The following is a 57,671-nucleotide window of genomic DNA, read 5'->3' as shown; positions in this document are numbered from 1 at the left end:
CTGAACAAGGCTACTCTTCCCGTGTAGTGTCGATTCGGCCCACGTATAGCGAGGATATAAGTGAACCAACAAGACCGTCCCGTATTCAGAGAGGGACCCATCATGAAAATACTTTCGTATTAAATACCACGACACACAAAAAACGACCAACCAGAAAACCGGACCATAAATAACACTCGCGAAATGGAAGTTATTTATCCGACCAATATTAACAATGGGCGTCCGGGATGGAAGATTGATGATATCGCTGTATTAACTGACTAATGCTATGTTCCCCTGTCCCTACCCGGGACGACTACAGGAATTTCCCGTTATGCCCTCCACGTGTTTTCGACTGATTGCCACTTCAACACTATTTATACTTGGCGCCTTCAGCCCTGTTTACGCCAGTCAGGCTTTTTCAGCGCTGGCCCAGGACAACAAGACAATAGGCGTTCAGGTGAAGATCCAGAGTTTCTCGACGGCCGACGCCCATCAGATCAAGGCCTCAGGGTTCGGATTCGTGCGCCTTGGCGTATGGACGAACAGCCTGGGTAACCCGGCGTATCAACAGCAGATCAATGAAGCTTTCGCGGCTGCCAAATCCGCCGACCTGCCCGTATTGATGACCGTTCGCTCAACCAAAGCGTTAACCCACAAAACACAAAGCAGTGGCAGAGATCTCGCCGCTGCGGGAGACTCATTCGCCAACTCGGTCATCGGTCTGGAAAACGCCTTCAGCACGCAGCTTGTCGCCATTGAAATCTGGAATGAACCAGACTTGCCAAAATACTGGCCTACCCAGGATTTTGAAGGAACGTTTGTGCCGTTCATGAGCGCGGTATGCAACGCGTTACAAAAGCGGGATCACTCAACACCCCTGATCGGGTTTGGATTCGCGAAGGCGCCCACCAAAGACTCCAAGGCGACCGTCGCACTGACTGAAATCCAGAAAGAACACCCACACTGCCTCAGTGCTGTTTCTTATCACCCGTATGGCATGTCGGGCGCCGAGATCAGCCGTGCTCAAGCGTTTATCCTTGATAACTTCCATGTACCGGGGGTCATTACCGAATGGGGAGTGCCATCACTCAGTTCCATCGGAGGCACCGCCGGACAAGCATCACGGATTACACGATTCATCTCGGATGTCAAAAAGCTGAATATACCGCTGACCTCCCTGTACGAATGGAAAAACAGCGACTCTGGCAGTAATGATCGCGAGCGAAGTTTTGGATTAAAGTCGTCCAATGGAACATCAAAACCTGCGGAAGCCGCCGTCAAAATGTTATTGAAGTAACCCTGTCGAATGACCTCGCACACCGTTAACAGGGGCTTTTATTAATCCATGCCGTATAACTCGCGGCGTCCATTGCCAGTGACTCCTCCACAAGCACCTCGAACAATACGACTTGCGCGTCAAACCGCAGGTCATGTTTGGACTTCTGTGAATCGTTCATTTGTGCCATCAACACGCGAGTGACTTGACTGGGCATGCTGTGTTTCACTCGATTTAGCCAGCCGGGAATTTTCTTTGCGGCTTTCACTTGTCCCATTTCAACCAGCCCCGTCATATTGTCCGGATGGTTCTTCTTTGATGCGGCCATCAGCTCTTCAAATACTTCGGTCAATTTCTTCAAGACATAACCGAGAATAAAGTCATCGAAGGCCTCCACAATTGCAGACACCCGCTCCCCTTGTGAAGTCATTTCCCCATCCAATACCTACATTTATCCGCGCCACATTACACGCCATCCGAGCAGCACTAATTGACATCTTATAACGGCTGAACTTGACCATTTTTAACACCGGTTGGCGCCCGAATGCAGGCTTACCAGCTCAGGCGCCAGAGTTGCCACAGAGCCGTCAACGGTCAGTTGCTTTGAACCTGCGCGCGGTTTTGGCATCGTATTTACCGAGACCCGCGCCCCACCTTTCAAACATCCGTTTTCCGGTTGTTGCCAACGGGGCCATCGATACGTACATGCGCCCTTGAGTGGCTGTCAGCGCTCGGGTAATGTCATTAGACCCATAGGACAGAGCACGCCCATGACTTCCAAGCTGGAACAACTCAAACAAATGACTACCGTAGTTGCCGACACCGGCGACTTCGAAGCTATCGCTCGCGTAAAACCCGTCGACGCTACCACCAACCCTTCCCTGCTACTGAAAGCGGCGGCCATTCCCGGTTATGCCGAGTTGCTGAACGCCTGCGTTCACGACTGCCAGGGCGATGTGGGCCTGGCCAGCGACCGCTTTGGCGTGGCGGTAGGCCAGGAAATCCTGAAGGTTGTACCGGGCCGCATTTCCACTGAAGTGGATGCGCGCCTTTCGTTCGACACTGACGCCGTATTGAAGCGTGCGCACCGTCTGATCGAGCTGTACGACAAGGCCGGCATCGGCCGCGACCGCGTGTTGATCAAGATCGCCTCCACCTGGGAAGGCATCCGCGCCGCCGAGAAGCTTGAAAAGGAAGGCATTCAGACCAACCTGACGCTGCTGTTCTCGTTTGCTCAGGCGGCGGCGTGCGCTGACGCCGGGGTGTTCCTGATTTCGCCGTTCGTAGGCCGCATCTACGACTGGTACAAGAAAGCCAACGGCAACGACTACACCGGCGCGGATGATCCGGGCGTGCAGTCGGTGACGCGCATCTACAACTACTACAAGGCCAATGACTACAAGACCGTGGTCATGGGTGCGAGCTTCCGCAACCTGAATCAGATTGAGCAGTTGGCCGGGTGTGATCGCCTGACCATCAGCCCGGACCTGCTGGAAAAGCTGGCGGCGGACACTGGCAAGCTGGAGCGCAAGTTGGCCCCGGGTCATGCGGGTGAGGCGCGCTTGAGCCTGAATGAAGCGCAGTTCCGCTGGTTGTCCAACGAGGATGCGATGGCGACCGAGAAACTGGCAGAAGGCATTCGTCAGTTCGCTCGCGACCAGGAAAAACTCGAAGCACTGCTGCAAGCCAAGCTTTGATCTAGTCCAGCGCAACGCAAAAAGGGCGAACCCTTACAGGTTCGCCCTTTTTCATGCTTTGGATTCGGGTGTTCGCCATGCCGCCATCGCGAGCCTGCTCGCGACGGGGCCCGTCTACTCCACATCCATTTCAGTGATCAATGACGCTCTAAAGCATTCACCAGGTCATGGAAAGCTTCACGATTGGAGTCGTTCAGGCCCATGAGGATTTTGTGTGCCTCAAGCACTTTGATCCGCACGACTTCCTCGGACTGATCCTGATCTGGCAGGTCGGTCAGGCATTCAGGGCATGGGATCGGGCGGTCAACAATGTTGAACACTTGCTCGAAGCCCATGGACTGCAGCAGACGGGTGATGTCTTCGTGGGTGGTGACGACGGTCGGCAGCAGGCCGACCTTTTGCCGCGACAGGATCGACAGTTTGGCCAGCAGGCCAAGGGTGGTGCTGTCGATGCTGCGGGTTTCGGTCAGGTCGATCACGATCGCGTTGAAGTTCAACGCGGTGAAGATCCGCTCAATAGTCGCATCCAACGCCGAACACAGGGTCAGGCGAACTTCACCGACGAACTTCAGGACGAAGGTGCCATCCTGCTCGGCGAACTGGATTCTACCGGTACTCATTAAAGATTCCTGCTCAACACCAACAGGGCGATATCATCCGGCATCTCCCCTAGCGTGGCCAATCCAAAAACCTGCCGCAGACCATCCAGGCTGCCGCCCGCTGCCTTGACCCGTTGGGGCAAAGCCGCTTCTTTTTCTTTGAGTGTAGGCTCTGGCAAAAGGTCCAGAATGCCATCGGACATCAGCGTCAGGCTGAACGTCGGCGGCAGCTCCAGCACGTGATCTTCATAGGTGGCTTCATTGAAGAGGCCCACCGGCAGACCACGACCTTCCAGATAACGAACACTGTCTGGCGTGTACAACACAGGCAACGGCAAATGACCACCGATGCTATAGGTCAACAAACCTGTCTCCTCGTCGATGACACCACCGACCATTGTGACGTGTTTACCCAGCTTACAACTGATCAGGCCTCGGTTGATATGACCAAGGACCTCTGAAGGCTTGAATTCCGGCAACGTGCCGCTGCGCTTGGATTCGAACAGCAAGCGCGTTGTCATGAACTTCAGCAGCACGGTGACGAAGGCTGAAGAGGCGCCATGACCGGAAACGTCCGCCAGGTAGAAAGCTACCCGACGCTCGTCGACCCGAAAGTAGTCAACGAAATCACCCGACAGGTACAGCGACGGGATGATCTGGTGGGCGAACTGGAACTCGTCGATGGTCCAGGGGCTCACCGGCAGCATGTTCATCTGTACCTGGCGACCGGCGTTCTGGTCTTCCTGGAGCAGGTTCAGGCTGGCAGCGAGCTCCCGGTTGGCCTTTTCCAGCTTCTCGCGGTAGCGCTGGTTTTCCAGCAGCAGGCGCGCACGATCCAGGGCACGGCGCACAGAGTGCTCGAGCACAGCCAGATCTTCGAGAGGCTTGATCAGGTAGTCCGCCGCGCCCAGGCGCAGGGCCTCGACCGCGTCGTTCATCACACCGGCACCCGAAACCACAATCACCGGGGTTTGCGGCGACAGCTCGGTGACCTGGCGAATGAGTTCGAGTCCGCCCATCTGCGGCATGCGCAGATCGCAGATGACCAAGTCGGGCTTGTCTTGCTCGAATACCTGAAGACCCTGCTGGCCATTGCTGGCCTGCAGGACACTGAAACCACTGTCTTCCAAGTAGGCCGCGAGGCTCGCGCGCACTACTTCGTCATCATCGATTATCAGCAGCGTGGCACTGGTTTTTGGCATGTGGGCAAACGGCGCCAGAATTAGGTTGGCGTAGCAGGCACAGGGTTTAGCCCGGCTCACACTACTGGATTCGCTTTCTAGCCTCTCTACTGCACCGTTTTCGAGCGTTTGCCCTACACACAGGTACACCAGAGGTGCCCTTCTAAGGCGCAGACGGTACTCCCATCCGCGGGGCGTTTCAAGCTCACGCCGATGGTCGCTTGACGTCTTTACTTGTCAAATCACCGGGAGTTATAAGAACAGGCAAAACCGTAACCCAATGAAAGGATGAAGCCCATGAGTCAAACCGATCGGGACTACAGCGAAAAGCGCGATTTCATCCGCATGCGGGTCGATGCCGATGTGTCGCTGATTCACGAAGGCGATGAGGTGCCAGCCGTCTGTATAGACCTTTCCAGCAGTGGCATGCAGGTTGAGGCACCCCGCTTGTTCAAGGTCGGTGACCGGCTCAGCGTGCGCATCGATTCCGATCACGTAGCGCTCAAAGGGCTTGAAGCCGACACCGAAGTGGTATGGGTGAAAGAACAGGACGGTGGGAGTCAGAAACTCGGGCTTACAATCTTGAAGATGAAATAAGCCCGGATCCAAACGAAAGAAGGCGGCCGATTGGCCGCCCTCTTCATTTTATGGGGTCGAGATCAAAAATCGTCTTCGACCTGGCCGTCTTTGACTTTGAACTCGCGGTTCTGCAAATACGCATTGCGGATGAAGGTGTATTTGTCGCCGCTGATCAACTTCTCGCTCGACAGCAAGCTGGCGCGAGTGTCGACGATGTTCAGGCCGAAGATCGAGTTACGCACGGGCACGTCGTTGATATAGCGGTACGGGCCGGTGTAGCCGTCGACGTACCTGGATGGCGCATCACGCAAGGTGCTTGGGCCCAACAGCGGCAACATCACATACGGACCGCTGCCCACGCCCCAGTAACCGAGCGTCTGGCCGAAGTCTTCGTCGCTACGATGCAGGCCCATTTTAGTGCCGACGTCGAAGAAGCCCAGCAGGCCGAAGGTGGTGTTGAAAATCAGACGCGCCGTGTCGACGCCTGCGGCGGCAGGTTTGACCTGCAACACGTTGTTGGCGAGGTTGGTGACATCGCCGACGTTGCGAAACATGTTGTGAATGCCGTCTTCCAGAAACTGCGGCGTCACGAACTCATAGCCTTGAGCGATTGGCTTCAGTGCGTAAGTGTCGACGAAGTCGTTGAACTGGAAGATAGGACGGTTGACGCTTTCACAAGGGTCTTCTTCCGTGGCAGCCTGGGCTGCGAACGGAACCAGCAACACGCTGGCACACACACAAAGCTGAGCTAGACGATTGCTCCAGCGCATAGAAAACTCCTTGGATTGTACTGGCATGGGCGCTTGGCCCAGGCGGTAAGTTGGCTAGTATAAGACGGAAAAGCCGGTTTAGGGCAGCCTCGCACGTGATCACCTACGGATGATTCGTCCTGACTGAGAGCGCTTCACATCAGTGTCATGCAACTGTCACCGGCAGCACATAGCCTTGTCGCTATTTCAGGGACGTTGATATGCCGCACGCCGAAGCCTTGCCCGTTGCCGCACCTAGCCTGACCGCCGTACTGTTCGGGCTCAGTGGTTGCCTGGTGGATTTCGGCTCCCGGATCCGCCAGAACGACACTCACACGTCCGAGCACGCCGATGTCACGCCCGGCGCGCTGGACAGTCTGAACAGTTTGCAACGCCAGCAGATTCCTTGCGCCTGGCTCGACGAGTTGCCCCCCGCCCTCACCCATTCCCTGGCCAGCGCGTTGCCTTCGTGGATCAAATCTTCGCAACACCCTGCAACAATCAATCCGTGGCCCGCCCCGAACGCTTGCTGGCAAGCGTTGATGGCCTTGAATGTCGAGCAACTGGATGGTTGCGTGCTGGTCAGCGGTGAACCGCGATTGCTGCAATCGGGGCTGAATGCCGGGTTGTGGACGATCGGCCTGGCGTCCTGCGGCTCGCTCTGCGGGTTGGCGCCCAGCGAATGGCAGGCCTTGAGCCAAAAGGAGCGCGAACACCTGCGTGGTAAAGCGACCGTGCAATTGTTCAGCCTAGGTGTGCATTCGGTAATCGATCACCTCGGAGAGCTCGACACCTGCCTGGCGGACATCAGCCTGCGTCGGCTCAAGGGCGAAAAGCCCTGATCGAGATCATGCAGGTTGCGCGGGAGTGGATTAATCTAAAGGCAAGCCATAGACCTTTGGCACGCTGCTGCGGTCTATGCCAGTGCCTATCGATAAAAGGAAGAACGCCATGCCTGCCCGCGAACTGCAACAACAGCTCAATACTCTGCGCGAGCAATTGGAACAGAATCCACCGCTGACGGAAGCCGAGCGCGAAGACCTGCACGCGCTGATGCAACAGATCGAATTGGAGCTGGAGCTCGAAACCAAAACCCAGGACACCAACCTCGCCGACAATGTGAACCTGGCTGTCGAGCGCTTCGAAATCGAACACCCTACCCTTGCCGGCACCTTGCGCAACATCGTGCAGGCCCTCGGCAATATGGGGATCTGAACCCGCCAGATGCAAAAAAGCCCCGCTATCGCTAGCGGGGCTTTTTCATATCTGCAATTTGCAATGCAATCCACCTGTGGGAGCGAGCCTGCTCGCGATGAGGTCGGCACATTCAACATTGATGCTGTCTGACACCCCGCCATCGCGAGCAAGCTCGCTCCCACATTAGATCTTCATTGGCGGACCAGGCGGTGGTTCGGCAGTTGCACTTCTTCAGTACTGCGATACGGGTTGATGTCCAACCCACCACGCCGCACATACCGTGCATAGACCGTCAACTTCTCCGGTTTCAGCAACCGCTGCAAGTCGAGGAAAATCCGCTCCACGCACTGCTCATGGAAGTCCGAGTGCTGACGGAAGCTCACGATGTATTCCAGCAAACTCGCGTGATCCAGCGCCGCGCCACGGTATTCCACCGCCACGCTGCCCCAGTCCGGCTGGCTGGTGACCGGGCAGTTGGATTTGAGCAAATGACTGTGCACGCTCTCTTCGACAATGCGCGAATCATCGCAACGCAGCAGCTCCGGGCGCGGATGTTCGTAGTTGCTGACGCTGATGTCCAGGTCATCGATGCACACACCCGGCAACGCCACGACGCCTTCGGCTTCGACATCCTTGAGGCTGCGAATCCGCACGCCAACCGGCTTGCCGGCAGCGGCCGACAGGTCTTTGCCCAGCGTCGCTTCAAGGGTCGCGGTATCGGCAAACGGCGTCTGATTCAACGAGTTCAGGTACAGCTTGAACGACTTCGACTCGATGATGTTCGGCGAATCCGCCGGGATGCTGAATTCGCCAATCGCCACCACCGGCTTGCCCGACGGCAACAGCCACGACAGCTCGAAGCAGTTCCAGAAGTCCACACCCTTATAAGGCAGGGTTTGCGCCGTCAGGCCCAACTCCGCCCATTTCGCGGTGCGCGGGATCGGGAACAGCAAGGACGGCGTATAAGTGGCGATGTATTCGCTGGATTTGCCCAGCGGCGAGTGTTCGGCTGCGGGATGCATGGCGGAAACCTGACTGAAGAATCAGCGGATTCTACCAGCCTTTGCGCCCGCCTTTGAGTGCTTACTGACTGACAGTCAGTTTGCCGACCATGCCCGCCTGATAGTGGCCTGGAATATTGCAGGCAAACTCCAGGTTGGTGGCCTTGGTGAAGGTCCAGGTCAGCTCGGCGGTTTTGCCCGGCTCAACGAGGACGCTGTTCGGGTCGTCATGTTTCATCATCCCGTGGTCCATGCCAGCCATCGAACTGTGGTCCATTTCCTTCATGCCTGTAGGCGTGAGCATGCCGCTCTGCTGCATCTTCATCATTTCCTGCTGATGATTGGCATGCATCGCCGCATCGCCCAGGTTGAATTCGTGCAACAACTGGCCTTTATTCACCGGCACAAAACGAACCGTCTCACCGGCTTTGATATCGATCGCTTTGGGGGTGAACGACATGTCGCCCATTACCACCTCGACACTGCGGGTAGCCTTGGCTGCCGGGGCCGGTTGACCGAAATCGTAGGTATGCGCCGGCGCTGCCCACACCGGCGAGCTCAGTGCCAGCAAGCACGCGGCCAGCCCCAGAGATTTGCGCAAAAACATAGTCGTACTCCAACGAGATAAGGTTCAGCCTGTGGAAAACTCTAAACTGTTGCCACTGCCCGCAACCTGACAGCCAGATTACAACTTTGTCAGGTTGACCTGTATTAACGCTGCCCACGGTATAAAGCGTTCGTTCCACTTGCCTCGAGTTGCCCATGAAGCTGCTGATCGTCGAAGACCAACCGAAAACCGGCCACTATTTGCGCCAGGGCCTGACCGAGGCCGGTTTCAACACCGAGCTGGCGGCCGACGGCATCACCGGGCAACAACGGGCCTTGAGTGGTGACTACGCGTTATTGATCCTTGATGTGATGCTACCCGGTCGTGATGGCTGGCAAATCCTGCAGGCGGTGCGTGGCGCCGGTCTCGATACGCCAGTCCTTTTTCTGACGGCGCGAGATGCCGTTGAGGACAGAGTCCACGGCCTCGAACTCGGGGCGGACGATTACCTGATCAAGCCGTTCGCCTTTTCCGAATTGCTGGCGCGGGTCCGCAGCCTGTTGCGACGCGGCAGCGCTACGCCTCAGGAAACCAGCCTGCAACTGGCCGACCTGCGCCTGGACTTGATCCGCCGTCGGGTGGAGCGCGGCGGTCAGCGCGTCGACCTGACTGCCAAGGAGTTCGCCCTGCTGGAAATGCTCCTGCGGCGCCAGGGCGAAGTGCTGCCCAAATCACTGATCGCCTCCCAGGTCTGGGACATGAATTTCGACAGCGACACCAATGTCATCGAGGTCGCGATCCGCCGTTTGCGCCTGAAGATCGACGATGAATTCCCCAACAAGCTTATTCATACCGTGCGCGGTATGGGTTATGTCCTTGAAGAGCGCCCTGCCTGATGCGTCGACTCTCGCTGAGCAGTCGTCTGGCGCTGCTATTTGCGGCTTGTACCGCCGTGGTTTCATTGTTTGCCGGGGTGCTGTTCAGTCGCGCCAGCGAGGCGCACTTCGTCGAACTCGATCAGCAGTTGCTGGACGGTAAATTGATGGATTTGCGCCGCGCGCTGCACGACGTTCAATCGAGTGACAGCGAAGTCAGACTGGCGGATGAATTGAATCGGCAGGTGGACCTGTCGCTGCGAATCACCGGCAACGATGGCCAGCGCTGGTATGACAGCTCGGCGCGCCTGCCGGAAAAGCTCCCGCAAAAACCGGGCATATCCACGCTGAACGACAACGGCACCGATTACCGTGTGCTGAACGCGCCGTTGTTTGTCGACCGGCCTGACTCACCGCAGTTGACCTTGCTTCTGGACATCACCCATCACCAGCACTTTCTGCAACGCATGCAGCACCTGATCTGGCTGACCGTCGGCTTGTCCGCCCTGGCCACCGCGCTGCTCGGTGCGTGGGCGGCACGCAGTGGTTTGCGCCCGTTGCGACGCATGAGTGCGATCGCCAGCGGCGTTTCGGCGCAATCGCTCAATGCCCGACTGCCCGAAGAGAATATGCCGTCGGAACTCAAGGAATTGGCCCACAGCTTCAACGCCATGCTCGGACGCCTGGACGACTCTTTTCAACGGCTCTCGGCGTTTTCCGCTGACATCGCCCACGAACTGCGCACGCCGCTGTCGAACCTGCTGACCCACACCCAGGTCACCCTTACCCGCCCTCGGCCTATCGAGGACTACCGCGAAGCGCTGCACAGCAACCTCGAAGAACTGCAATGGATGGCGCAACTGGTCAACGACATGTTGTACCTGGCCAAGGCTGACCATGGGTTGCTGACGCCCAAGCGGGAGTCCCTGCAGCTGGCGGAAGAAGCGGATCTGTTGCTGGAGTTTTTTGCGCCGTTGGCGGAGGACGCTCAGGTCAGGTTGAGTCGTGAAGGCAGTGCGCGCATGGAAGGTGATCGCAGCATGTTGCGGCGAGCACTGTCCAACTTGCTGGACAATGCGTTGCGGTTCACGCCGGCCGAGGGTGAGGTTCGGGTGCGGATTGTTGAACAGGCCAAAGGGTTGAGTCTGACGGTTGAAAACAGTGGCGATGGCATTGATGGGGCGCTGCTGCAGCGATTGTTTGACCGGTTCTATCGGGCAGACCCGGCTCGCCAGGAAGGCAGCAGTGAGCATGCGGGGTTGGGGTTGGCGATTACGCAGTCGATCATTCGTGCCCATGGCGGGCAGATTCGTTGCGAATCGGAGAATGGGTGGACGCGGTTTGTGCTCGAGTTGCCTAAGGGGGATTGAGGCCAGCGGTTCCGGCCTCATCGCGGGCAAGCCCGGCTCCCAAAGGGTTTGGAGTCGTTCACAAATGTGTGATTCAACTCGATCAACTGTGGGAGCCGGGCTTGCCCGCGATGTGGGTGTAAAGGCTTACGAATACCGCAACGCGTGAGCCGGCTCGATCTTCGCCGCACGCCAGGCCGGGTAGACCGTCGCCAGGAAGCTCAGGACGAACCCGGCGGAGCAGATCAGCAACACATCCCCACCCTGCAATTCCGATGGCAAGTTACTGACGAAATACACATCCGAACTGAAGATGTGCTGGCCACTCACCCGTTCCATCCATCCCACCAGTTCACTGACGTTCAACGCTGCAATCACGCCGAGCACGCCACCGATCAAGGTGCCGACAACCCCGATCACCGTGCCCTGCACCATGAAGATCGCCATGATCTGCCGCGGTGTGGCGCCGATGGTGCGCAGGATTGCGATGTCCGCGCCCTTGTCGTTCACCACCATGATCAGCGTTGCGATGATGTTGAACGCCGCCACGGCGACGATCATCAGCAACAGCAGGCCGATCATGGTTTTTTCCATCTTCATCGCACTGAACAGACTGCCCTGGGTGTGGGTCCAGTCGTCGGCCCGGTAGGCGGTGCCGAGACCCGCAGCCACATCGCTCGACACCTTCGGCGCCGCGTACAAATCCTTGACGGCCAGACGCACGCTCTGTACCTGGTTTGGTTCCCAGTGCTGCATCTGCGCAGCATCGGCGACGTGGATCAGCGCCATCGAGCCATCCAGCTCGGCACCGACCTTGAACACGCCCACCACGTTCAGCCGCTGCATGCGCGGGGTAATGCCGCCGGGTGCGTTGCTGACTTCCGGCACGATCAGGGTGATCTTGTCGCCGACATTCAAGCGGAAACGCCGCGCGGTGATTTCGCCGATCACCACGCCGAACTCGCCCGGCTTCAATGCATCGAGACGGCCCTGAACGATGTGCTGGGCAACGATCGACACCTTGCCTTCCAGCGCCGGATCCACACCGCTGACCTGAATCGGCTGCATCGTGCCTTTATAGGAGAGCATGCCTTCCATTTCGGTGAATGGTACGGCGGCGGTGACTTCCGGGTTTTTCATCGCGGCGGCGGCCACGGGCTGCCAATCGTCGATCGGGTTCACGCCGACGATGGTCGCGTGCGGCACCATGCCGAGGATGCGCGAGCTCATTTCGCGCTGGAAACCGTTCATCACCGACAGCACCACGATCATCGCCAGCACGCCGAGGGCGAGGCCGATCATCGAGGTCATCGAGATGAAGGAAACAAAGCGATTGCGGCGCTTGGCGCGGGTATAGCGCGTGCCGATAAAGATCGATAACGGTCTGAACATTCGCTGGGGCACCGTATAAAAATAAAAGACCCGACGTACTGTTCAGCACGCCGGGTTTCGGCCAATCAGATGGGCGTCAGGCGACCTTCCTGCAAATGCAGGACGCGATCCATCTGGCGAGCCAGGTTCATGTCGTGAGTCACCACCAGGAACGCCGTGCGCATCGAGGTGCTGAGTTCGAGCATCAAATCCTGAATGCCCTGGGCGGTGTGGGAGTCGAGGTTGCCGGTCGGCTCGTCGAGCATCACCAGGCCTGGCTTGTTCACCAGGGCGCGAGCGATGGCCACGCGCTGACGTTCGCCGCCGGACAATTCAGACGGTTTGTGCTCCAGGCGATGGCCAAGCCCTACCCGTTCCAGCAACGCCGTCGCCCGCTGACGCGCTTCCGGGATCGCAGTCTTGCCGATCAGCAGCGGCATGCAGACGTTTTCCAGCGCGGTGAACTCAGGCAACAAATGGTGGAACTGGTAGACGAAACCCAGCGACCGGTTGCGCAACAGGCCGCGATTCTTCTCGCTCAGGGCCGACAGCTCTTCGCCGTCTAGCCAGACGCTGCCCTTGGTCGGCGTGTCGAGACCGCCCAACAGGTTGAGCAAGGTACTTTTGCCCGAACCCGAGGTGCCGACAATCGCCACGCGCTCACCCGGGTGCAACTCCAGTTGCAGACCGGCCAGCACTTCAACCGACTCCGGGCCTTCCTCGTAGGATTTGCCCAGGTCGCGGCAGCTCAAGATTGCTTTATCACTCATGCCCAACTCACTCATAACGTAGCGCCTCCGCAGGCTGGGTGCGCGCGGCACGCCAGGCTGGATACAGGGTGGCGAGGAAACTCAGGACCAACGCGGCGGCGCAGACCATCAACACGTCCTGGCTCTGCACTTGCGACGGCAGGTAATCGATGAAATACACGTCGGCGTTCAGGAATTTGTGACCGATCAACCCTTCGAGGGCCGAAATCGCGGCGCTGACGTTCAACGCGGCGAAGATCCCGACCACGGCGCCGATCAGCGTGCCGATCACGCCAATGACCGTGCCCTGGACCATGAAGATGGCCATGATCTGCCCCGGCGTGGAGCCCAGGGTACGCAGAATTGCGATGTCGCCCTTCTTGTCGTTCACCACCATCACCAGCGTGGAAATGATGTTGAACGCGGCCACAGCGACAATCAGCAGCAGCAACAGGCCGATCATGGCTTTTTCCATGCGGATCGCCTGATACAGATTGCCATGGGTGCGGGTCCAGTCACGGGCGTAGAAATGGTCTTCGCCCAGTTGCTGGGCGATATTCCACGCCGTGCGCGGGGCCTGGAACAGGTCATCGAACTTGAGGCGGATGCCCTGGACCTGATCCGGCTTCCAGCGATGCAGCTTCGCCAGATCCTGCAGGTTGGTGACACCCAGGTACCCGTCGATCTCACCGGCGCCGACATGGAAGATGCCGACCACGGTAAAGCGTTTCATGCGCGGGAACATCCCGGCCGGGGTCACCGTGACTTCCGGCGCCACGAACGTCAGCTTGTCGCCGACCGCTGCGCCAAGCTTCGCGGCCGCCTTGTCACCGATGACAATGCCGAAGCTGCCCGGCGTGAGGTCATCGAGTTTGCCCTGCTGCATGAAGTTATCGATGATCGAGACCTGGCGTTCCAGCGCAGGGTCGATGGCATTGAGCAGGACTTTGGAGACCTTGCCGTTGTTAGTCAGCAAGCCCTGCATCTGGGTGAACGGCGCAACGGCCGTCACCTGTGGGTTCTGCTTGACCTTGGCGGCCAGGCTTTGCCAGTCGCTGATCGGTTCACCGGACTCGATGGTCGCGTGGGGCACCATGCCCAGCACGCGGGTGCGCATCTCATGATCGAAGCCGTTCATGACCGAAAGCACAACGATCATCACGACCACGCCGAGGGCGAGTCCGATCATTGAGGTCAGGGAAATGAATGACACAAAATGATTGCGACGCTTTGCACGGGTATAACGCGTGCCAATAAATACGAAGAGAGGTCTGAACATGTCGGGGCTTGTTCGGAGGGAAAAGGAACGTCCTTGTGGCGGGGGTCGATAACCAGCTTTACACTCAGACCACCGCCGCTACCATGGGTTCGCCATGTCGACATTAGATGAAGAAGATCGCCGCGAATACTACCGTATCGAGGACACGATCGCACTGGAAATTCGGCCCCTGTCCGCTCCCGAAGCCGCAGGCCAGGAAGTGTTGCAGGATGCTTCCCCACTGTTCAACTTGCTCAGCGAACTGCACCTGAGCGAATTCGAGTCGCAACACCTGCTGCGCCAGATCAGTGAGCGCGACCGCAACCTCGCTGCGTTCCTGAAATCCCAGAACAAACGCATTGATCTGTTGAGCCAGGTGATCGCCATCACCGTGCTCGGGCAGATCGGCGAGCCGCAGCCGGTAATCATTTCCGAAGGCGGTATCGACTTTCAGTACCCGACGCCCATCGCCGTGGGCGCGCACCTGTCGGTCAAACTGGTGCTGATGCCGCAAGCCCTCGGCCTGTTGCTGCGGGCCAAGGTCACGCATTGCGATCGCAAGGCGGGTGCCTACGACGTGGGCACCGAGTTCGAATACCCGACCGACGCCCAGCGCCAATTGCTGGCCCGCTACATTTTGCAGAAGCAGGCCCAGGAACGACGTCTGGCCCGCGAAAACGAATCAGGCATTTAATTTAAGGAAGAACCGTGACCCTCATCTACGGCCATCGCGGCGCCAAGGGCGAAGCACCGGAAAACACGCTGACCAGTTTCCAGCAATGCCTCAAGCACGGCGTGCGCCGCTGTGAACTGGACCTGCACCTGTCCATGGACAACGAGTTGATGGTCATCCACGACCCGACACTCAAGCGCACCACCGACCGACGCGGCAAGGTCGTCGAGCACACGGCGGCCGAGCTGGTGACCTACGACGCACGCAAGGGCGGGCCGGGCTGGATCAAGCCTTGCCCGATCCCCACGCTGGAAGAGTTGTTCGAGAAATGCGATTTCGAGCATTGGCAGCTGGAAGTCAAAAGCGCTTCTCGCACCCGCGCCGCGACGACCGTGCTGGCGATACGCGAAATGGCGCAGCGTTTCGGTCTGCTCGACAAGGTCACGATCACGTCGAGTTCACGCGAAGTGCTGAAAGCCGCACTGGACCTGGTGCCGGACGTATCTCGTGGATTGGTGGCTGAATATGCGTGGCTCGACCCGTTGAAGGTCGCCCAGAGTTATGGCTGTGAGATTCTGGCGCTGAACTGGACCCTGTGTACGCCGGAACGCCTGCAGAAGGCGCAACGTCAGGGGCTGCATGTGTCGGTATGGACAGTCAACGAGCCCGCGCTGATGCGCAGACTCGCCGACTTCGGCGTTGACAGCCTGATTACAGACTTTCCCGGTTTGGCCAGCGCCACCCTCGAGAATTGCTGAAATCGGTCTCCCCGGCCGGCTCAGGCCACCGGCCGGAGCCGCTCAAAAAAGCCGGTTGAGGCCATCGTAAGCCGCTACCCGATAGGCTTCGGCCATGGTCGGGTAGTTGAACGTCGTGTTGACGAAGTACTTCAACGTGTTCAATTCGCCCGGCTGGCTCATGATCGCCTGACCGATATGAACGATCTCCGACGCCTGATAACCGAAGCAGTGAACGCCCAGCACTTCCAGGGTCTCGCGGTGGAACAGGATTTTCAGCATGCCCTGGGGCTCGCCGGCAATCTGTGCACGCGCCATGCTCTTGAAGAACGCCTTGCCCACTTCGTAGGGCACCTTGGCCTGAGTCAGCTCCTGCTCGTTCTTGCCGATCGAGCTGATCTCCGGAATGGTGTAGATGCCAGTCGGAACGTCGTTGACGAAGCGCCAGCTGTTGTTATCGACGATGCTGCCAGCAGCCGAACGGCCCTGGTCGTGGGCGGCACTGGCCAGGCTCGGCCAGCCGATCACGTCACCGGCACCGTAAATGTTCGGCACGCAGGTGCGATAGGCTTCGTCGACTTCGATCTGGCCACGGCTGTTGACCTTCACGCCGATGTTTTCCAGACCCAGTTGGTCGGTGTTGCCGGTACGGCCGTTGCACCAGAGCAAGGCATCGGCCTTGATCTTCTTGCCGGACTTGAGGTGCAGGATCACGCCGTTGTCCACGCCTTCGACGCGGTCGTAGTCTTCGTTGTGGCGAACCGTGATGTTGTTGTTGCTGAAGTGATAGCTCAGGGCCTGGGAAATTTCCGAGTCCAGGAAGCTCAGCAGCTGACCGCGGTTGTCCACCAGTTCAACCAGTACACCCAGGCCACTGAAGATAGACGCGTATTCGCAACCGATCACGCCAGCACCGTAAACAATGAGTTTGCGCGGGGTGTGGCCGAGGCTGAGGATGGTGTCGCTATCGTAGATGCGCGGGTGATGGAAATCGATGTCCGCCGGGCGATAAGGACGCGAGCCGGTGGCGATGATGATGTGCTTGGCCACCAGTTTTTCGACCACGCCGTTGGCGCAGACCACTTCGATGGTTTGCTCGTCGGCGAAGCTGCCGGTGCCGAAGAACACGTCGACGCGGTTACGGGCGTAGTAGCCGGTGCGCGAGGCGACTTGTTTGGAAATGACTTTCTCGGCGCTTTTCAGCACGTCCGGGAACGAGAACCAGCGCGGTTCACCAATGGCCCGGAACATCGGGTTGGTGTTGAACTGCATGATCTGCCGGACCGAGTGACGCAGTGCCTTGGACGGGATGGTACCCAGGTGGGTGCAGTTGCCGCCGACCTGGCGACGGCTATCGACCATCGCCACCTTGCGCCCTGCTTTGGCGGCGTTCATTGCCGCGCCTTCTCCCGCCGGGCCGGAACCCAGTACCACCACGTCGTAGTTGTAGACAGCCATGCGTACTCCTCAGAACAGGCCGCGGCGCCCTCGGCACCTGCGGCTAAATCACGCCGATCTGTGGCGTGAAGGAACAATTTGGGGCCAATGCAGAACCCGGACACAGTCTATAGAAGCGTCAACGCCGGGCACATTAACCCTTGGTCGCGTCGTAGGCTAGTTTTGCCTGCACTACAACGCCAGTCTTCAATGCACGAACTGTCGTAATCATTCGGTTTTGCCGCCGCTGAGGCGCTCAAATGCCTGATTGGTTCGTGTGACGAAACCTGTATCGGCACGGATCACAAAAAATGCGCCGATATCGTGTTTTTCTGCGTAGTCCCAACCGCGCTCGGGGCCGAGAATCAGCAACAGCGTCGATAAGCCATCGGCCATTAACGCTGAAGGATTAATCACCGTGACCGACGCCAGGGTGTGTGAGACCGGCGCACCGGTGCGGGCATCGAAGGTGTGGGAATAGCGCCGACCGTCCTGCTCGAAATAGTTGCGGTAGTCGCCGGAAGTGGACAGTCCGTAGCCGTCGACCGCAATGATTTTTTGCGCCACTTGCTGGTCGTCACGAGGCTCTTCCAGCGCGATCTTCCAGGCTGAGCCATCGAGTTTTTTGCCAGCAGCCTTGAGCTCACCGGTGACTTCGGCCAGGTAGTTGCGGATGCCCATCGCCTCGAGTTTCTCGGCAATGGTATCGACGGCGTAACCGGCGGCGATGCTGTTGAAGTCGACTTCGACGGCGGCGTCCTTGCACAGCTGATCGCGGTCGATGCGCAGGTGTTGGTAGCCGACCCGCTGCCTGACTTCGGCGAGTGCCCGGGCCGCGGGGACTTTTTCCTCACGGGCCTGCGGGCCGAACCCCCAGAGGTTGAGCAGCGGTTCCACGGTCAGGTCGTAGGCGCCTTCGCTTTGTTCGGACAGCTGCTGAGCAAAGCGGATCAGTTTGAGGATCGGCGCGGGCATTTTCTGACAGCGATTGGCGGGGAGATCGTTGAAGCGCTCGATGTCCGAGTCACTGCGGTAGGTCGAGAATTGTCGATCCACTTCAGCGAGGATATTTTCTACTTCAGCCTGCACCGCTTTCGGCCCGGGCGTGGAGGAGTGCCTTACGTATTGAATGGAATAACGACTGCCCATGGTTGGGCCGTCGAAGCGTTCCAGACTGTCGCCGTTGCCACAACCGGACAAAACGCCGACCAGCATCACAATCCCAGCCCACCGTCCAGTTAACAAATCTTCATCTCCCCCCAAAACCGCGCCCGCCATTATGGGCTTCAGAGCGCAGGGGAGCCAGACCTGCCTCATCTACCTGCCAGACGCAAAACCTGTGGGAGCGAGCGTGCTCGCAAGTCCCTTCGCCACACAGGCTCCCACAGGAGCAGCGCTTTCAAACAAGATTCACCAGAGGGAGTATCTACAAATGTCCTCCAACACGAGCAAAGGCAAAGCGATTTTTCGCGTTGTCAGCGGTAACTTTCTCGAAATGTTCGACTTTATGGTCTATGGCTTTTACGCCACGGCCATCGCCAAAACCTTCTTTCCTGCCGACAGCGCTTTCGCCTCCCTAATGTTGTCGCTGGCCACTTTCGGCGCCGGCTTCCTGATGCGCCCGCTGGGTGCGATTTTCCTCGGCGCCTACATCGACCGTCATGGCCGCCGCAAAGGCTTGATCATCACCTTGGCGATGATGGCTGCCGGTACGGTGCTGATTGCCTGCGTACCGGGTTACGCCACCCTCGGCGTGGCCGCGCCGCTGCTCGTGTTGTTCGGCCGCCTGCTGCAAGGCTTCTCGGCCGGCGTTGAACTGGGCGGCGTATCGGTGTACCTGGCAGAGATTTCCACACCGGGTCGCAAGGGCTTCTTTGTCAGTTGGCAATCTGCCAGCCAGCAAGCCGCAGTGGTGTTCGCCGGTCTGCTGGGAGTCGGCTTGAACCACTGGCTCAGCCCCGAAGAAATGGGTGACTGGGGCTGGCGCGCTCCATTCCTGATTGGTTGCATGATTGTGCCGGTGATCTTCGTGATTCGTCGTTCACTGGAAGAAACCCCGGAATTCCAGGCCCGTAAACACCGCCCTACCCTGCGGGACGTCGTCCGCTCGATCAGTCAGAACGTTGGCATCGTCATCGCCGGCATGGCGCTGGTGGTGATGACCACCGTGTCGTTCTACCTGATCACCGCCTATACCCCGACCTTCGGCAAAGCCGAACTGCACCTGTCGGATCTGGATGCGTTGCTGGTGACGGTCTGTATCGGTCTGTCGAATTTTTTCTGGCTGCCGGTCATGGGTGCCGTGTCCGACAAGATCGGTCGCAAACCCCTACTCCTGGCGGCGACTATTCTGGCGATCCTCACGGCCTATCCCGCCCTGTCATGGCTGGTGGCGAACCCGAGCTTCAGTCATTTGCTGATCGTCGAGTTGTGGCTGTCGTTCCTGTACGGCTCGTACAACGGCGCCATGGTGGTGGCGCTGACCGAGATCATGCCGGTGGAAGTTCGTACCACCGGGTTCTCGCTGGCCTACAGCCTGGCGACTGCAACGTTTGGTGGGTTTACACCCGCGGCGTGTACTTACCTGACTCATGTGCTGGACAACAAGGCTGCGCCGGGGATCTGGCTCAGTGGCGCGGCGGTGCTGGGGTTGATTGCGACGCTGGTGCTGTTCAAAGGCAATCGGCATGAACTGCGGACTGCGCAAGCCTCTGTGGCTGGTGGCGCCTGATCTATAGCCTTCGCGGGCAAGCCCCGCTCCTACAGGTCGTGTGCGATTTCAGAGTTGACGATAACCTGTAGGAGCGAGGCTTGCCCGCGAAGAGACTTGTACATTCAACACACTTGCCACTGACAAACTGCACAAACAAAAACGCCCCGACCAAAGTCGGGGCGTTTTCATGTGCAGCTAAGGCTTAGCGCGGGAATGCTGGCGGGTTTACACCGGCCATGTCTTCCATCACGCGAACCACCTGGCAGCTGTAACCGAACTCGTTGTCGTACCAAACGTACAGAACAACGCGGTTGTCTTGGGTGATGGTCGCTTCAGCGTCCACAACGCCTGCGTGGCGCGAGCCAACGAAGTCGGTGGAAACCACTTCCTGCGAATTGACGTAGTCGATTTGCTTATGCAGATCGGAGTGCAACGCCATGTAGCGCAGGTAATCGTTCATCTCTTCACGGGTGGCGGCTTTCTCAAGGTTCAGGTTGAGAATGGCCATCGACACGTTTGGCGTCGGAACGCGGATCGCGTTACCGGTCAGCTTGCCAGCCAGTTCAGGCAGGGCCTTGGCAGCAGCGGTGGCAGCACCGGTCTCAGTGATCACCATGTTCAACGCGGCGCTACGGCCACGGCGATCGCCTTTGTGGAAGTTGTCGATCAGGTTCTGGTCGTTGGTGTACGAGTGAACCGTTTCAACGTGACCGTTGATGATGCCGAACTTGTCGTTGACGGCTTTGAGCACCGGCACGATGGCGTTGGTGGTGCAGGAAGCGGCCGACACGATCTTGTCATCCGCGGTGATTTCACCGTGGTTGATGCCGTGAACGATGTTCTTCAGCTTGCCTTTACCCGGCGCGGTCAGAACAACGCGATCGATACCCGGGCAAGCCAGGTGCTGGCCCAGGCCCTCGGCGTCACGCCATACACCGGTGTTGTCCACCAGCAGCGCGTCTTTGATGCCGTACTGGGTGTAATCCACTTCAGTCGGGTTCTTCGCGTAGATAACCTGGATCAGGTTGCCGTTGGCGGTGATGGTGTTGTTGGCTTCATCAATGGTGATGGTGCCGTCGAACGGGCCATGAACCGAGTCGCGACGCAGCAGGCTTGCACGCTTGACCAGATCGTTCTCGGCGCCCTTGCGGACAACGATGGCGCGCAGACGCAGGCCGTCGCCACCACCGGTTTTCTCGATCAGGATGCGCGCCAGCAGACGGCCGATACGACCGAAGCCGTAGAGGACAACGTCGGTGCCTTTGCGAGCGGAAACGTTCTGCTGACCAACGACGTCAGCCAGTTCTTCGCGGACGAACTGCTCGGCAGTACGGCCATTGCCTTCGGCTTTGAACTTGACGGCAAGCTTGCCCAGGTCAACCGAAGCGGCGCCGAGCTTGAGCTCGCTCATCGCCTTGAGCAGCGGGAATGTTTCGTGGACGGACAATTCGCTGTCATCGGACTGACGATGACGAGCAAAGCGGTGAGCTTTGAGAATCGCAATGACTGAACGATTGATCAGGCTGCGGCCATAGATCGAGCTCACCACGTTGTTATTGCGGTAGAGCTGACCGATAAGCGGAATCATCGCTTCTGCGAGTGCTTCACGGTCGATCCATTCACCAAGACACTGGTCGGGCTTCTGAGTCACGGGAACCTTCCACATGTAGGGGCAGAAAAAAGGGGCTACATTATGCCGCCGAGTGCCTCCCGTAGCAATGCGCGCCTGTCGTGCGATCCGTAACAAATTCAGGTTCAAAAAAATCACGCAGCGACGGAGCCCAGTAAAACCGCGGCTTTCAGCGCAGTCAATTTTTTGGAGATACCGCTGTCTTATCCGTAACCCTCCGTAACACCCGGTCGTTTTGCCACTACATAATCATCAATTTCCGGTAAAAAACCGGCGGATTTTGTCTTTACCACTACATTTCGCCAAACCGGCGTAATAGACATATCTGCAACTGACAGGCGGCACTCGGGGCCGCTACAATTACCGACTTTGTCGCAACGCTTGGAGCTCAACCTTCCGTGCCCGTTCTGCGTCTACCGCTTCTCCCTGCCGCGGCAGGTAAACAGCACTGGGGCAACCTGCCCGGTGCCGCCCTGAGCCTGGCCATCGCCGAGGCTGCCAGCGCTGCCAAGCGCTTTACCCTGCTGCTGACCGCCGACAGCCAAAGTGCCGAACGGCTGGAGCAGGAGCTGAGTTTCTTCGCCCCGGATTTGCCCGTGCTGCATTTCCCGGACTGGGAAACCCTGCCTTACGATCTGTTTTCGCCACACCAGGACATCATTTCCCAGCGCATCGCGGCCTTGTACAGGTTGCCGGAGCTGAGCCATGGCGTATTGGTCGTGCCAATCACCACCGCGCTGCATCGCCTGGCGCCGACCAAGTTCCTGCTTGGCAGCAGCCTGGTGCTGGACGTTGGCCAGAAGCTCGACGTCGAGCAAATGCGCACCCGGCTTGAAGCCAGCGGCTATCGCTACGTCGACACGGTGTACGAACACGGCGAATTCACCGTCCGCGGCTCGTTGATTGACCTGTTCCCGATGGGCAGCAAACTGCCCTTCCGTATCGACTTGTTCGACGACGAAATCGAGACGCTGCGTACCTTCGATCCGGAAAACCAACGTTCCATCGATAAAGTCGACACCGTTCGCCTGCTGCCCGCGCGGGAATTCCCGCTGCAAAAAGATGCGGTTACCCGCTTCAAGGCGCGCTTTCGTGAGCGTTTCGATGTCGACTTCCGTCGCTGCCCGATCTTCCAGGATTTGAGCAGCGGGATTACACCGGCCGGTATCGAGTACTACCTGCCGCTGTTCTTCGATGAAACCTCGACGCTGTTCGATTACCTGCCCCATGACACGCAGGTGTTTTCCCTGCCGGGCATCGAGCAGGCGGCGGAAAACTTCTGGAACGACGTGCGCAATCGCTACGAAGAACGCCGCGTCGATCCATCCCGTCCTTTATTGCCACCGGCCGAGCTGTTCCTGCCGGTGGAAGACTGCTTTGCGCGCCTGAAGAACTGGCCGCGCGTGGTAGCCAGTCAGCAGGACGTGGAAACCGGCGTTGGCCGCGAGCGCTTCCCGGCGCGTGAACTGCCGAATCTGGCCATCGAAGCCAAGGCCACTCAGCCGTTGGCGGCGCTGGCCGGTTTCCTCGACGAGTTCCCCGGGCGCGTGCTGTTTACCGCCGAGTCCGCGGGCCGTCGTGAAGTGCTGCTGGAATTGCTCGAGCGCCTGAAGCTGCGACCGAAAACCGTCGACAGCTGGCCGGACTTCGTCGCGAGCAAGGAGCGCCTGGCGATCACCATCGCGCCGCTCGACGAAGGTCTGGTACTCGATGACCCGGCCCTGGCCCTAGTGGCCGAAAGCCCGTTGTTCGGTCAGCGCGTGATGCAACGTCGTCGCCGCGAAAAACGCGCCGACGCCAACAACGATGCGGTCATCAAGAACCTTACCGAGCTGCGTGAAGGTGCGCCGGTGGTGCACATCGATCACGGCGTCGGTCGCTATCTGGGTCTGGCGACCCTGGAAATCGACGATCAGGCTGCCGAGTTCCTCACGCTGCAATACGCAGAGGGCGCCAAGCTCTACGTGCCGGTGGCCAACCTGCACCTGATCGCGCGTTACACCGGTAGCGACGATGCCTTGGCCCCGCTGCACCGCCTCGGCTCGGAAACCTGGCAAAAAGCCAAACGCAAGGCCGCCGAGCAAGTGCGCGACGTCGCCGCCGAGTTGCTCGACATCTATGCCCGTCGCGCCGCTCGCGAAGGTTATGCCTTCGAAGACCCGAAAGCCGATTACGCGACGTTCAGCGCCGGGTTCCCGTTCGAAGAAACCCCGGATCAGCAAACCACCATCGACGCAGTCCGCGCCGACATGCTCGCACCGAAGCCCATGGACCGCCTGGTCTGCGGCGATGTAGGTTTCGGCAAGACCGAAGTGGCCATGCGCGCGGCGTTCATCGCGGTGCACGGCGGTCGTCAGGTGGCGATTCTGGTGCCGACCACCCTCCTCGCCCAGCAGCATTACAACAGCTTCCGCGACCGCTTCGCCGATTGGCCGGTGAGCGTGGAAGTAATGAGCCGCTTCAAGTCGACCAAGGAAGTGAATGCCGCCATCGCTGACTTGGCGGAAGGCAAGATCGACATCGTCATCGGCACTCATAAACTGCTGTCCGACGATGTAAAAATCAAAAACCTGGGGCTGGTGATCATCGACGAAGAGCACCGTTTTGGTGTCCGTCAAAAAGAACAGCTCAAAGCGCTGCGCAGTGAAGTCGACATTCTTACCCTGACCGCCACGCCGATTCCGCGCACGCTGAACATGGCAGTGTCGGGCATGCGCGACCTGTCGATCATTGCCACGCCGCCGGCCCGTCGCCTGTCGGTGCGGACCTTCGTCATGGAGCAGAACAAGAGCACGGTCAAAGAGGCCCTGCTGCGAGAGTTGCTGCGCGGCGGTCAGGTCTACTACCTGCACAACGACGTGAAGACCATCGAGAAATGCGCCGCCGACCTCGCCGAACTGGTGCCGGAAGCGCGGATCGGCATCGGCCACGGGCAAATGCGCGAACGCGATCTCGAACAGGTGATGAGCGACTTTTATCACAAGCGCTTCAATGTGCTGATTGCCTCGACCATCATCGAGACCGGCATCGACGTGCCGAGCGCCAACACCATCATCATCGAGCGTGCCGACAAATTCGGCCTGGCGCAGCTGCACCAATTGCGTGGCCGGGTTGGTCGCAGTCACCACCAGGCTTACGCTTATTTGCTGACGCCGCCGCGTCAGCAGATCACTCCAGACGCGGAAAAGCGTCTGGAAGCGATCGCCAACACCCAGGACCTCGGTGCGGGCTTCGTGCTTGCCACCAACGACCTGGAAATCCGTGGCGCCGGCGAACTGCTGGGCGACGGTCAGAGCGGTCAGATCCAGGCGGTCGGTTTCACCCTGTACATGGAAATGCTCGAACGCGCGGTGAAGTCGATCCGCAAGGGCGAACAACCGAACCTCGATCAGCCGCTGGGCGGTGGCCCGGAGGTCAACTTGCGCGTCCCGGCGTTGATTCCCGAAGCCTACTTGCCGGACGTGCATGCCCGACTGATTCTCTACAAACGCATTGCCTCGGCCACCGATGAGGAAGGCCTCAAGGACCTGCAAGTGGAGATGATCGACCGTTTCGGCCTGCTGCCGGAGCCGACGAAGAACCTGATGCGCATCACCGCATTGAAGTTGCAGGCCGAACTGCTGGGCATCAAGAAAGTCGACGGTGGCCCGCAGGGCGGCCGGATCGAGTTCGCGGCGCAGACCCCGGTCGACCCGCTGACCCTGATCAAACTGATCCAGGGTCAGCCCAAACGCTACAAATTCGAAGGTGCCACGATGTTTAAATTCATGGTCCCGATGGAGCGCCCGGAAGAGCGCTTTAATACTGTAGAGGCGCTGCTTGAGTGCCTCATTCCAAAAACTGCTTGAAGGACGCCGCATGCGCCTGTTTCGTTTACTGACCGTGTTGATAACCTTGGTCGCCCCTACGGCATATGCCGATGACCTGTATCAGATTGAAATGATTCTGGTCCGCCAAAACGCCGTGCCCGCCATTGTTAGCCGCGCCGCTCCGGAAGACTGGAATGCCGGCGCCAAGCCGATCAGCCCGGACAGCCTGCGCACGCCGAGCCTCAATGGCGAAGTGGAAAAGCTCACCGCCAGCAACGAATACACCGTTTTGCTGCACAAGGCCTGGCAGCAGACTCTCGGTGAAGAGGCCACTAAGGTCGCAATCAGCGAAGGCACCGAACAATTTGGCCAGTTCCCGATCGAGGGCACGCTGAGCTTGAAACTCGGACGCTTCACCGACGTTGACGCCGATTTCTGGGTCAACCAGATCGACGCCAACGGCATGGTGACCGCCAGCGAACGCCTGAAACAGGAAAGCCATACCAAGAACGGCCAGCTGAACTTCCTCGACAATGGCCACCTGGCTCTGCTGATCAAGATCACCTCGCTCACCGCCCCTGCGCCTCGGCCAGTCCCCGATGAAATTCCGGACTGATTGAGTCCATATGTCAGCGACCCTGAGCAAACCCCTGGCACCTTCCTGGGTCAGCCGATTCAAGGAACAGAGCCTGGAGCGTGGCCGTCGCTACGCGCTGGAGAACCGCGTCAGGATCGTCGAAGCCGGCGATGCCACGATCGTCGCCGCTTGCGAAGGCTCTGGCGGTAACGTTTACCGCCAGACCATTCGCCTGCGCGAGTCGGCCAAAGCGACCTTGCTAATGGTCGATGCAACGTGCACTTGCCCGGTTCACGTCAACTGCAAACATTGTGCGGCCGTACTGCTGAAAGTCCAGGACACCCTGGCCTATCCCGCCGCCGCACAAGACGCCGAGCTGCTGGAAAAACTTCAGGCGGTGCTGGAAAACCGCAGCCCGAAGGCGCCTCCGCAAGTGCTGGTAGATAACGTGCAACCGATACCGCGCCTGTGGCTGGCGAGCATCGAGTTCAGCGCCTTCGAACCGCGCAACGGCAAGATGCAGCGCTATATCCAGCATCGTGCGGCGCTGTCGTTCAGCTATCTGGATGAATACGTTTCCGGGCAGAAGAACGCCGACGTCCTGATTCGCCAGGAAACCCAGACGCTGCGGATAAAACGCCACCCGGAAGTTGAACAGACTTACCGGGAGCAGCTACGAATCCTCGGCTTCAAAGTCGCCACCCGCCAGAGCAAAGCCCTGCCGGAAAGTGCGGGCGAACTTTATGAGATGGTCAACGACAGCGCCTGGCTGACTTTCACCCTCAACGAACTGCCGAAGCTGCGCACTCAAGGCTGGGAGCTGCAGATCGACGAAGATTTCGGTTTCGACCTGACCGCCGTGGACGACTGGTACGCCACCGTCGAACAGGCGCCGGAGCGCGACTGGTTTGACCTGGAACTGGGGATCATCGTCAATGGCGAGCGCCTGAGTCTGCTGCCAATCCTGCTCAACCTGATGCGCTCTCACACCGAAATCCTCAATCCAGAACGCCTCGCCCGCCGACGCGACGACGAACTGATTCTGGTGAATATCCCCAACCGCCCGAATTCCGAGTACGGCCCTTTGCAGGTCGCCCTGCCCTTCGGCCGGTTGAAACCGGTGTTGGCGACACTTGGCGAGTTCTACCTGCAAGAACCCGGCGAAACCACGCTGCGCCTGAGTAAGGCCGACGCCACGCGCCTGAATCCGCTGGAAGGCATGCCGCTGCTTTGGGAAGGTGGCGAGCAGATCCGCACGTTTGCCCAGCGCCTGCGGGACATCAAGGACTACACCGCGACAGCCCCCGAAGGCTTGAACGCGACCTTGCGCCCGTATCAGCTGGAGGGCTTGAGCTGGATGCAGTCGCTACGGCAACTGGAAGTCGGCGGGATTCTCGCGGACGACATGGGCCTGGGAAAAACCCTACAGACCCTGGCGCATATTCTCAGCGAGAAAATCGCCGGACGCCTCGACCGGCCGTGCATGGTGGTGATGCCCACCAGCCTGATCCCGAACTGGCTCGATGAAGCCGCGCACTTCACGCCTCAACTCAAAGTGCTGGCGCTGTACGGCGCCAGTCGCAAAAAGCATTTTGACCACTTGGCCGATTACGACCTGATCCTCACCACCTATGCACTGCTGCCCAAGGACGTCGAACGTCTGACCGCACAACCCCTGCATGTGCTGGTGCTGGATGAGGCGCAGTACATCAAGAATCCGAACAGCAAGGCCGCTCAGGCTGCGCGCGAACTGAATGCTCGCCAGCGCCTGTGCCTGAGTGGCACGCCGCTGGAAAACCACTTGGGAGAACTGTGGTCGCTGTTCCACTTCCTCTTGCCTGGCTGGCTTGGTGACGTTAAAAGCTTCAACCGCGATTACCGCGTACCGATTGAAAAACGCGCCAGTGAAGTCAGGCTCCAGCACCTCAACGGTCGGATCAAACCGTTCCTGCTACGCAGGACAAAGGAGCAGGTCGCGACGGAACTGCCGCCGAAGACCGAAATCATCCACTGGGTCGAACTCAACGAAGCCCAGCGCGACGTGTACGAAACCATGCGCCTGGCCATGGACAAGAAAGTCCGCGATGAAATCACCCGCAAAGGCGTGGCCCGCAGTCAGATCATCATCCTCGAAGCGCTGCTCAAACTGCGCCAGGTGTGCTGCGATTTACGCCTGGTCAGCGATGCCGTGCCGCCGACTCGCGGCAGCACCTCGGGCAAGCTCGACAGCCTGATGGAAATGCTGGATGAGTTGTTTGAGGAAGGTCGGCGGATTTTGCTGTTTTCGCAGTTCACGTCGATGCTGGCGTTGATCGAGGTCGAACTGAAGAAACGCGGTGTTGAATACGCGCTGCTGACGGGACAGACCCGTGACCGCCGCGCCCCCGTGAAGGACTTTCAGAGCGGCAAGCGTCAAATCTTTCTGATCAGCTTGAAGGCAGGCGGTGTCGGTTTGAACCTGACGGAAGCGGATACGGTGATCCACTACGATCCGTGGTGGAACCCGGCGACGGAAAATCAGGCGACTGACCGGGCGTATCGCATCGGCCAGGAGAAACCGGTGTTCGTCTACAAGATGATTGCCCGCGGCACGGTGGAAGAGAAAATTCAGCACCTGCAAAAGGAAAAATCCGACCTGGCGGCCGGTGTCCTGGATGGGCGCAAGACTGGCGACTGGAAGTTGCAGAGCGATGATATTGAAGCGTTGTTTGCGCCGTTGCCGGATAAGCTCGAGAAGCGCTGAGATCTGTGTCTCCTGGTAGATCGCCTTCGCGAGCAGGCTCGCTCCCACAGAGTAATCGCGAAATCTGTGGGAGCGAGCCTGCTCGCGATCGGGTCGACTCGGTATTACGACTAATTAGCCCCTGAGCACCCGAGCCAACGTCGACTTGACCTTGCCCATCCCGTCCTGCAACGCCTGCTCGATCTCGGCCATGGTGATCACCGCCGTGGACTTGCCCGCTGCCGGGTTCACCACCAGCGCCAGACACGCATAATCCAGTTCCAGCTCACGCGCCAACGCCGCTTCCGGCATGCCGGTCATGCCGACAATGTCGCAGCCGTCGCGTTCCAGTTTCGCGATTTCAGCGACGGTCTCCAGACGTGGACCCTGGGTGCAAGCGTAGACGCCCTGACTGCTGTAATCGACGCCTTCAGCCGCCAGCGCCGCGATCAATTGCTGACGCAACGGTTCGCTGTAGGGATAGCTGAAGTCGATGTGGGTGACGTGTTCCAGGTCATCGGCGAAATAGGTGTGTTCGCGACCGCTGGTGTAATCGATCAACTGATGCGGCACGCAGAAATGTCCGGTGCCCATCGCGGCATGAATTCCGCCCACGGCGTTGACCGCAAGGATCGCTTCGGCGCCGGCCTGTTTCAGCGCCCAAAGGTTGGCGCGGTAGTTCACCTGATGCGGCGGAAAACGGTGCGGGTGGCCGTGACGGGCGAGGAACAGCACTTCCTTGCCGGCGTACTCACCAATCTGCACGTCGGCCGAAGGCGGGCCATAGGGCGTGTCCACCGCCAATGACTGACGAATGTTCAGGCCTTCGAGTTGAGTCAGGCCGGTGCCACCGATAATCGCGTAAACCGTCATAACGAAACGTCCTTAATCAATCAGTTGAGCTTCTTTAAGCGCGCCGATGGCGGTCAGCCAGCGCGGGTTCTGACGGTATTCAGTGTTGGCATAAGACTGGCCACGCATCCGCGCAATGCGCTCGGACGGTTTGACCTTCAAGCGCTGGGCAGCGCTCAAAGCCAGCTCCGCTGCAGCGCGATCGTTGCACACCAGGCCCATGTCGCAGCCGGCGGTCAACGCAGCTTCGATACGGCTGGCGGCATCGCCAACCACGTGGGCGCCGGCCATGGACAGGTCGTCGCTGAAGATCACACCATCAAATTGCAGCTCGCCGCGCAGGATGTCCTGCAACCAGCGGCGGGAGAAACCGGCTGGTTGGGAATCGACTTGCGGGTAAATAACGTGGGCTGGCATGACGGCGGCCAGTTGCTTGCTCAATCTGGCGAACGGCACCAGGTCGTTGGCGCGGATTTCATCGAGGCTGCGTTCGTCGTTCGGGATCGCGACGTGGGAATCCGCCTCCGCCCAGCCGTGGCCGGGGAAATGCTTGCCGGTGGCGGCCATGCCGGCGCTGTTCATGCCGCGAATGAATGCACCCGCCAGCAGTGCTGCGCGCTCCGGGTCACCTTCAAACGAACGGGTGCCGACGACGGCGCTGCGCTGGTAATCCAGGTCCAGCACCGGGGCGAAACTCAGGTCGAGGCCGACGGTCAGCACTTCGGTGGCCATGATCCAGCCGCACTGCTCGGCCAGGTATTCGGCGTTCGGATTGTCGGCGATGGCGCGCATGGCCGGCAGTCGCACGAAACCCTGGCGCAGACGCTGAACGCGACCGCCTTCCTGATCCACCGCCAGCAGCAGATCGGGACGAATGGCGCGGATCGCAGCGCTCAACTCGCGCACTTGTCGCGGGTTTTCGATGTTACGGGCGAAAATGATCAGGCCGCCCACTTCGGGCTGACGCAACAATTGGCGATCTTCAGCCGTCAGCCACGTACCGGCGACGTCCACCATCAACGAGCCTTGCAGGCCAGCAGTCATAGAGATTCCTTGATAACGAAAAACCCGGCTCGCACGCGTTCGCCGCCTTGGGCTGTGCCCGGCAGGTCGGCGATATCAATGGGGAGCTGGTTCAGAACGAGAGTCGGCATGGGCGGCTAGCTTAGCGGATGTCAGGCGCCGCGCCCACCCGTGCGCAGCTAAACCTTGGCGGCAGCCGGGGCCGACTTGCTGCGCGGACGCAGTTGCGCAGTGGCCATGGCCGCGTCGGTGACGCCGGTTTCGGCACGCATGCCCGCGGCCAGGAAGGGCACCATCAGACGCATCACTTGCTCAATGGAGGTGTTAACGCCGAAATCGGTCTCGGCAATGGCCCGCAACGCCTTGATCCCCGACATGCTGAACGCCGCGGCGCCGAGCATGAAGTGCACGCGCCAGAACAGTTCGATCGGCGGAATACGCGGCGCAGCTTCGTTGACCAGCGTCATGTAGCGGCGGAACACCTTGCCGTACATGTCTTCCAGATAACGACGCAGGTGGCCCTGGCTCTGACTGAACGCCAACCCCAACAAGCGCATGAAGATAGACAGATCGTTGCCGCTGCGCGGCTGCACGACGAGGGCTTGCTCAACGAGAATTTCGAGCAGCTCTTCGAGTGTCGGCTTGTTTTCAGGCTTGGACTGGCGCCGCTCCAGCTCTTTATCAAGGCTCAGGCAAAACGGCCCGAGAAAGCGCGAGAAGACAGCCTGGATCAGCGCCTTCTTCGAACCGAAGTGATAATTCACTGCTGCCAGATTGACACCGGCTTTGCTGGTAATCAGGCGTAACGAGGTTTCGGCGAAACCTTTTTCCGCGAACAACTGCTCGGCAGCATCAAGAATGCGTTCAACGGTTTCCGACTGGGCCATGGCTACTCCGCCTGACAAACACTTGTTTGAAACATACGTTTCAGCCTGTGCGTTGTCAAGCCTGCCGGTTCGTTTTGGGAATGGTCGGTCAGCTATTTAACCATACATCGGCGAGGCTTTAATCAGCCGGCTGATCGACCGTCCAGCGGCCGGCGAAAAAAGGGGCATTGCCAAGACCGTTTCACTGTATATAATCCCAGTCACTGTATAAAAAGACAGAGCGATCAATATGCTAAAGCTGACGCCACGCCAAGCAGAGATTCTGGCCTTCATCAAACGCTGCCTCGAAGACAACGGCTATCCACCGACCCGTGCGGAAATCGCTCAGGAACTGGGTTTCAAATCGCCCAACGCGGCGGAAGAGCACCTCAAGGCGCTGGCCCGCAAGGGTGCGATCGAAATGACCCCGGGCGCTTCCCGCGGCATTCGCATCCCGGGCTTCGAAGCCAAGGCCGATGACTCCACCCTGCCGATCATTGGCCGAGTGGCTGCCGGTGCGCCGATTCTGGCCCAGCAGCACATCGAGGAGTCCTGCAACATCAACCCTGCCTTTTTCCATCCACGCGCTGACTATCTGCTGCGCGTTCATGGCATGAGCATGAAGGACGTCGGCATCTTCGACGGCGACCTGCTGGCCGTCCACACCACCAGGGAAGCCCGCAATGGCCAGATCGTCGTGGCGCGGATCGGTGACGAAGTGACCGTCAAGCGCTTCAAGCGCGATGGCAGCAAGGTCTGGTTGATTGCCGAAAACCCTGAATTCGCCCCTATCGAAGTCAACCTGAAAGATCAGGAACTGGTGATCGAAGGCTTGAGTGTCGGCGTCATTCGCCGCTAAAGGAGGCTTTATGCAGTTCCCACACACATCACAGCAAGCCCAACTGCCGTTGTTCGAGGCATTCATGGTGCAGCCGTTGGCCCCGATCCTGAAAGATGTGGTCGAGTCGCCCTGGAGCGCCGAGCCCGAAGTCTTCAGCGAGCTTTCACTGCGTGGTGCGGCCGGGAACTGCCTGAACCTTCTGGCGCCGATTCTTCGTGAATTGAGTCAGGATCAGGACGCGCGGTGGCTGACACTGATCGCCCCGCCCGCCAGCCTGACTCAGACGTGGTTGCGGGACGCCGGCCTTAACCGCGAACGCATCCTGCTGCTGCAACCTCGCGGCACTCAGAGCGCTCAGCAGTTGACCTGCGAAGCCTTGCGCCTGGGCCGCAGCCATACGGTTGTCAGCTGGCTCAACCCATTGAACGCAAACTCACGGCAACAGTTGATCAGCGCAGCCCGTACCGGAGATGCGCAGAGCCTGAATATTCGCTTGGGTTAATGTGTCAACAATGCGCGCTATGCATAGCGCGGGGCTTCTCAAAGGATAGAGAAGCCGGTTCGTAGCCGTATTAGCAGAAAGCGACGAATGGGATCAGTGGAGGACCCGCGAACTCTCATCCGTATTGAATTCGCCTTCAACCAGGCGTCCTGCCATCTGAACACCGACGCTCAACATCGCCTTGGCGACTTCCACGTGTTGGCCCTGCAGGAAAGCCTTGGCATCCTCGGAGAAATCCAAAGTAACCAGAGAACCCTCGTCCTCGGCCCTGCGCAGCTCGATCCGGCCGTCTGGTAACTCGACAATTTCTAGAAAGGACGTTGGCATAAAGGTCTGTTCTCCACGAAAGGCGGGGATTATATAGGCATCGGCCAGGCTTCGCTCGGTAACTTGACCAGCAGTGCTTTTAATCGCGCCGCCGGCTCTCAGTCGATCAACACTCGTTCAAGCCTTCGCGAAACCGGATCGCCAGCCCTTTGAGGTTCTGACGCCAGCTCTCCAGCTCTTCGCGACCCAATTCCTCAGGCGCGTCCTCTTCGTCCAGGTTAACGGCCAGGATGAGCGGCTGAGTCACGTCGCCCTTGGGCTTATGCGGAGCGCGAGGCGGTTGAAACATCGCCGCGTGAGCCGCCAGCAGCTTGGCCAGCCAGGTTTCCGGATTCTGGGCCAGCTCGAACATCTCAGCCATCTCGGGAATGGCGATGGCCTCCAGCACTTCGCGAGTCAGTAACATCTCTGCCCGAGGCGCATTGGCTTGAGGCAAGCGGTAGAAGCCGGCGATTTCATGGCACAGCCCCAGCAACGCACCGTACAGGTGAAACAACGCCGACTCGCGCCCAGCCTGAATCAGCGCCAGGGAATTCATCGCCCGCCCCTCTTCGGCCTTGGCGAGCGCTTCCAGCGACAGGCCGGCGAAATAAATCTTCTGGTTGGTACGGGTATAGAGTTCGTGGGCCATGACGGCAGCCTCCACAACGAAATAATTGCTTCACGCAGGTCAGACAGTGTCGTGGATCAGCCGATCTCACCGCAAGCACAAAACAAAAAGGCCGCATGAAAACCCGAGGGTTGTCATGCGGCCTTTTGTGTACAGCTTCTTTTACGCTTTGGCTGCCGGACGCTTGTCTTCGACCGTCCATTTGCCGCCGTCGTAGTACGCCTTCCAGCCAGTCGGCTTACCGTCGACTTCAGTCTGCACGTACTGTTCCTTGGTCTTGCGGCTGTAACGGATCACTGCGGGCAAGCCGTCCGGATCTTTCTTCGGTGCTTCGCAGAGGAAGTGGTACTTCGGATCAATCTCATCCTTGTGCGGCACAATCTCGATGACCAGCGGAGCACGCGTCTCGCGGTTTTTCGGGAATTGGCTGGCCGCCAGGAACAGGCCGGATGCGCCATCGCGCAAGATGTAGGTGTCGTTGACCTTTTCGCATTTCAGCTCAGGCATCTTCACCGGGTCCATCTTCGGCGGCGCCGCATCACCGCTTTTCAGCAGTTTGCGGGTATTTTTGCAAGTCGCGTTGGTGCAACCAAAGAACTTGCCGAAACGGCCGGTCTTGAGCTGCATCTCGCTGCCGCACTTGTCGCACTCCAGGCTCGGACCTTCGTAGCCCTTGATGCGGTAAGTGCCCTCTTCGATTTCATAACCAGCGCAATCCGGGTTGTTACCGCAGATGTGCAACTTGCGCTTCTCATCCAGCAGGTAAGCGTCCATCGCCGTGCTGCAGATCGGGCAACGGTGCTTGCCGCGCAGTACCAGGGATTCCGATTCACCCTCGTCGTCCGCCGCGATTTCATCGCCCGGTACCAGGTTGACGGTAGCCTTGCAGCGTTCTTTCGGCGGCAGGCTGTAACCCGAGCAACCCAGGAACACGCCGGTCGATGCAGTACGAATCTGCATCGGACGACCGCACAACACGCATGGAATGTCAGTCATCACCGGCTGGTTGGCGCGCATGCCGCCTTCGGCGCTTTCGGCTACTTCAAGTTTCTTCTTGAAGTCGCCGTAGAACTCGTCGAGCACGTTTTTCCAGTCGCGTTCGCCCTGGGCCACGTCATCGAGGTTCTCTTCCATGCCGGCGGTGAAGCCGTAGTCCATGAGATTGGAGAAGCTCTCGGCCAGACGCTCGGTCACGATGTCGCCCATCTTTTCCGAGTAGAAACGACGATTGTGCAGCGCAACGTAGCCACGGTCCTGGATGGTCGAAATGATCGCTGCGTAGGTCGAAGGACGACCGATGCCGCGTTTTTCCATTTCCTTGACCAGGCTCGCTTCCGAGTAACGCGCCGGTGGCTTGGTGAAGTGCTGGGTCGGATCAAGCTTGATCAGCTTCATCGCGTCGCCCTGGGCCATGTCCGGCAGCACGTCGTCATCGCCAGGCTTGGCAATTTGCGGCATGACGCGGGTGTAACCGTCGAACTTCAGGATGCGGCCCTTGGCGCGCAGCTCGAATTCGCCGGCACCGACGGTGACCGTGGTCGACAGGTATTGGGCCGGCAGCATCTGGCAAGCGAGGAACTGGCGCCAGATCAGCTCGTAGAGCCGCTCTGCATCACGTTCCATGCCCGACAACTTGCTTGGCTCGGTGTTGGCGTCAGACGGACGAATCGCTTCGTGAGCCTCTTGTGCGCCTTCCTTGCTGCTGTAGACATTCGGGTTTTCCGGCAGGTACTTCTTGCCGAACTCGCCTTCAATATAAGTGCGCGCCATCGTCACGGCATCGGCCGAGAGGTTGGTGGAATCGGTACGCATGTAAGTGATGTAGCCGGCTTCATACAGACGCTGGGCCATCATCATGGTTTTCTTCACGCCGAAGCCCAGGCGGTTACTCGCGGCCTGTTGCAGGGTGGACGTGATGAACGGTGCCGACGGCTTGCTGCTGGTCGGCTTGTCTTCGCGCTTGACGATGCTGTAGCTGGAAGCCTTGAGCTTCTCCAGCGCGGCCATGGCCTGGGCTTCGTTGAGCGGCTTGAAGGCTTCGCCTTTCTCGCGAGCCACGTCGAAGCGCACGGTGGCGCCCTTGGCGGTGCCGAGGTCGGCGTGGACCTCCCAGTATTCTTCGGGGTTGAACGCGCGGATTTCACGCTCACGCTCGACCACCAGCTTCACGGCAACCGATTGCACGCGACCGGCGGACAGGCCACGGGCGACCTTGGCCCACAGCAGCGGCGAAACCATGTAACCCACCACGCGGTCGAGGAAACGACGCGCCTGTTGTGCGTTGACACGGTCAATGTCCAGTTCGCCCGGTTTGGAGAAAGCTTCCTGAATCGCTTTCTTGGTGATTTCGTTGAACACCACGCGCTTGTAGCGGCTGTCGTCACCACCGATGGCTTCGCGCAGGTGCCAGGCAATGGCTTCCCCCTCGCGATCCAAGTCGGTTGCGAGATAGATGGTGTCAGCATCTTTGGCGAGCCGGCGCAGCTCTTCGATGACCTTTTCCTTGCCCGGGAGGATCTCGTACTTGGCTTTCCAGCCATGATCGGGATCGACACCCATGCGCGAGACCAGCTGCTTGCGCGCTTTCTCTTTCGGCGTGAGCACCGGACCTTCACCCGCGGCAGCCTTGCCACGCTTGGCGGCTGGCTCTTTGCTGGCGCTAGCCGAACCGCTGGTGGGCAGGTCTCGGATATGGCCGATACTCGACTTCACCACGTATTGGTTACCCAGATACTTGTTGATGGTCTTGGCCTTAGCCGGGGATTCCACAATGACCAGCGATTTGCCCATGGATCAGAAAATTCCTGAATTCTAGAAGTGAAAGGCGGTTGGCGCCTGACGCGGCACCGCTATATATAGTGGCTACAAGGTGAGGTCAAGCGCAGGGTCCTGCGCGCACTCAGCTTATGGCTTCGAAAAAAGGCTCGGTTCGGCTTGCACCAAAGCAAAGCGTGGCACCTGTTCGCCGTCAACCTCGACCGACTCCAGGAACATGCTCAAGGGACGCACCCAAAAGCCGTGATCGCCATACAGGGCTTGGTAGAAGACTACTTCTTCTTCAGTTTCCGAATGCCGCGCAATGCTGAATACGCGGTACTGCGGACCTTTGTAATGCTGGTAGAGCCCAGGTTGTATCGGCATGGTTTGGCCCTCACTCAAATCTTTTAAAAATAAAAACAAAAAATAAATTCAGAAAAACAAAAACCGGGGCACTTGGCCCCGGCTTCCGTCAACGAAACGCTTAAACGCGTTCGAAGACGGTGGAGATGCCTTGGCCGAGACCAATGCACATGGTGGCAACCCCGAAGGTGCCGCCATTCTGCTTCATCACGTTCAGCAGAGTGCCGGAGATACGGGCACCGGAGCAACCGAACGGGTGACCCAGGGCGATCGCGCCGCCGTGCAGGTTAACCTTCTCGTTCATCTTGTCGAGCACTTTCAGATCTTTCAGCACTGGCAGGGCCTGTGCGGCGAAAGCTTCGTTGAGCTCGAAGAAGTCGATATCGTTAATGCCAAGGCCCGCACGTTTCAGTGCTTTCTGAGTGGCCGGTACTGGACCATAGCCCATGATTGCCGGATCCACACCTGCCACTGCCATCGAGCGGATAACCGCCAGCGGCTGGATGCCCAGGTCCTGCGCACGCTGTGCCGACATCACGATCATGCACGAAGCACCATCGGTGATCTGCGACGAAGTACCGGCTGTCACGGTGCCGCCCTTCGGGTTAAACGCTGGCTTCAGAGCCGCCAGGCTTTCCAGGGTGGTTTCCGGACGAATGGTTTCGTCGTAGTCGAACAGTTTCAGGAAACCGTTCTCGTCGTAGCCCTGCATCGGGATGATTTCGTCTTTGAACTTACCTTCCAGGGTCGCCTTGTGAGCGAGTTGGTGGGAGCGCACGCCGAAAGCGTCCTGTTGTTCGCGAGTGATGCCGTGCATTTTACCCAGCATTTCAGCGGTCAGGCCCATCATGCCCGAGGCTTTTGCCGCGTACAGCGACATGTGCGGGTTCGGATCGACACCGTGCATCATGCTCACGTGGCCCATGTGCTCCACGCCGCCGACGACGAACACGTCACCGTTGCCGGTCATGATCGCTTGTGCGGCAGTGTGCAGCGCGCTCATCGACGAACCACACAGACGGCTGACGGTCTGGCCGGCGGCAGTGTGCGGGATCTGCGTCATCAGCGACGCCATGCGAGCGATGTTCCAGCCCTGCTCCAGGGTCTGGTTTACGCAGCCCCAGATCACGTCTTCGACTTCGTTCGGATCAACCTTGACGTTGCGTTCCAGCAATTTGCTGATCAAGTGCGCCGACATGTCTTCGGCGCGGGTGTTGCGGTGCATGCCGCCCTTGGAGCGGCCCATCGGAGTACGACCGAAGTCGACAATCACGACGTCTCTTGGATTCAAGCTCATAAAATTTCACTCTCGCTCAAGTGTTGGGACGCTTAACCGAAGAACCGTTGGCCGGTTTTGGCCATTTCACGCAGTTTTGCGGTCGGGTGGTACAGCGCGCCCAAATCAGCGTACTGGTCAGCCAGGGCAACGAACTCGGCAACACCGATCGAATCGATGTAGCGCAGCGCACCGCCACGGAATGGAGGGAAACCAATACCGTAGACCAGGCCCATGTCGGCTTCGGCGGCGGTTTCGACAATGCCGTCTTCCAGGCAACGCACGGTTTCCAGGCACAGCGGGATCATCATCCAGTTGATGATGTCTTCGTCAGTGACTTCGCGCTGCTCGTAAACGATCGGCTTGAGCACTTCCAGCACCGACGGATCGGCCACTTTCTTTTGCTTGCCTTTCTTGTCGGTCTCGTAAGCGTAGAAACCCTTGCCATTCTTCTGGCCCAGGCGCTTGGCTTCGTAGAGCACATCGACAGCCGAGCGACGGTCGTCTTTCATGCGGTCCGGGAAACCTTCAGCCATTACGTCACGACCGTGGTGGCCGGTGTCGATGCCGACCACGTCCATCAGATACGCCGGGCCCATTGGCCAGCCGAATTTTTCCATGATCTTGTCGATACGGACGAAGTCCACACCGGCGCTGACCAGCTTGGCGAAACCGCCGAAGTACGGGAACAGGACACGGTTGACCAGGAAGCCCGGGCAGTCATTGACGACGATCGGGTTCTTGCCCATTTTCTTGGCGTAGGCAACGGTGGTGGCCACGGCCAGCTCGCTGGACTTCTCACCACGAATCACTTCAACCAGCGGCATCATATGCACAGGGTTGAAGAAGTGCATGCCGACGAAGTTTTCCGGACGCTTGAGGGCCTTGGCCAGCAAGGTGATGGAAATGGTCGAGGTGTTGGACGCGAGGATGGTGTCCTCTTTGACCTTGTCTTCGACTTCAGCCAGAACAGCTTGCTTGACCTTCGGGTTCTCGACGACTGCCTCGACGACCAGGTCAACGTGACCGAAATCACCGTAGGACAGAGTCGGACGAATGCCGTTGAGCACTTCAGCCATTTTAGCCGGGGTCATGCGACCTTTATCAACGCGGCCGACCAGCAGCTTGGCGGCTTCAGCCAGGCCTTGCTCGATACCATGCTCGTTGATGTCCTTCATCAGGATCGGCGTACCTTTGGAGGCCGACTGATAAGCGATACCGCCCCCCATGATGCCGGCGCCCAATACAGCGGCCTGCTTCACGTCCTTGGCGATTTCGTCGTAGGCCTTGGCCTTTTTCTTCAGTTCCTGATCGTTCAGGAACAGACCGATCAAGCTCTGCGCGGCAGAGGTCTTGGCCAGTTTGACGAAACCGGCGGCTTCGATTTCCAGTGCTTTATCACGACCGAAGTTCGCGGCTTTCTGGATGGTCTTGATCGCTTCAACCGGTGCCGGGTAGTTCGGACCGGCTTGACCGGCCACGAAACCCTTGGCGGTTTCGAAGGCCATCATTTGTTCGATGGCGTTCAGTTTCAGCTTTTCCAGCTTCGGCTGACGCTTGGCCTTGTAGTCAAACTCGCCAGAGATGGCGCGCTTGATCAGCTCCAGGGCCGCTTCCTGCAATTTCTCAGGGGCAACCACGGCATCGACGGCGCCTACTTTCAGCGCGTCTTCAGGACGGTTTTCCTTGCCGGCGGCAATCCACTCGATGGCGTTGTCGGCACCGATCAGGCGCGGCAGACGCACGGTACCGCCGAAGCCCGGGTAGATGCCCAGTTTGACTTCCGGCAGACCGATCTTGGCCTTGGTGGACATGACGCGGTAGTCCGCCGCCAGGCACATTTCCAGACCGCCACCCAGAGCGATGCCGTTGATCGCGGCGACAGTCGGGACGTTGAGGTCTTCGAAATCGCTGAAAATCTTGTTGGCTTCCAGGTTGCCAGCAACAAGCTCTGCATCAGGCAGCTTGAAGTTCTCGACAAATTCGGTGATGTCGGCACCGACGATGAACACGTCCTTGCCACTGCTGACGATCACACCCTTGATCGAAGCATCTGCCTTGATAGTGTCTACGGCCTGACGCAATTCGTTCAGGGTTAGACGGTTGAACTTGTTGACGGACTCACCCTTGAGGTCGAATTTCAATTCGACGATGCCACTTTCAAGAGCCGTAACCGTGATGGCTTTACCTTCGTAAATCATCAACTGATCTCCACGATATGGAAGCTGAACAGTACACGTCGGACGCAGGCGAATGGCTTGGCAGGGACGCTTATCGTCGATGCTACGCCAATCCACCCGGCACACCCGCCAACGCGATAGTCGGGATTCTGTAGGAGCGGTCTGAAATACAAACGCTCAATTCATACGCCCGTTTGATTTGGGTACGCCACCTTCACGGAATTCCCGCCAATTGTCAATCGCCCAAAATGCGGGTTGAAACGCGACTTTGCGGTCACTTCCGTACTGCGAAGATCTTCAACACGCCTCTGCATGTGAAGCCATTCATAGAATCAATAGTTAGAAAAGTCGCCCTAATTCGCTGCAGCCTTTGTTTAACAGGCTACGCTGGCGAGACCCGGAGAAAAAAAATTGAACAATTTTGGCGAACGCCAAGCGTAAGATCAGCCGCACAAAGATTTTCCGGCCTGCCTGGCCAACCCCAGCCCGATGATGATGTCGGGCTTTTTATTGCCTGTCTGTCAGAGGTTTCGCGCCATTGCAGCGCGAAATGTCCGTGAGTCATGCCAGTGCTTTCAGTACCGCATCGATGTCTTGCAACACCGTAGCTTCGCCCTTCTCGCCCCAATACAGGGTGATCATCTGCTTGTCCGCTTCAACCTTGTAGACGTTGGCTGGCAATTTTTCGAAATGGTTGAGCAGCGCCTGATCTTCGCAAACCTCCTGCCACTGGTTCACCCACACACCCGGCGACTTTTGCCAGTAACTCCAGCAGGCCGGCTGATTGCCACGACGCGGTCGATGGTACTGAGCGCAAGGGCTCGGCGGCTCCTGGCTCAGCCAGTGCGGCCACTCCTGGGGCGCAAGCTGCATGGCCAGGCCAATACGCCGCGCTTCCATGCGCAGGGCCATACGCCCGCTCTGTCCACGGGACGGTCGCAACCATGCCAGCGGACTCAGTACCACCAGCAGGATTGACACCACTATCCAGACCGTCATATCTGTACTCCCGATTCTTGATGGGCGCTATGAGTCACTTTGGAACCATTGCGCTTGAAACCAGCCATACTTACCAATATTGCAATCCTCAGGAGGAGCACCTCATGCCCTACCACCATATTCTGGTCGCTGTAGATCTAACCGAAGAGTGCGACCCTGTAATCCACCGTGCTCGCGAGCTTTCAGTGAGCAATGGCGCGAAATTATCCCTGGTCCACATCGTCGAACCGATGGCCATGGCCTTTGGCGGCGACGTCCCCATGGACCTGTCACAACTGCAACAGCAGCAGTTCGATCAGGCCAAGGAACGCCTGGACCGACTGATCCTGAAATATCCGGAACTCACCAAAGAATACAGCCACCTGACCTACGGCCAGCCACGCCAGGAGATTCATCACCTGGCCAAGGAACAAACCTGCGACCTGATCGTGGTGGGCAGCCATGGCCGACATGGCCTGGCATTGCTGCTGGGTTCGACGGCCAATGACGTGCTGCACGGTGCGCCGTGTGATGTGCTCGCGGTGCGCCTGATCAAAAGCTGAAAACCTGCGACCCTGTGGGAGCGAGCTTGCTCGCGATGAGGCCCTATACGTCGATATCGATGTTGACTGCCAGACCGCCATCGCGAGCAAGCTCGCTCCCACAGTGATCTATGTCGACCTATAGATCGCATTCCATACGAAAAGCCCGGCGCTCATCACTGAGCGCCGGGCTTTTTTGTTACAGGATCAATCAGGCATCCAGCTCGGCCCAACGCTCGACCATCACGTCGAGTTCAGCCTGCAACTGCTCAAGCTGAGCGATCACGGCAGCGGTCTCGGCCGCAGGACGCTGGTAGAAACCGCCATCGGCCATCTGGGCCTCGACGGCAGCGATCTGCTGTTCCATGGCTTCGATCTGGGCCGGCAACATTTCCAGCTCACGCTGCAATTTGTAGCTGAGCTTCTTCTTCGCCACCGGTGCATCGACTGCCGCAGCAACAGGTGCCGCTTCCGCCGTCACGACCGCAGAGGTCAGGTCGGCCTTGCCGGATTTGCTCTCGGTCACGCCCAGCAGGCGCGGCGAGCCGCCCTGACGCAGCCAGTCCTGATAACCACCGACGTACTCGCGCACCTTGCCTTCACCTTCGAAGACCAGGGTGCTGGTGACCACGTTGTCGAGGAATGCCCGGTCGTGGCTGACCATCAGCACGGTGCCGTTGAAGGTCAGCAAGACCTCTTCCAGCAGCTCAAGGGTTTCGACGTCGAGGTCGTTGGTCGGTTCGTCGAGGACCAGCAGGTTCGCCGGTTTGCTGAACAGTTTCGCCAGCAACAGACGCGCACGCTCACCACCCGACAGCGCTTTGACCGGCGTGCGGGCACGCTGCGGGCTGAACAGGAAGTCGCCGAGGTAGCTCAGCACGTGACGGCTCTGACCATCGATATCGATGAAGTCGCGACCTTCGGCCACGTTGTCGATCACGGTCTTTTCCAGGTCCAGCTGATGGCGCAACTGGTCGAAGTAGGCCACGTCGATGCGCGTCCCCTCTTCCACTGTGCCGCTGGTTGGTTGCAGACCGCTGAGCATCAGCTTCAGCAGAGTGGTTTTGCCGGTACCGTTGGCACCCAGCAGACCGATACGGTCGCCGCGCGTCAGGACCATCGAGAAATCCTTGATCAGGAATGGGCCACCCGGGTGAGCGAAGCTCACGTTCTCGAGGACCATCACCTGCTTGCCGGATTTGTCAGCGGTGTCCAGCTGAATGTTGGCCTTGCCGGTACGCTCGCGACGTTCGCTGCGCTCGACGCGCAAGGCTTTCAATGCGCGGACGCGGCCTTCGTTACGGGTGCGACGGGCCTTGATGCCCTGACGGATCCAGACTTCTTCCTGGGCCAGCTTTTTGTCGAACAGCGCGTTGGCGGTTTCTTCAGCGGCCAGTGAGGCTTCTTTGTGCACGAGGAAACTGGCGTAGTCGCCGTTCCAGTCGATCAGGCCGCCGCGATCCAGTTCCAGAATGCGCGTCGCGAGGTTTTGCAGGAATGAACGGTCGTGCGTGATGAACAGCACGGCGCCCTGGAAATCCTTCAGCGCTTCTTCGAGCCAGGCGATTGCACCAATGTCCAGGTGGTTGGTCGGTTCGTCGAGCAGCAGCAGGTCCGGCTCGGAAACCAGGGCCTGTGCCAGCAGGACGCGACGACGCCAGCCGCCGGACAATTCGGCGAGGGTCTTGTCGGCTGGCAACTGCAGACGGCTCAAGGTGCTGTCGACCAGTTGCTGCAAACGCCAGCCATCGCGGGCTTCGAGGTCGTGCTGGACGTGCATCAGCTTGTCGAGGTCGGCGTCGGTGACGATGTTCTGGCTCAGGTGGTGATACTGCGCGAGCAGCTCGCCGACACCGTCCAGGCCTTCAGCCACCACGTCGAACACGGTCCGCTCGTCGGCTACCGGCAGTTCTTGCGGTAATTCGCCAATCTTGAGGCCGGGCGCGCGCCAAACGGAGCCTTCGTCGGGCTTCTGGTCGCCCTTGACGAGCTTCATCATGCTGGACTTGCCAGTGCCGTTGCGGCCGATGATGCACACCCGCTCACCACGGGCGATCTGCCAGGACACCTTGTCCAACAACGGCATAGCGCCGAAAGCAAGGGACACATCGCTGAATTTGAGCAGGGTCATGAGCTTCTCCAAAAACCGGGCGCGCATTCTACCTGACTTGAGGCTTCAGAAGGCCGGCAATTTCAATGTCGAAGCACTCTGCATGACAATTGTTGCGAACTTGTGCCGAGAGGCCGGCAAAGCTTTCGCCCGTTGCTGGCAAAAGGCTAAGCTACAGATAATTCAGTGCAGGTTAAGTCTGCACTTGTCGTGATTTCTATGCCCGGACGTCTCATGCGCAGTCGCCTCTTCAGTCTTTTATCTTGCTTGCTTCTTTCTGCCGCTGCCGTTCAAACCGCCCAGGCGGTGGACCTGTCCACCCAGCGCCAATATTACGATGAGGCCAAGCGTGCCTTGGCCAAGGGCGATACCGGCCCTTACTTTCGCTACAGCCAGGCCCTCAGCGACTATCCACTGGAGCCGTACCTGGCCTACGACGAGCTGACCGCTCGGCTGAAAACCGCCAGCAATGCCGAAATCGAAAAATTCCTCGCTGAACACGGTGATCTGCCCCAGGCCAACTGGATGAAATTGCGCTGGTTGCGCTGGCTGGCCGAGCGCGGCGACTGGGCGACCTTCGTCAAGTACTACGACCCCAAGCTCAATTTCACCGAACTGGACTGCCTGAACGCGCAGTACCAGATCGGTCACAACCAGAAAGCCGAAGGTTACGCCAACGCCAACAAACTCTGGCTGACCGGCAAATCCCAACCCGCCGCCTGCGACGCGCTGTTCGGGCAATGGGCCGCCGAAGGTCAACTGACCGAACAAAAACGCTGGGAGCGCGTCAAGCTCGCCGCCCAGGCGCGCAACTATCCGCTGGCCAACAGCCTGGTCAACGGCTTGAGCACCCTCGCCCCTCGTGGTCGCTTGCTGGTGGATGTGGCGCAGAAACCTGAACTGCTGAACCAGCCATCGCGCTTCACCCCGGCCGACGAACCGATGTCCGACGTGGTCAGCCTCGGCCTGCGCCGCCTGGCCCGCCAGGACCCCGACAAGGCCATGGACCTGCTCGATGGCTATGCCAGCAGCATGCACTTCTCCCGCGATGAAAAAGTGGCGATCGCCCGCGAAATCGGTTTGACCCTCGCCAAACGTTTCGACCCTCGCGCGCTGGAGATGATGACCAAATACGACCCGGAACTGCGCGACAACACAGTGTCCGAATGGCGTCTGCGCCTGTTGTTGCGGCTGGCCCGCTGGGACGATGCCTATCAGTTGACCCGTCGCCTGCCGCAGGATCTGGCGACCACCAACCGCTGGCGCTATTGGCAGGCCCGCAGCCTGGAACTGGCGCAGCCGCAAAACCCGGAAGCGCAGACGCTATACAAGAACCTCGCTCGCGAGCGCGATTTCTATGGTTTCCTCGCCGCCGATCGCTCCCAATCCCCTTATTCGCTGATGAACAAACCGTTGGTGATGAGCCAGGCACTGATGAACAAGGTGCGCAACACACCAGGCATTCGTCGCGCCCTTGAATTCCATGCCCGCGGGCAAATCGTCGACGGTCGTCGCGAGTGGTACCACGTCAGCCGTCACTTCAGCCGTGACGAAATGGTCGCCCAGGCAAAACTGGCCTACGACCTGAAATGGTATTTCCCGGCGATCCGTACCATCAGCCAGGCGCAGTACTGGGACGATCTGGACATCCGCTTCCCGATGGCCCACCGCGAAACCCTGGTGCGTGAAGCCAAGGTCCGTGGCTTGCACTCGAGCTGGGTGTTCGCCATCACCCGTCAGGAAAGCGCGTTCATGGACGACGCCCGCTCCGGCGTCGGCGCCAGCGGCCTGATGCAGCTGATGCCCGGCACCGCCAAGGAAACCGCGCGCAAGTTCAGCATCCCGCTGGCCTCGCCACAGCAAGTACTCGACCCGGACAAGAACATCCAGCTCGGCGCCGCTTACCTGAGCCAGGTCCACAGCCAGTTCAACGGCAACCGCGTCCTCGCCTCCGCTGCCTACAACGCCGGCCCGGGCCGTGTGCGCCAGTGGCTGCGCGGTGCGGACCACCTGAGCTTCGACGTCTGGGTAGAAAGCATCCCGTTCGACGAAACCCGCCAGTATGTGCAGAACGTGTTGTCGTACTCGGTGATCTACGGCCAGAAGCTCAACTCGCCACAGCCGCTGGTGGATTGGCATGAGCGGTACTTTGACGATCAGTGATCCTGATGTTGGAGTACGAATAAAAATGCCCGCATCGATTGATGCGGGCATTTTTTTTGGCGCTCTGCTTAGTCGGTTACTGGGTCGGTCAGAGCGTTGTGCCCATCGCTAAACTGTAACGCTGCCAGCCGCGCATACAGCGCATTGCTCGCAATCAATTCCTGATGCGTCCCTATTGCCACCAGTTTCCCCTGATCCATCACCGCGATCCGGTCGGCGTTTTTCACCGTGGCCAAGCGGTGGGCGATGACCAGGGTGGTGCGGTTTTTCATCAGGCTCGGCAGGGCTTGCTGGATCAGGTGCTCGCTTTGGGCGTCGAGGGCGCTGGTGGCTTCGTCCAGCAACAGGATCGGCGCGTCCACCAGCAGCGCCCGTGCGATGGCCAGGCGTTGGCGCTGGCCGCCGGACAACCCGAGGCCACCATCGCCCAAGTGGGTCTGGTAGCCGTTGGGCATTTGCTCGATGAAGTCGTGGGCGTAGGCGATTTTCGCCGCTTCCTGAACCTGGGCCAGAGTCGCCGTCGGGTTGCCGTAGCGGATGTTCTCTTCGATGCTGCCGAAAAACAGGGCCGGGTTTTGCGAGACCAGGGCGAAGCAGCGACGCAGGTCGAGCGGATCGAGCTGGGTCAGTGGCACGCCATCCAGCAGGATCTGTCCCGAGGCAGGATCGTAAAAACGCAGCAGCAGGTCATACACGGTGGATTTCCCTGCACCGGAAGGGCCGACCAGAGCGAGGGTTTCGCCTGCATTGATGGTCAGATTCAAGCCATCGACGGCGTAACTTTCTGGACGTGAAGGGTAGGAAAAGCGCACGTCTTGCAGCGCCAGATTGCCCTTCACCCGATCAGGCAAGGTCACCCGCCCCGTGGTGGGTGCCTGGATGATGTTTTCCGAGCGCAGCAATTCGGCAATCCGCTCGGCGGCGCCCGCCGCGCGCTGCAACTCGCCGATCACTTCGCTCAAGGTACCGAAGGCGCTGCCGACGATCAGACTGTAAAAGACGAAGGCCGCCAGTTCACCGGCCGAGATCCGTCCGGCGATCACGTCCATGCCGCCAACCCACAACATCACGCCCACCGCACCGAGCACCAGCACGATCACCAGCGTAATCAGCCAGGCCCGTTGGAAAATGCGTTTGCGCGCCGTGTTGAACGCCTCTTCCACCGTTACGGCAAAGCGCTGCTCGTCCTGGACCTGATGGTTGTAGGCCTGCACGGTTTTGATCTGGCCGAGGGTTTCGGAGACGTAGCTGCCGATGTCGGCAATCCGGTCCTGACTCAGGCGCGACAGGCTGCGTACCCGACGGCCGAAAATCAGGATAGGGGCGATCACCAGCGGCAACGCCACGACCACGATGCTGGTGAGTTTGGGGTTGGTGATAAAGAGCAAGACGATCCCGCCGATCACCATCAGCAAATTGCGCAGGAACAGCGACAGCGAAGAGCCGATCACCGATTGCAGCAACGTGGTGTCGGCGGTCAGCCGTGACTGGATCTCGGAGCTGCGATTGTCCTCATAGAATCCCGGATGCAGATAAACCAGGTGGTTGAACACTTGCTTGCGGATGTCCGCGACCACACGCTCGCCGATCCACGAAACCAGATAAAAGCGCGCAAAGGTGCCAATCGCCAGCCCGACCACCAGCACCATGAACAGGCCGATGGTCTGGTTGAGCAAATGCGCCGATTGGGTCATGAACCCCTGATCCACCAACAAGCGAATGCCCTGCCCCATCGACAAGGTGATGCCGGCGGTGATGATCAGCGCGAGCAAGGCGCCAAGGGCCGGCCAGCGATAAGGGGCAAGAAAACGGCTGGTCAGACGAATCGCGCGGCGGTGACGGGCAGAGAGCATCGGGTTATCCAGTACGCAAGTGATGGGGCCAGCCTATACCGCTTAAGTGGGGTGGAACTCTGTAAATCACAATGAGTCAGGTTAATTATGACCACAACGACTAGCGCCTAGACGCTATTGGTCTAAAGTCCGGGTGGCAACACTGCGGTATTTCTGGTGGACTGATGTTGCCGCCTTGGAGAGATCGCAGGGAGTTGTCACAGCCCGGTCACCTGGCGGTTTTAAAGTAGGCACACAACCTGATGAGGAGACAGGCCATGTCCTTGCAAAACAGCAGCGATGACAAGATTCAAGTGATCCGCACACAGCCAGACCAGTCTCTGGGTTGCTCAATTATTGATAAGGATGGGCGTGAAGTACCGATCACTGAAGACATGATCCAGCAAGCGTGCAGCGAACTGGAGAAGCGATTGGTCAAGCCTGCCGAACAAGAGTGATATAGCCACCGTCTTCTTGACCCGGCCCTGATGGCCGGGTTTTTTGTGGGTGCTTATCCGGGAATTGCGGTGCGGCTATTCGCGGGCAAGCCACGCTCCCACAGGATTTGGGTTGTTCGCAAAACAGGTGGACGACCCAAATCCTGTGGGAGCGTGGCTTGCCCGCGATTGGGCCAACTCGGTCTCTAGACCGCCGTTGCACCCAGCGCCGCCACAATCTTCAGCAACTCAGCCGAATCCCCCTCAACCCGCACCTGCAACCCGTCGATCTCCCGGCGGGACGGATAGTTTTTGCGCAACGCATCAAACGCCGCACGCTGCTCGCTCACACTGCCTACAAGGCTGCGACGGAAATCCGCATCGTCCCGGCGCGGGTCGTACACGCCGCGGCACAACATCGCCAGCGCCCAGGCCGGATCACTCTCAGCGTGAAGGGTCACGTGCGACAACCACGGCGCCGGCAGCAGATCGCTCAAGCTGACCCGGGCCGGTTGCCCGATGAATTCGCAATACGCCTGATAGATCTGCGCCGTCCCCCGTTGTTTGCCATCCAGGCTATAACCGGCAATGTGCGGCGTCGCCAGCACGCAGAGTTCGGCCAGCGCCACATCGACTTCAGGTTCGCCTTCCCACACGTCGAGCACCGCTTGCAGGTCTTCGCGCTGCAACAACACCTGGCGCAGGGCGGCGTTGTCCACCACCGGGCCACGACTGGCGTTGATCAGCCAGGTGCCAGGCTTGAGTTGGTTCAGGCGATGTTTATCGAACAGATGCCAGGTCGACTGTGAACCGTGTTTCTTCAAAGGGGTGTGCAGACTGATGACATCGCACTGTTCGATGATCTGCTCGAGGCTGACGAAATCCCCGCCTTCGGCGGCTTGCCGTGGCGGATCACACACCAACACGTTCCAGCCCAGACCTCGCAGCACCTTGACCAGGCGACCGCCGACTTCACCCGCACCGACCACGCCGTAAGTGCGCTGAGTCAGGTCAGCGCCTTCGATTTCGGCCAGGGTCAGCAGGCTGCCGAGTACGTAATCGACCACACCCCGGGCGTTGCAGCCGGGCGCGCTGGACCAGGTAATGCCGGCCTGCTGAAAATAATCCAGATCCAGGTGATCGGTGCCGATGGTGCAGGTGCCGACAAAGCGCACCTTGCTGCCTTCGAGCAATGCACGATTGACGTTGGTCACGGAACGCACCAGCAGCACATCGGCCTGCTCGACGGTGGCGCGGTCGATGGAGCGTCCCGGCACCCGGCGGATTTCGCCGAAACCTTCGAAGAAGGCATCGAGCAGCGGAATATTTTCGTCGGCAACAATCAGCATGGCAGGCTCCTTTGGCGGGTTGGCAGTGTAGGCGGAGATGACCGTAGTGGGCCAGCGGGCATTAGGGTCACTCCATACTCTGTGGCGAGGGGGCTTGCTCCCGCTGGGTCGCGCAGCGACCCCAACCCTAGCGATCCGGTTTTGACAGGCTTATCACTTGCAAGGCTATGGGACTGCTGCGCAGTCCAGCGGGAGCAAGCTCCCTCGCCACATAGTGTTCGGCATTAACCCGGATCGATGATTACAAATAGTTAACACAGGACTTTTCCTGACCACTGCGTCAAGGCGTAGAATGCGCCGCCTCGTGCATCAAACTCTCTGGACGCTTCGCCCTTGAATTCTGTGACTGACCGCCCCGCCGCTGCTTCCCTCACCCGCCCGGCCCGGGTTCGCCTGGAGCTGAAAAACCTGCTCGGCCTGGCGCTGCCGATCATGATCGCGCAACTGGCGACCACCGCCATGGGCTTCGTCGATGCGGTGATGGCGGGACGGGTCGGCCCACGCGACCTGGCGGCCGTGGCGCTCGGCAACTCGATCTGGGTTCCAGTGTTTCTGCTGATGACCGGTACCTTGCTGGCCACCACCCCGAAAGTCGCCCAGCGCTTCGGTGCCGGCACCCACAGCGAGATCGGTCCGATTGTGCGTCAGGCCTTATGGCTGGCCTTGGTGGTGGGGTTGATAGCGACCGGCATGCTGTTGAGCGCCGAACCGATCCTGCACATGATGAAGGTCGATCCCGAGCTGATCGGCCCGTGCATGCAGTACCTGCACGGCATCGCCAGCGGTCTGCCCGCCGTTGCCCTCTACCATGTGTTGCGTTGTTTCAGTGACGGCCTGGGACGCACACGTCCAGCGATGGTCCTCGGCTTGTGCGGGTTGGCACTGAACATTCCGCTGAATTACATCTTCATCTATGGCCATTTCGGCGTGCCGGCCATGGGCGGTGTCGGGTGCGGCTGGGCCACGGCGATCGTGATGTGGGTGATGGCGCTGGGCATGGCCGGCTGGGAACGCTGGGCGCCGGCCTATCAGTCGAGTCAGTTGTTCAGCCGTTTCGACTGGCCGCAATGGTCGGTGATCAAACGCCTGCTCGGTATCGGCCTGCCGATCGGCATCGCGGTGTTCGCCGAGTCGAGCATCTTCGCCGTGATTGCCCTGCTGATCGGCAGCCTCGGCGCCACCGTGGTGGCTGGACATCAGATCGCCCTGAACTTCAGCTCGCTGGTGTTCATGATCCCTTATTCCCTCGGCATGGCCGTGACGGTGCGGGTCGGCCAGGCGCTCGGTCGTCAAGAGCCCCGCGAGGCGCGCTTCGCTGCGGGTGTAGGAATGGGCACGGCGCTGGCTTATGCCTGTATTTCGGCGAGCATGATGCTGTTGCTGCGCGAACACATCGCAACGATCTACACCGCCGACCCGACGGTCATACGCGTGGCGGCGATGCTGATTGTGTATTCGGCGCTGTTCCAGTTTTCCGACGCGATCCAGGTCACGGCAGCCGGCGCACTGCGCGGCTATCAGGACACGCGGGTGACGATGATCCTGACCTTGTTCGCCTATTGGGGCATCGGTTTGCCGGTGGGTTACGCCTTGGGCCTGACCGACTGGTTCGGCACGCCAAGCGGCCCGAGCGGGCTGTGGCAAGGTTTGATCGTGGGCTTGAGCTGCGCGGCGCTGATGCTGTCGATCCGCCTGACGCGCAGTGCACGCAAGCGGATCCGCATCAGTCATTCGGCGGGTTAAGCGAGTTTCTTGCGGATCCAGTAGAGGTAGGTGCCTGCCTCTTCGTGCTGCGCGACCAGTTCATGGTCGAGAAACACGCAAAATTTGGGAATGTCGCGACGGGTCGAGGGATCGGTCGCGATCACCTTGAGCAGGCCGCCAGGTGCCAGGTCACGGATGTGCTGGTGCAACATCATCACCGGTTCCGGGCAGTTGAGACCGGTGGCATCGAGGGTGCCGTCAACCGGCGTATCAATCATTTCACTCATGATTCACTCCTGAAACTGGCCGGCATTGTCGCGCATTGCCGGGTGTCTAGTCACTGGCAGCTGATCGTTCCCACGCTCTGCGTCAAATCCAAAGGCGGAACGCGGAGCGTCCCCGGCGGCATTCCCACGCAGAGCGTGGGAACGATCGGTCAAGGGGGTGCGGTGCGTATCAGCGGGATTTCGGTTTTTTTACGTCGATCCGGCGCAAGTGGCACGTCACTTCTTCACGGTCGTGATACAGCTGCTTGCAGCCGATCTCGACCCGGATGCCGCGCTCCTTGAAGCCCTCGGCAATGCGTTCCAGCAAACGTTTCACTTCGGCGTAACGCTGTTTCATCGGCAACTTCAGGTTGACCACCGCCTCGCGGCAATGCCCCTCGCCAATCCATTCTTCCAGCATCGCGGCGTTGCGCGCCGGTTTCTCGACGATGTCGCAGACCATCCAGTCCACCGGTTGCTTGGGCTTGAAGGTGAAACCGTCGGCCATCAAGTGTTGCACCAGACCGGTGTCCATCAGGCTTTCGGCCATCGGACCGTTGTCAATCGCCGTCACCAGCATGCCGCGGTTGACCAGTTGCCAGGTCCAGCCGCCGGGGGCGGCACCGAGGTCGACGCCGGTCATGTCGCTGTGCAGGCGCTCATCCCACTGATCACGGGGGATGAAGTGGTGCCACGCCTCCTCCAGCTTCAATGTCGAACGGCTTGGCGCCTCACGCGGGAACTTCAGGCGCGGAATGCCCATCGGCCACATCGCCGAGTTGTTGGACTCGGCCAGCCCCATGAACACTTCGCGGCCGCTTTTGAAGGTCAGCAGCAGGCGCGGCTTGTGCGCATCTTCGACCAACTTGCCGGCCGCCATCAGCGCCTTGCGCAGGTGCCCTTCGAATTTCTTGCAGAAGTTCGACAGTTCCTTGCCATCGTTGGTGTCGACCATCTCCAGCCACAGGCTGCCGCACAGCGGGAAGTCCGCCATGTGCGCGAGGATCACACTGATGCGGTCGGTTTCCGGCAGATCGATGAAGATCCCGCGAGCCCACTGGCGCGGGAAGATCAGCTCGGCGAAACGCTGGCCACGCATCAGGCGCTCGGCGCCGTCTTCTTCGGTGCAGATGAATTCGGCGCAGGCGCTGGCGGTCTTGGCCTTGGCATAACCGGCCACGTTCAGCCGTGCGGCGTGTTCGGAAATCTCGGAACAGACTTCGCCTTCGAAGCCCGGCCGGCAATGCATAAAGAGGGTGTTCATTCTTACTCCTGGGCAGTTGGCGAAGAATTCAGCCACTGCGCGATGCCCAGGCTTGCGTTGAAGCAAAGCCTGTCACGAAAACCGGCGCATGATAGCCGAGTTCGGAACCTTGGACTTGGCCATAGAGTCCAGTTATTAGCTTTAACGCTCAAACAGGGCTAGGTTGAAAGCTCTGTCCGTCCCCTCAGTCCGTAGCCGTGCGGACTCAAAGGAGTGATCGCAATGCCGTCCCTCGATAGCCTGAAAACCCTTAAAACCTTACAAGTCGACGACAAGACCTATCACTATTTCAGCTTGCCGGATGCCGCCAAAAGCCTGGGCGACCTGGACAAGCTGCCAATGTCGTTGAAAGTGCTGCTGGAAAACCTGCTGCGCTGGGAAGATGAAAAAACCGTCACCGGCGCCGACCTCCGGGCGATTGCCGCCTGGCTCAAGGAGCGTCGCTCCGACCGCGAAATTCAATACCGCCCCGCGCGGGTATTGATGCAGGACTTTACCGGCGTGCCTGCCGTGGTCGACCTGGCCGCCATGCGCGCCGCCATGGCCAAGGCCGGTGGCGACCCGCAGCGGATCAATCCGCTCTCCCCCGTGGACTTGGTGATCGACCACTCGGTGATGGTCGACAAGTTCGGCAGTTCCAGCGCCTTCGAACAGAACGTCGACATCGAAATGCAGCGCAACGGGGAGCGTTACGCGTTCCTGCGCTGGGGCCAGAGCGCCTTCGACAACTTCAGCGTGGTGCCGCCAGGCACCGGTATTTGCCACCAGGTCAATCTGGAATACCTCGGTCGCACGGTCTGGACCAAAGACGAGGACGGCCGCACCTACGCCTTCCCCGACACCCTGGTCGGCACCGACTCCCACACCACTATGATCAATGGCCTCGGCGTACTCGGCTGGGGCGTCGGCGGGATCGAAGCGGAAGCCGCGATGCTCGGGCAACCGGTGTCGATGCTGATTCCGGAAGTGATCGGCTTCAAACTCACCGGCAAGCTCAAGGAAGGCATCACCGCCACCGACCTGGTGCTGACCGTCACGCAGATGCTGCGCAAGAAAGGCGTGGTCGGTAAATTCGTCGAATTCTATGGCGATGGCCTCGCCGACCTGCCGCTGGCCGACCGCGCGACCATCGCCAACATGGCCCCGGAATACGGCGCCACCTGCGGCTTCTTCCCGGTCGACGACATCACGCTCGAGTATCTGCGCCTGTCCGGTCGCCCACTGGCAACCGTGAAACTGGTCGAGGCCTACAGCAAAGCCCAGGGTTTGTGGCGCCTGCCGGGCCAGGAACCGGTGTTCACCGACACCCTGGCGCTGGACATGGCCAGCGTCGAAGCCAGCCTGGCCGGGCCGAAACGCCCACAGGACCGGGTTTCGCTACCGAATGTCGCGCAAGCGTTCAGTGACTTCATCGACCTGCAATTCAAACCCACCAGCAAGGAAGTCGGTCGCCTCGAAAGTGAAGGCGGCGGTGGCGTAGCGGTGGGCAATGCCGATCTGGCGGGCGAAGCCGACTACGAGTACGACGGCCAGACTTATCGATTGAAAAACGGCGCGGTGGTGATCGCGGCGATCACTTCTTGCACCAACACCTCCAACCCGAGCGTGATGATGGCCGCCGGGCTGGTGGCGAAAAAAGCCGTGGAGAAAGGCCTCAAGCGCAAACCGTGGGTCAAGAGTTCGCTGGCCCCCGGCTCGAAAGTGGTCACCGACTACTACAAGGCTGCCGGCCTGACCCAGTATCTGGATGAGCTGGGTTTTGACTTGGTCGGCTACGGCTGCACCACCTGCATCGGTAACTCCGGCCCCTTGCCGGAGCCGATTGAAAAAGCCATCCAGGCCGCCGACCTGACCGTCGCCTCGGTGCTGTCGGGCAACCGTAACTTTGAAGGTCGGGTGCATCCACTGGTGAAAACCAACTGGCTGGCGTCCCCGCCGCTGGTCGTGGCCTATGCGTTGGCCGGTACGGTGCGCACTGACATCAGCAGCGAGCCGTTGGGCAACGACAAGGATGGCAATCCGGTGTACCTGCGGGACATCTGGCCGAGCACCAAAGAGATTGCCGACGCGGTGAGTCAGGTCAACACCGCCATGTTCCACAAGGAATACGCCGAGGTGTTTGCCGGCGACGAGCAATGGCAAGCGATTGAAGTGCCGCAAGCGGCGACGTATGTCTGGCAGGACGACTCGACTTACATCCAGCATCCGCCGTTCTTCGATGACATCGGCGGCCCGCCGCCGGTGGTCCAGGACGTCGCGGGTGCCAGGGTCCTTGCGCTGCTGGGCGACTCGGTGACCACTGACCACATCTCCCCCGCCGGCAACATCAAGGCGGACAGCCCGGCCGGTCACTACCTGCGCGAGAAAGGCGTGGAGCCGCGGGACTTCAACTCCTACGGTTCCCGTCGCGGCAATCATGAAGTGATGATGCGCGGCACCTTCGCCAATATCCGCATTCGCAACGAGATGCTCGGTGGCGAAGAAGGCGGCAACACGATCTACATCCCGACCGGGGAAAGGATGCCGATCTACGACGCGGCCATGCGCTATCAAGCGTCGGGCACGCCGCTGGTGGTGATCGCCGGTCAGGAGTACGGCACCGGGTCGAGCCGCGATTGGGCGGCCAAGGGTACCAATCTGTTGGGTGTGAAAGCGGTTATCGCCGAAAGCTTCGAGCGGATTCACCGCTCTAACCTGGTGGGCATGGGCGTGCTGCCGTTGCAGTTCAAACTGGATCAGAACCGCAAGAGCCTGAACCTGACCGGCAAGGAGACGCTGGATATCCTGGGGTTGACCGGCGTGGAGTTGACGCCGCGGATGAACCTGACACTCATCATCACCCGCGAGGACGGCAGTCGCGAGAAAGTCGAGGCGCTGTGCCGGATCGATACGCTCAATGAAGTGGAATACTTCAAATCGGGAGGGATTTTGCATTACGTGTTGCGGCAGTTGATTGCGTCGTGACCCACCGCTGACACAAACACCGCCCTCGGGCGGTGTTTTTGTTTGGGTCGCGTACGTCCCTATAATCGCGCGCCTATTTGGCATTGTTCACGAGTATGTGCCCCACACAAACCACTGTGGGAGCGAGCTTGCTCGCGATTGCGCAGTGTCATGCAACATTGATGTTTGATATGACGGCCCCATCGCGAGCAAGCTCGCTCCCACATGGACCGAGTCAACCCGCAACACTTCGGACACAAGGATTTTCAATGATTGCCCTGCCATGGACTTACCTGGCCCTCCTCTCCCTCGGCTACACCCTCGCCCTGACCTACGGCCACCTCGGCTGGCTGGCCAGCATCTCCGTCGCGTTGCTGCTCGTCGCCGGTTTCGCAGTCCGTCAGCAAAAAATCCCTGTCGCTCGTTACCTCGGTCACGCCCTGTTCATCTTCATGGCCCTGGCACTGGCGATGCACTGGCTGCCCGGTTTCTACAACGGTCGCGCCATCGACCCGCAACGATTCACCGACGACGCCGTGCCGTTTTCCATGTACCTGAATCAAGACAAGCCCCTGATCGGCTTTTGGCTGTTACTGGTGTGCCCGTGGATTGTCGGCCGGCGCTCTTTGCGCCTTTCGGCCTATGCCACCGCACTCGCCCTGCCCCTGAGCGCCATCCTGGCCTTGGGCGGTGCACTCTTGCTGGGGATGATCAGTTGGGCACCGAAGTGGCCGGACCAAGCCGGGTTGTGGATCCTGAACAATCTGCTGCTGGTGACGCTGGTGGAGGAAGCGCTGTTTCGCGGTTACGTTCAGGGTGGGCTGAGCCGGCGCTTCAAACACCTGCCCTACGGTGAAAACCTGGCGTTACTGCTCGCCTCGCTGTTGTTCGGCCTGGCGCATGCGGGCGCGGGTTGGCAATGGGTGCTGCTGGCGAGTCTGGCAGGTGTCGGCTATGGTCTGGCGTACCGTTTCGGCGGATTGGGGGCGGCCATCGCCACCCATTTCGGCTTGAACCTGCTGCATTTCGCACTGTTCACCTACCCGATGCTCGCCGGCTGATGCAATGGCCGTTTTGCGACGCGCCACTGATTATTGAAAAAATATTTTCAATAAATTCCTGACGCCGCCGACAACCTCTCAAAGCCTTGCGGATTGAAAAAGCCATGCGTAACAACCAGCCCACCACACAACGCGAACGGACCTTCCCGGCTCAGCAACGGTTGATTTCCACCACCGATGCCAAGGGCGTGATCACCTACTGCAACGACGCCTTCGTCGAAATCAGCGGGTTTTCTCGTGAAGAACTGATCCGTGCGCCGCATAACCTGGTCCGTCACCCCGACGTCCCGGCGGCGGTGTTCGCGCACATGTGGGGCACACTGAAACAAGGCTTGCCATGGATGGGCATTGTCAAGAATCGCTGCAAGACCGGTGACCACTACTGGGTTAACGCCTATGTCACACCGGTGTTCGAAGGCAACCAGGTGGTCGGTTACGAATCGGTGCGGGTCAAACCCACCGCCGAACAGATCCGCCGTGCCGAAGCGCTCTACCAACGCATCAACCAGGGCAAGCCGGCCATTCCTTCGACAGACAAATGGCTGCCGGTCCTTCAGGACTGGGTGCCGTTCATTCTGGTCAGTCAACTGAGCTTCATGATCGGTGCGTCGCTGAACTCCCACTGGGGTTTTGCCCTGGCCGCCGGCCTGTCGGTGCCGCTGGGCTTGATGGGCTTGAGCTGGCAACAGCGCGGCCTCAAGCGCTTGTTGGTGCTGG

General features: G+C 59.5%; 50 protein-coding genes (1 of these 50 running past the window's edge). 22 read left to right on the top strand and 28 right to left on the bottom strand.

The features are described 5' to 3' along the window. Window positions 1-8, bottom strand: partial view of a low molecular weight protein-tyrosine-phosphatase gene (locus K0F88_RS21325; protein ID WP_094471553.1) — the start only. It extends 433 nt beyond the left edge of the window; only the first 8 of its 441 coding nucleotides appear in the window; it begins with the start codon at window positions 6-8; the stop codon falls past the left edge of the window. A gap of 305 nt (window positions 9-313) precedes the next feature. Here K0F88_RS21325 and K0F88_RS21320 point away from each other — a divergent pair, with 305 nt between their 5' ends. Then, a complete protein-coding gene (locus K0F88_RS21320) occupies window positions 314-1,279 on the top strand; it encodes a glycosyl hydrolase family 5 (protein WP_094471552.1) in 966 nt (321 codons plus the stop codon). Window positions 1,280-1,304: 25 nt separating this feature from the next. Here K0F88_RS21320 and K0F88_RS21315 read toward each other — a convergent pair whose 3' ends face one another. Beyond that, complete coding sequence (locus K0F88_RS21315) at window positions 1,305-1,688, bottom strand: hypothetical protein (protein WP_094471551.1); 384 nt, start codon at window positions 1,686-1,688, stop codon at window positions 1,305-1,307. Between the two features lie 340 nt (window positions 1,689-2,028). Here K0F88_RS21315 and tal point away from each other — a divergent pair, with 340 nt between their 5' ends. Further along, window positions 2,029-2,955, top strand: a complete 927-nt coding sequence (gene tal / locus K0F88_RS21310) for a transaldolase (RefSeq protein WP_219096454.1) — start codon at window positions 2,029-2,031, stop codon at window positions 2,953-2,955. 137 nt (window positions 2,956-3,092) lie between these two features. Here tal and rssC read toward each other — a convergent pair whose 3' ends face one another. Both rssC and rssB read right to left on the bottom strand, forming a co-directional pair. Continuing rightward, window positions 3,093-3,575, bottom strand: a complete 483-nt coding sequence (rssC, locus tag K0F88_RS21305) for an anti-sigma factor antagonist RssC (protein WP_007935262.1) — start codon at window positions 3,573-3,575, stop codon at window positions 3,093-3,095. Continuing rightward, complete coding sequence (rssB, locus tag K0F88_RS21300; RefSeq protein ID WP_010456296.1) at window positions 3,575-4,756, bottom strand: two-component system response regulator RssB; 1,182 nt, start codon at window positions 4,754-4,756, stop codon at window positions 3,575-3,577. The genes rssC and rssB overlap by 1 nt, the downstream gene beginning before the upstream one ends. A 276-nt stretch (window positions 4,757-5,032) precedes the next feature. Here rssB and K0F88_RS21295 point away from each other — a divergent pair, with 276 nt between their 5' ends. Next, window positions 5,033-5,332, top strand: a complete 300-nt coding sequence (locus tag K0F88_RS21295) for a PilZ domain-containing protein (RefSeq protein WP_077748235.1) — start codon at window positions 5,033-5,035, stop codon at window positions 5,330-5,332. Between the two features lie 62 nt (window positions 5,333-5,394). Here the strand turns inward: K0F88_RS21295 and K0F88_RS21290 are convergent, their stop codons facing one another. Continuing rightward, entirely contained in the window at window positions 5,395-6,084 is a 690-nt protein-coding gene (locus tag K0F88_RS21290; protein ID WP_219096453.1) for a VacJ family lipoprotein, read from the bottom strand. A 200-nt stretch (window positions 6,085-6,284) separates the two neighbouring features. On the opposite strand from K0F88_RS21290, the gene K0F88_RS21285 reads away from it, so the two are divergent. Together K0F88_RS21285 and K0F88_RS21280 are read left to right on the top strand one after the other, a co-directional pair. Continuing rightward, window positions 6,285-6,905 (top strand): HAD family phosphatase, encoded by a 621-nt coding sequence (locus K0F88_RS21285; protein WP_219096452.1) that lies wholly within the window; start codon window positions 6,285-6,287, stop codon window positions 6,903-6,905. Window positions 6,906-7,014: 109 nt separating this feature from the next. Next, window positions 7,015-7,278 (top strand): DUF4404 family protein, encoded by a 264-nt coding sequence (locus tag K0F88_RS21280; RefSeq protein WP_094471546.1) that lies wholly within the window; start codon window positions 7,015-7,017, stop codon window positions 7,276-7,278. A 173-nt stretch (window positions 7,279-7,451) separates the two neighbouring features. Here the strand turns inward: K0F88_RS21280 and queF are convergent, their stop codons facing one another. Further along, entirely contained in the window at window positions 7,452-8,282 is an 831-nt protein-coding gene (gene queF, locus K0F88_RS21275) for an NADPH-dependent 7-cyano-7-deazaguanine reductase QueF (RefSeq protein WP_219096451.1), read from the bottom strand. A 61-nt stretch (window positions 8,283-8,343) separates the two neighbouring features. Beyond that, on the bottom strand, window positions 8,344-8,868 hold the full coding sequence (locus tag K0F88_RS21270) for a plastocyanin/azurin family copper-binding protein (protein WP_219096450.1): 525 nt from the start codon (window positions 8,866-8,868) through the stop codon (window positions 8,344-8,346). A 155-nt stretch (window positions 8,869-9,023) separates the two neighbouring features. On the opposite strand from K0F88_RS21270, the gene K0F88_RS21265 reads away from it, so the two are divergent. Continuing rightward, complete coding sequence (locus K0F88_RS21265) at window positions 9,024-9,704, top strand: heavy metal response regulator transcription factor (protein ID WP_219096449.1); 681 nt, start codon at window positions 9,024-9,026, stop codon at window positions 9,702-9,704. Next, entirely contained in the window at window positions 9,704-11,053 is a 1,350-nt protein-coding gene (locus K0F88_RS21260) for a heavy metal sensor histidine kinase (RefSeq protein ID WP_219096448.1), read from the top strand. Before K0F88_RS21265 ends, K0F88_RS21260 begins: the two co-directional genes overlap by 1 nt. Window positions 11,054-11,179: 126 nt before the next feature. On the opposite strand, the gene K0F88_RS21255 is transcribed toward K0F88_RS21260, so the two are convergent. The 3 genes from K0F88_RS21255 to K0F88_RS21245 all read right to left on the bottom strand — a co-directional run bounded on the left by K0F88_RS21255 (window position 11,180) and on the right by K0F88_RS21245 (window position 14,431). After that, window positions 11,180-12,424, bottom strand: coding sequence for a lipoprotein-releasing ABC transporter permease subunit (locus K0F88_RS21255; protein ID WP_219096447.1), 1,245 nt, complete (start codon window positions 12,422-12,424; stop codon window positions 11,180-11,182). Window positions 12,425-12,489: 65 nt separating this feature from the next. Continuing rightward, window positions 12,490-13,173: a lipoprotein-releasing ABC transporter ATP-binding protein LolD gene (lolD, locus tag K0F88_RS21250; protein WP_219096446.1), complete on the bottom strand. Its 684-nt coding sequence runs from the start codon at window positions 13,171-13,173 to the stop codon at window positions 12,490-12,492. Between the two features lie 7 nt (window positions 13,174-13,180). Next, a complete protein-coding gene (locus tag K0F88_RS21245) occupies window positions 13,181-14,431 on the bottom strand; it encodes a lipoprotein-releasing ABC transporter permease subunit (RefSeq protein WP_131059936.1) in 1,251 nt (416 codons plus the stop codon). A gap of 94 nt (window positions 14,432-14,525) precedes the next feature. On the opposite strand from K0F88_RS21245, the gene K0F88_RS21240 reads away from it, so the two are divergent. Continuing rightward, window positions 14,526-15,104: a PilZ domain-containing protein gene (locus tag K0F88_RS21240; protein WP_109629003.1), complete on the top strand. Its 579-nt coding sequence runs from the start codon at window positions 14,526-14,528 to the stop codon at window positions 15,102-15,104. A 14-nt stretch (window positions 15,105-15,118) separates the two neighbouring features. Then, window positions 15,119-15,841: a glycerophosphodiester phosphodiesterase family protein gene (locus K0F88_RS21235; RefSeq protein ID WP_010456321.1), complete on the top strand. Its 723-nt coding sequence runs from the start codon at window positions 15,119-15,121 to the stop codon at window positions 15,839-15,841. Window positions 15,842-15,883: 42 nt separating this feature from the next. Here the strand turns inward: K0F88_RS21235 and sthA are convergent, their stop codons facing one another. Further along, entirely contained in the window at window positions 15,884-17,278 is a 1,395-nt protein-coding gene (gene sthA, locus K0F88_RS21230; RefSeq protein ID WP_007907752.1) for a Si-specific NAD(P)(+) transhydrogenase, read from the bottom strand. A gap of 207 nt (window positions 17,279-17,485) precedes the next feature. Next, complete coding sequence (locus tag K0F88_RS21225) at window positions 17,486-18,472, bottom strand: FAD:protein FMN transferase (RefSeq protein WP_094471535.1); 987 nt, start codon at window positions 18,470-18,472, stop codon at window positions 17,486-17,488. Window positions 18,473-18,689: 217 nt separating this feature from the next. Between K0F88_RS21225 and K0F88_RS21220 the strand changes: the two genes are divergently transcribed. Next, window positions 18,690-19,988 (top strand): MFS transporter, encoded by a 1,299-nt coding sequence (locus tag K0F88_RS21220; RefSeq protein ID WP_219096445.1) that lies wholly within the window; start codon window positions 18,690-18,692, stop codon window positions 19,986-19,988. A 184-nt stretch (window positions 19,989-20,172) separates the two neighbouring features. On the opposite strand, the gene K0F88_RS21215 is transcribed toward K0F88_RS21220, so the two are convergent. After that, the gene (locus K0F88_RS21215) at window positions 20,173-21,636 is read right to left on the bottom strand and encodes a glyceraldehyde-3-phosphate dehydrogenase (RefSeq protein WP_219096444.1); all 1,464 of its coding nucleotides are present in this window, start codon (window positions 21,634-21,636) and stop codon (window positions 20,173-20,175) included. Between the two features lie 362 nt (window positions 21,637-21,998). Here K0F88_RS21215 and mfd point away from each other — a divergent pair, with 362 nt between their 5' ends. From mfd to K0F88_RS21200, 3 genes are read left to right on the top strand one after another with little or no spacing between them, the layout of a single operon-like run. After that, complete coding sequence (gene mfd / locus K0F88_RS21210; protein WP_219096442.1) at window positions 21,999-25,448, top strand: transcription-repair coupling factor; 3,450 nt, start codon at window positions 21,999-22,001, stop codon at window positions 25,446-25,448. 10 nt (window positions 25,449-25,458) lie between these two features. Next, on the top strand, window positions 25,459-26,025 hold the full coding sequence (locus K0F88_RS21205; RefSeq protein WP_094471531.1) for a CsiV family protein: 567 nt from the start codon (window positions 25,459-25,461) through the stop codon (window positions 26,023-26,025). Between the two features lie 10 nt (window positions 26,026-26,035). After that, on the top strand, window positions 26,036-28,729 hold the full coding sequence (locus K0F88_RS21200) for a DEAD/DEAH box helicase (RefSeq protein WP_219096440.1): 2,694 nt from the start codon (window positions 26,036-26,038) through the stop codon (window positions 28,727-28,729). 114 nt (window positions 28,730-28,843) lie between these two features. Here K0F88_RS21200 and K0F88_RS21195 read toward each other — a convergent pair whose 3' ends face one another. From K0F88_RS21195 to K0F88_RS21185, 3 genes are all read right to left on the bottom strand, one after another. Next, complete coding sequence (locus K0F88_RS21195) at window positions 28,844-29,581, bottom strand: S-methyl-5'-thioinosine phosphorylase (protein ID WP_094471528.1); 738 nt, start codon at window positions 29,579-29,581, stop codon at window positions 28,844-28,846. Between the two features lie 12 nt (window positions 29,582-29,593). Continuing rightward, window positions 29,594-30,592: a beta-N-acetylhexosaminidase gene (gene nagZ, locus K0F88_RS21190; RefSeq protein ID WP_219096464.1), complete on the bottom strand. Its 999-nt coding sequence runs from the start codon at window positions 30,590-30,592 to the stop codon at window positions 29,594-29,596. Between the two features lie 170 nt (window positions 30,593-30,762). Continuing rightward, window positions 30,763-31,470, bottom strand: a complete 708-nt coding sequence (locus tag K0F88_RS21185) for a TetR/AcrR family transcriptional regulator (protein ID WP_219096438.1) — start codon at window positions 31,468-31,470, stop codon at window positions 30,763-30,765. 229 nt (window positions 31,471-31,699) lie between these two features. Between K0F88_RS21185 and lexA the strand changes: the two genes are divergently transcribed. Together lexA and sulA are read left to right on the top strand one after the other, a co-directional pair. Next, complete coding sequence (lexA, locus tag K0F88_RS21180) at window positions 31,700-32,308, top strand: transcriptional repressor LexA (protein WP_046026989.1); 609 nt, start codon at window positions 31,700-31,702, stop codon at window positions 32,306-32,308. Window positions 32,309-32,318: 10 nt separating this feature from the next. Beyond that, window positions 32,319-32,792 (top strand): SOS-induced cell division inhibitor SulA, encoded by a 474-nt coding sequence (gene sulA / locus K0F88_RS21175; RefSeq protein WP_083376186.1) that lies wholly within the window; start codon window positions 32,319-32,321, stop codon window positions 32,790-32,792. Window positions 32,793-32,885: 93 nt separating this feature from the next. Here sulA and K0F88_RS21170 read toward each other — a convergent pair whose 3' ends face one another. From K0F88_RS21170 to K0F88_RS21140, 7 genes are all read right to left on the bottom strand, one after another. Then, window positions 32,886-33,119 (bottom strand): hypothetical protein, encoded by a 234-nt coding sequence (locus tag K0F88_RS21170; RefSeq protein WP_010456352.1) that lies wholly within the window; start codon window positions 33,117-33,119, stop codon window positions 32,886-32,888. A gap of 106 nt (window positions 33,120-33,225) precedes the next feature. Beyond that, complete coding sequence (locus tag K0F88_RS21165) at window positions 33,226-33,750, bottom strand: DUF6586 family protein (RefSeq protein WP_219096436.1); 525 nt, start codon at window positions 33,748-33,750, stop codon at window positions 33,226-33,228. A 141-nt stretch (window positions 33,751-33,891) separates the two neighbouring features. Further along, a complete protein-coding gene (gene topA / locus K0F88_RS21160) occupies window positions 33,892-36,519 on the bottom strand; it encodes a type I DNA topoisomerase (RefSeq protein WP_219096434.1) in 2,628 nt (875 codons plus the stop codon). A gap of 114 nt (window positions 36,520-36,633) precedes the next feature. Next, window positions 36,634-36,870 (bottom strand): DUF1653 domain-containing protein, encoded by a 237-nt coding sequence (locus K0F88_RS21155; RefSeq protein ID WP_219096432.1) that lies wholly within the window; start codon window positions 36,868-36,870, stop codon window positions 36,634-36,636. 100 nt (window positions 36,871-36,970) lie between these two features. Beyond that, entirely contained in the window at window positions 36,971-38,146 is a 1,176-nt protein-coding gene (gene fadA, locus K0F88_RS21150; protein WP_010456360.1) for an acetyl-CoA C-acyltransferase FadA, read from the bottom strand. Window positions 38,147-38,178: 32 nt separating this feature from the next. Next, the gene (gene fadB, locus K0F88_RS21145; protein ID WP_219096430.1) at window positions 38,179-40,326 is read right to left on the bottom strand and encodes a fatty acid oxidation complex subunit alpha FadB; all 2,148 of its coding nucleotides are present in this window, start codon (window positions 40,324-40,326) and stop codon (window positions 38,179-38,181) included. A 540-nt stretch (window positions 40,327-40,866) separates the two neighbouring features. Then, window positions 40,867-41,304: a hypothetical protein gene (locus K0F88_RS21140; protein ID WP_219096429.1), complete on the bottom strand. Its 438-nt coding sequence runs from the start codon at window positions 41,302-41,304 to the stop codon at window positions 40,867-40,869. A 104-nt stretch (window positions 41,305-41,408) separates the two neighbouring features. Between K0F88_RS21140 and K0F88_RS21135 the strand changes: the two genes are divergently transcribed. After that, window positions 41,409-41,846 carry a universal stress protein gene (locus K0F88_RS21135; protein ID WP_094471516.1) on the top strand — a complete coding sequence of 146 codons (438 nt, stop codon included), beginning with the start codon at window positions 41,409-41,411 and terminating at the stop codon, window positions 41,844-41,846. A gap of 190 nt (window positions 41,847-42,036) precedes the next feature. Here K0F88_RS21135 and K0F88_RS21130 read toward each other — a convergent pair whose 3' ends face one another. Beyond that, the gene (locus K0F88_RS21130) at window positions 42,037-43,956 is read right to left on the bottom strand and encodes an ATP-binding cassette domain-containing protein (RefSeq protein WP_219096424.1); all 1,920 of its coding nucleotides are present in this window, start codon (window positions 43,954-43,956) and stop codon (window positions 42,037-42,039) included. A gap of 213 nt (window positions 43,957-44,169) precedes the next feature. Here K0F88_RS21130 and K0F88_RS21125 point away from each other — a divergent pair, with 213 nt between their 5' ends. Further along, window positions 44,170-46,098, top strand: coding sequence for a transglycosylase SLT domain-containing protein (locus K0F88_RS21125; protein ID WP_219096423.1), 1,929 nt, complete (start codon window positions 44,170-44,172; stop codon window positions 46,096-46,098). A 68-nt stretch (window positions 46,099-46,166) separates the two neighbouring features. Here K0F88_RS21125 and K0F88_RS21120 read toward each other — a convergent pair whose 3' ends face one another. After that, on the bottom strand, window positions 46,167-47,951 hold the full coding sequence (locus tag K0F88_RS21120) for an ABC transporter transmembrane domain-containing protein (protein WP_219096421.1): 1,785 nt from the start codon (window positions 47,949-47,951) through the stop codon (window positions 46,167-46,169). Window positions 47,952-48,208: 257 nt separating this feature from the next. Here K0F88_RS21120 and K0F88_RS21115 point away from each other — a divergent pair, with 257 nt between their 5' ends. Then, window positions 48,209-48,388, top strand: a complete 180-nt coding sequence (locus tag K0F88_RS21115; protein WP_094471511.1) for a PA1571 family protein — start codon at window positions 48,209-48,211, stop codon at window positions 48,386-48,388. 185 nt (window positions 48,389-48,573) lie between these two features. On the opposite strand, the gene pdxB is transcribed toward K0F88_RS21115, so the two are convergent. After that, window positions 48,574-49,716, bottom strand: a complete 1,143-nt coding sequence (gene pdxB, locus K0F88_RS21110) for a 4-phosphoerythronate dehydrogenase PdxB (protein WP_219096420.1) — start codon at window positions 49,714-49,716, stop codon at window positions 48,574-48,576. 333 nt (window positions 49,717-50,049) lie between these two features. On the opposite strand from pdxB, the gene K0F88_RS21105 reads away from it, so the two are divergent. After that, window positions 50,050-51,459 (top strand): MATE family efflux transporter, encoded by a 1,410-nt coding sequence (locus K0F88_RS21105; protein ID WP_219096418.1) that lies wholly within the window; start codon window positions 50,050-50,052, stop codon window positions 51,457-51,459. Here K0F88_RS21105 and tusA read toward each other — a convergent pair. Continuing rightward, window positions 51,456-51,707, bottom strand: coding sequence for a sulfurtransferase TusA (tusA, locus tag K0F88_RS21100; protein WP_095052036.1), 252 nt, complete (start codon window positions 51,705-51,707; stop codon window positions 51,456-51,458). The genes K0F88_RS21105 and tusA overlap by 4 nt on opposite strands. Before the next feature lie 169 nt (window positions 51,708-51,876). Continuing rightward, window positions 51,877-52,950, bottom strand: a complete 1,074-nt coding sequence (gene rlmM, locus K0F88_RS21095; protein WP_010456393.1) for a 23S rRNA (cytidine(2498)-2'-O)-methyltransferase RlmM — start codon at window positions 52,948-52,950, stop codon at window positions 51,877-51,879. Between the two features lie 222 nt (window positions 52,951-53,172). Between rlmM and acnA the strand changes: the two genes are divergently transcribed. The 3 genes from acnA to K0F88_RS32510 form a co-directional block, all read left to right on the top strand. Then, on the top strand, window positions 53,173-55,914 hold the full coding sequence (gene acnA / locus K0F88_RS21090; RefSeq protein ID WP_219096417.1) for an aconitate hydratase AcnA: 2,742 nt from the start codon (window positions 53,173-53,175) through the stop codon (window positions 55,912-55,914). A 248-nt stretch (window positions 55,915-56,162) separates the two neighbouring features. Next, window positions 56,163-56,954, top strand: a complete 792-nt coding sequence (locus K0F88_RS21085; protein WP_094471505.1) for a CPBP family intramembrane glutamic endopeptidase — start codon at window positions 56,163-56,165, stop codon at window positions 56,952-56,954. A 104-nt stretch (window positions 56,955-57,058) separates the two neighbouring features. Beyond that, on the top strand, window positions 57,059-57,671 hold a 613-nt coding region (locus tag K0F88_RS32510; protein ID WP_257605314.1), incomplete at its 3' end, for a PAS domain-containing protein.

Origin of the sequence: Pseudomonas sp. UMAB-40 (assembly GCF_900095275.1) — a bacterium.
GTDB lineage: Bacteria > Pseudomonadota > Gammaproteobacteria > Pseudomonadales > Pseudomonadaceae > Aquipseudomonas > Aquipseudomonas mandelii_B.
Note: the sequence above shows the minus strand (reverse complement) of the source record. Positions and strands in the feature narration are given on the sequence as shown.

Bases quoted from the DNA above. Each gene is read 5' to 3' on its own strand.
- K0F88_RS21225 (WP_094471535.1), bottom strand. From the start codon at position 18,472: ATGCTGGTCGGCGTTTTGTCCGGTTGTGGCAACGGCGACAGTCTGGAA.
- K0F88_RS21255 (WP_219096447.1), bottom strand. From the start codon at position 12,424: ATGTTCAGACCGTTATCGATCTTTATCGGCACGCGCTATACCCGCGCC.
- K0F88_RS21165 (WP_219096436.1), bottom strand. From the start codon at position 33,750: ATGGCCCACGAACTCTATACCCGTACCAACCAGAAGATTTATTTCGCC.
- pdxB (WP_219096420.1), bottom strand. From the start codon at position 49,716: ATGCTGATTGTTGCCGACGAAAATATTCCGCTGCTCGATGCCTTCTTC.
- K0F88_RS21120 (WP_219096421.1), bottom strand. From the start codon at position 47,951: ATGCTCTCTGCCCGTCACCGCCGCGCGATTCGTCTGACCAGCCGTTTT.
- K0F88_RS21290 (WP_219096453.1), bottom strand. From the start codon at position 6,084: ATGCGCTGGAGCAATCGTCTAGCTCAGCTTTGTGTGTGTGCCAGCGTG.
- K0F88_RS21215 (WP_219096444.1), bottom strand. From the start codon at position 21,636: ATGTGGAAGGTTCCCGTGACTCAGAAGCCCGACCAGTGTCTTGGTGAA.
- K0F88_RS21295 (WP_077748235.1), top strand. From the start codon at position 5,033: ATGAGTCAAACCGATCGGGACTACAGCGAAAAGCGCGATTTCATCCGC.
- K0F88_RS21220 (WP_219096445.1), top strand. From the start codon at position 18,690: ATGTCCTCCAACACGAGCAAAGGCAAAGCGATTTTTCGCGTTGTCAGC.
- K0F88_RS21155 (WP_219096432.1), bottom strand. From the start codon at position 36,870: ATGCCGATACAACCTGGGCTCTACCAGCATTACAAAGGTCCGCAGTAC.
- K0F88_RS21200 (WP_219096440.1), top strand. From the start codon at position 26,036: ATGTCAGCGACCCTGAGCAAACCCCTGGCACCTTCCTGGGTCAGCCGA.
- K0F88_RS21260 (WP_219096448.1), top strand. From the start codon at position 9,704: ATGCGTCGACTCTCGCTGAGCAGTCGTCTGGCGCTGCTATTTGCGGCT.
- tal (WP_219096454.1), top strand. From the start codon at position 2,029: ATGACTTCCAAGCTGGAACAACTCAAACAAATGACTACCGTAGTTGCC.
- K0F88_RS21135 (WP_094471516.1), top strand. From the start codon at position 41,409: ATGCCCTACCACCATATTCTGGTCGCTGTAGATCTAACCGAAGAGTGC.
- K0F88_RS21205 (WP_094471531.1), top strand. From the start codon at position 25,459: ATGCGCCTGTTTCGTTTACTGACCGTGTTGATAACCTTGGTCGCCCCT.
- lolD (WP_219096446.1), bottom strand. From the start codon at position 13,173: ATGAGTGATAAAGCAATCTTGAGCTGCCGCGACCTGGGCAAATCCTAC.
- rlmM (WP_010456393.1), bottom strand. From the start codon at position 52,950: ATGAACACCCTCTTTATGCATTGCCGGCCGGGCTTCGAAGGCGAAGTC.
- tusA (WP_095052036.1), bottom strand. From the start codon at position 51,707: ATGAGTGAAATGATTGATACGCCGGTTGACGGCACCCTCGATGCCACC.
- topA (WP_219096434.1), bottom strand. From the start codon at position 36,519: ATGGGCAAATCGCTGGTCATTGTGGAATCCCCGGCTAAGGCCAAGACC.
- K0F88_RS21085 (WP_094471505.1), top strand. From the start codon at position 56,163: ATGATTGCCCTGCCATGGACTTACCTGGCCCTCCTCTCCCTCGGCTAC.
- K0F88_RS21240 (WP_109629003.1), top strand. From the start codon at position 14,526: ATGTCGACATTAGATGAAGAAGATCGCCGCGAATACTACCGTATCGAG.
- sthA (WP_007907752.1), bottom strand. From the start codon at position 17,278: ATGGCTGTCTACAACTACGACGTGGTGGTACTGGGTTCCGGCCCGGCG.
- K0F88_RS21140 (WP_219096429.1), bottom strand. From the start codon at position 41,304: ATGACGGTCTGGATAGTGGTGTCAATCCTGCTGGTGGTACTGAGTCCG.
- K0F88_RS21185 (WP_219096438.1), bottom strand. From the start codon at position 31,470: ATGGCCCAGTCGGAAACCGTTGAACGCATTCTTGATGCTGCCGAGCAG.
- rssC (WP_007935262.1), bottom strand. From the start codon at position 3,575: ATGAGTACCGGTAGAATCCAGTTCGCCGAGCAGGATGGCACCTTCGTC.
- fadA (WP_010456360.1), bottom strand. From the start codon at position 38,146: ATGAGCTTGAATCCAAGAGACGTCGTGATTGTCGACTTCGGTCGTACT.
- acnA (WP_219096417.1), top strand. From the start codon at position 53,173: ATGCCGTCCCTCGATAGCCTGAAAACCCTTAAAACCTTACAAGTCGAC.
- K0F88_RS21195 (WP_094471528.1), bottom strand. From the start codon at position 29,581: ATGACGGTTTACGCGATTATCGGTGGCACCGGCCTGACTCAACTCGAA.
- K0F88_RS21130 (WP_219096424.1), bottom strand. From the start codon at position 43,956: ATGACCCTGCTCAAATTCAGCGATGTGTCCCTTGCTTTCGGCGCTATG.
- K0F88_RS21115 (WP_094471511.1), top strand. From the start codon at position 48,209: ATGTCCTTGCAAAACAGCAGCGATGACAAGATTCAAGTGATCCGCACA.
- fadB (WP_219096430.1), bottom strand. From the start codon at position 40,326: ATGATTTACGAAGGTAAAGCCATCACGGTTACGGCTCTTGAAAGTGGC.
- K0F88_RS21270 (WP_219096450.1), bottom strand. From the start codon at position 8,868: ATGTTTTTGCGCAAATCTCTGGGGCTGGCCGCGTGCTTGCTGGCACTG.
- K0F88_RS21245 (WP_131059936.1), bottom strand. From the start codon at position 14,431: ATGTTCAGACCTCTCTTCGTATTTATTGGCACGCGTTATACCCGTGCA.
- K0F88_RS21280 (WP_094471546.1), top strand. From the start codon at position 7,015: ATGCCTGCCCGCGAACTGCAACAACAGCTCAATACTCTGCGCGAGCAA.
- K0F88_RS21320 (WP_094471552.1), top strand. From the start codon at position 314: ATGCCCTCCACGTGTTTTCGACTGATTGCCACTTCAACACTATTTATA.
- K0F88_RS21125 (WP_219096423.1), top strand. From the start codon at position 44,170: ATGCGCAGTCGCCTCTTCAGTCTTTTATCTTGCTTGCTTCTTTCTGCC.
- K0F88_RS21285 (WP_219096452.1), top strand. From the start codon at position 6,285: ATGCCGCACGCCGAAGCCTTGCCCGTTGCCGCACCTAGCCTGACCGCC.
- queF (WP_219096451.1), bottom strand. From the start codon at position 8,282: ATGCATCCCGCAGCCGAACACTCGCCGCTGGGCAAATCCAGCGAATAC.
- K0F88_RS21170 (WP_010456352.1), bottom strand. From the start codon at position 33,119: ATGCCAACGTCCTTTCTAGAAATTGTCGAGTTACCAGACGGCCGGATC.
- K0F88_RS21265 (WP_219096449.1), top strand. From the start codon at position 9,024: ATGAAGCTGCTGATCGTCGAAGACCAACCGAAAACCGGCCACTATTTG.
- sulA (WP_083376186.1), top strand. From the start codon at position 32,319: ATGCAGTTCCCACACACATCACAGCAAGCCCAACTGCCGTTGTTCGAG.
- K0F88_RS21315 (WP_094471551.1), bottom strand. From the start codon at position 1,688: ATGACTTCACAAGGGGAGCGGGTGTCTGCAATTGTGGAGGCCTTCGAT.
- rssB (WP_010456296.1), bottom strand. From the start codon at position 4,756: ATGCCAAAAACCAGTGCCACGCTGCTGATAATCGATGATGACGAAGTA.
- lexA (WP_046026989.1), top strand. From the start codon at position 31,700: ATGCTAAAGCTGACGCCACGCCAAGCAGAGATTCTGGCCTTCATCAAA.